Origin of the sequence: Dyadobacter linearis (genome assembly GCF_907165045.1) — a bacterium.
GTDB lineage: Bacteria > Bacteroidota > Bacteroidia > Cytophagales > Spirosomataceae > Dyadobacter > Dyadobacter linearis.
Genome location: NZ_CAJRAU010000011.1, coordinates 1 through 57,671 on the forward strand (window position 1 = coordinate 1; position 57,671 = coordinate 57,671).

52 protein-coding genes (1 of these 52 running past the window's edge) are annotated in these 57,671 nt (G+C 41.4%); 24 read left to right on the forward strand and 28 right to left on the reverse strand.

All coding sequences use genetic code 11. From position 1 onward, the window contains the following. Positions 1-328: 328 nt before the first annotated feature. Entirely contained in the window at positions 329-982 is a 654-nt protein-coding gene (locus KOD92_RS25195; RefSeq protein WP_215236385.1) for a phosphoribosylanthranilate isomerase, read from the forward strand. A gap of 452 nt (positions 983-1,434) precedes the next feature. Here the strand turns inward: KOD92_RS25195 and KOD92_RS25200 are convergent, their stop codons facing one another. Next, entirely contained in the window at positions 1,435-3,543 is a 2,109-nt protein-coding gene (locus KOD92_RS25200; protein ID WP_215236386.1) for an ATP-binding protein, read from the reverse strand. A gap of 471 nt (positions 3,544-4,014) precedes the next feature. On the opposite strand from KOD92_RS25200, the gene KOD92_RS25205 reads away from it, so the two are divergent. The 8 genes from KOD92_RS25205 to KOD92_RS25240 all read left to right on the forward strand — a co-directional run bounded on the left by KOD92_RS25205 (position 4,015) and on the right by KOD92_RS25240 (position 11,990). Continuing rightward, entirely contained in the window at positions 4,015-4,290 is a 276-nt protein-coding gene (locus KOD92_RS25205) for an ArsR/SmtB family transcription factor (protein WP_215236387.1), read from the forward strand. Positions 4,291-4,396: 106 nt separating this feature from the next. Further along, positions 4,397-5,143, forward strand: coding sequence for an NADPH-dependent F420 reductase (locus KOD92_RS25210; protein ID WP_215236388.1), 747 nt, complete (start codon positions 4,397-4,399; stop codon positions 5,141-5,143). Between the two features lie 13 nt (positions 5,144-5,156). Continuing rightward, a complete protein-coding gene (locus KOD92_RS25215) occupies positions 5,157-6,524 on the forward strand; it encodes an NtaA/DmoA family FMN-dependent monooxygenase (RefSeq protein WP_215236389.1) in 1,368 nt (455 codons plus the stop codon). 29 nt (positions 6,525-6,553) lie between these two features. Next, positions 6,554-7,234 (forward strand): NADPH-dependent F420 reductase, encoded by a 681-nt coding sequence (locus KOD92_RS25220; RefSeq protein ID WP_215236390.1) that lies wholly within the window; start codon positions 6,554-6,556, stop codon positions 7,232-7,234. 962 nt (positions 7,235-8,196) lie between these two features. Further along, positions 8,197-8,502, forward strand: coding sequence for a helix-turn-helix domain-containing protein (locus KOD92_RS25225; RefSeq protein ID WP_215236391.1), 306 nt, complete (start codon positions 8,197-8,199; stop codon positions 8,500-8,502). Continuing rightward, entirely contained in the window at positions 8,499-9,725 is a 1,227-nt protein-coding gene (locus tag KOD92_RS25230; RefSeq protein WP_215236392.1) for a type II toxin-antitoxin system HipA family toxin, read from the forward strand. Before KOD92_RS25225 ends, KOD92_RS25230 begins: the two co-directional genes overlap by 4 nt. Before the next feature lie 965 nt (positions 9,726-10,690). Continuing rightward, complete coding sequence (locus KOD92_RS25235) at positions 10,691-11,209, forward strand: hypothetical protein (RefSeq protein ID WP_215236393.1); 519 nt, start codon at positions 10,691-10,693, stop codon at positions 11,207-11,209. A gap of 49 nt (positions 11,210-11,258) precedes the next feature. Continuing rightward, positions 11,259-11,990 carry an SHOCT domain-containing protein gene (locus tag KOD92_RS25240; protein ID WP_215236394.1) on the forward strand — a complete coding sequence of 244 codons (732 nt, stop codon included), beginning with the start codon at positions 11,259-11,261 and terminating at the stop codon, positions 11,988-11,990. A gap of 83 nt (positions 11,991-12,073) precedes the next feature. Here the strand turns inward: KOD92_RS25240 and KOD92_RS25245 are convergent, their stop codons facing one another. Further along, the gene (locus KOD92_RS25245; RefSeq protein WP_215236395.1) at positions 12,074-12,625 is read right to left on the reverse strand and encodes a hypothetical protein; all 552 of its coding nucleotides are present in this window, start codon (positions 12,623-12,625) and stop codon (positions 12,074-12,076) included. 413 nt (positions 12,626-13,038) lie between these two features. On the opposite strand from KOD92_RS25245, the gene KOD92_RS25250 reads away from it, so the two are divergent. Next, complete coding sequence (locus tag KOD92_RS25250) at positions 13,039-13,218, forward strand: hypothetical protein (protein ID WP_215236396.1); 180 nt, start codon at positions 13,039-13,041, stop codon at positions 13,216-13,218. Positions 13,219-13,647: 429 nt separating this feature from the next. After that, positions 13,648-14,613 (forward strand): hypothetical protein, encoded by a 966-nt coding sequence (locus KOD92_RS25255; RefSeq protein WP_215236397.1) that lies wholly within the window; start codon positions 13,648-13,650, stop codon positions 14,611-14,613. A gap of 135 nt (positions 14,614-14,748) precedes the next feature. Here the strand turns inward: KOD92_RS25255 and KOD92_RS25260 are convergent, their stop codons facing one another. The 5 genes from KOD92_RS25260 to KOD92_RS25280 all read right to left on the reverse strand — a co-directional run bounded on the left by KOD92_RS25260 (position 14,749) and on the right by KOD92_RS25280 (position 18,649). Then, on the reverse strand, positions 14,749-15,813 hold the full coding sequence (locus tag KOD92_RS25260) for a hypothetical protein (protein WP_215236398.1): 1,065 nt from the start codon (positions 15,811-15,813) through the stop codon (positions 14,749-14,751). A 38-nt stretch (positions 15,814-15,851) separates the two neighbouring features. Next, entirely contained in the window at positions 15,852-16,238 is a 387-nt protein-coding gene (locus tag KOD92_RS25265; protein ID WP_215236399.1) for a hypothetical protein, read from the reverse strand. A 408-nt stretch (positions 16,239-16,646) separates the two neighbouring features. Next, positions 16,647-17,651, reverse strand: a complete 1,005-nt coding sequence (locus KOD92_RS25270; RefSeq protein WP_215236400.1) for a PDDEXK nuclease domain-containing protein — start codon at positions 17,649-17,651, stop codon at positions 16,647-16,649. A gap of 70 nt (positions 17,652-17,721) precedes the next feature. Beyond that, on the reverse strand, positions 17,722-18,264 hold the full coding sequence (locus tag KOD92_RS25275; RefSeq protein WP_215236401.1) for an ImmA/IrrE family metallo-endopeptidase: 543 nt from the start codon (positions 18,262-18,264) through the stop codon (positions 17,722-17,724). Between the two features lie 13 nt (positions 18,265-18,277). Next, complete coding sequence (locus tag KOD92_RS25280) at positions 18,278-18,649, reverse strand: helix-turn-helix domain-containing protein (protein WP_215236402.1); 372 nt, start codon at positions 18,647-18,649, stop codon at positions 18,278-18,280. A gap of 179 nt (positions 18,650-18,828) precedes the next feature. On the opposite strand from KOD92_RS25280, the gene KOD92_RS25285 reads away from it, so the two are divergent. Both KOD92_RS25285 and KOD92_RS25290 read left to right on the forward strand, forming a co-directional pair. Beyond that, positions 18,829-19,548, forward strand: a complete 720-nt coding sequence (locus KOD92_RS25285) for an SMODS-associated NUDIX domain-containing protein (protein ID WP_215236403.1) — start codon at positions 18,829-18,831, stop codon at positions 19,546-19,548. A 14-nt stretch (positions 19,549-19,562) separates the two neighbouring features. Beyond that, complete coding sequence (locus KOD92_RS25290; protein ID WP_215236404.1) at positions 19,563-21,200, forward strand: nucleotidyltransferase domain-containing protein; 1,638 nt, start codon at positions 19,563-19,565, stop codon at positions 21,198-21,200. 538 nt (positions 21,201-21,738) lie between these two features. Here KOD92_RS25290 and KOD92_RS25295 read toward each other — a convergent pair. The 13 genes from KOD92_RS25295 to KOD92_RS25355 form a co-directional block, all read right to left on the reverse strand. After that, positions 21,739-23,694 carry an ATP-binding protein gene (locus tag KOD92_RS25295; RefSeq protein WP_215236405.1) on the reverse strand — a complete coding sequence of 652 codons (1,956 nt, stop codon included), beginning with the start codon at positions 23,692-23,694 and terminating at the stop codon, positions 21,739-21,741. A gap of 2 nt (positions 23,695-23,696) precedes the next feature. Continuing rightward, positions 23,697-27,095 carry an Eco57I restriction-modification methylase domain-containing protein gene (locus KOD92_RS25300; protein WP_215236406.1) on the reverse strand — a complete coding sequence of 1,133 codons (3,399 nt, stop codon included), beginning with the start codon at positions 27,093-27,095 and terminating at the stop codon, positions 23,697-23,699. Between the two features lie 118 nt (positions 27,096-27,213). Continuing rightward, positions 27,214-30,537, reverse strand: a complete 3,324-nt coding sequence (locus KOD92_RS25305; protein WP_215236407.1) for a helicase-related protein — start codon at positions 30,535-30,537, stop codon at positions 27,214-27,216. Further along, a complete protein-coding gene (locus tag KOD92_RS25310; protein ID WP_215236408.1) occupies positions 30,534-30,812 on the reverse strand; it encodes a helix-turn-helix domain-containing protein in 279 nt (92 codons plus the stop codon). Before KOD92_RS25310 ends, KOD92_RS25305 begins: the two co-directional genes overlap by 4 nt. Before the next feature lie 394 nt (positions 30,813-31,206). Further along, positions 31,207-31,815, reverse strand: a complete 609-nt coding sequence (locus KOD92_RS25315) for a recombinase family protein (RefSeq protein WP_215236409.1) — start codon at positions 31,813-31,815, stop codon at positions 31,207-31,209. Between the two features lie 199 nt (positions 31,816-32,014). Continuing rightward, entirely contained in the window at positions 32,015-33,148 is a 1,134-nt protein-coding gene (locus KOD92_RS25320; RefSeq protein WP_215236410.1) for an MFS transporter, read from the reverse strand. Between the two features lie 15 nt (positions 33,149-33,163). Next, on the reverse strand, positions 33,164-33,493 hold the full coding sequence (locus tag KOD92_RS25325) for a hypothetical protein (protein ID WP_215236411.1): 330 nt from the start codon (positions 33,491-33,493) through the stop codon (positions 33,164-33,166). Between the two features lie 11 nt (positions 33,494-33,504). After that, positions 33,505-34,254 (reverse strand): metallophosphoesterase family protein, encoded by a 750-nt coding sequence (locus KOD92_RS25330; RefSeq protein WP_215236412.1) that lies wholly within the window; start codon positions 34,252-34,254, stop codon positions 33,505-33,507. Then, positions 34,251-35,027 carry a metallophosphoesterase family protein gene (locus KOD92_RS25335; protein ID WP_215236413.1) on the reverse strand — a complete coding sequence of 259 codons (777 nt, stop codon included), beginning with the start codon at positions 35,025-35,027 and terminating at the stop codon, positions 34,251-34,253. The genes KOD92_RS25330 and KOD92_RS25335 overlap by 4 nt, the downstream gene beginning before the upstream one ends. Before the next feature lie 11 nt (positions 35,028-35,038). Further along, positions 35,039-36,076 carry an ACR3 family arsenite efflux transporter gene (gene arsB / locus KOD92_RS25340; RefSeq protein ID WP_215236414.1) on the reverse strand — a complete coding sequence of 346 codons (1,038 nt, stop codon included), beginning with the start codon at positions 36,074-36,076 and terminating at the stop codon, positions 35,039-35,041. Then, the gene (gene arsN2 / locus KOD92_RS25345) at positions 36,073-36,522 is read right to left on the reverse strand and encodes an arsenic resistance N-acetyltransferase ArsN2 (RefSeq protein WP_215236415.1); all 450 of its coding nucleotides are present in this window, start codon (positions 36,520-36,522) and stop codon (positions 36,073-36,075) included. The genes arsB and arsN2 overlap by 4 nt, the downstream gene beginning before the upstream one ends. A gap of 11 nt (positions 36,523-36,533) precedes the next feature. After that, positions 36,534-37,091 carry a DUF6428 family protein gene (locus tag KOD92_RS25350; protein WP_229254854.1) on the reverse strand — a complete coding sequence of 186 codons (558 nt, stop codon included), beginning with the start codon at positions 37,089-37,091 and terminating at the stop codon, positions 36,534-36,536. A 54-nt stretch (positions 37,092-37,145) separates the two neighbouring features. Next, entirely contained in the window at positions 37,146-37,478 is a 333-nt protein-coding gene (locus KOD92_RS25355; RefSeq protein WP_215236416.1) for an ArsR/SmtB family transcription factor, read from the reverse strand. Between the two features lie 41 nt (positions 37,479-37,519). On the opposite strand from KOD92_RS25355, the gene KOD92_RS25360 reads away from it, so the two are divergent. From KOD92_RS25360 to KOD92_RS25375, 4 genes are all read left to right on the forward strand, one after another. After that, a complete protein-coding gene (locus KOD92_RS25360; protein ID WP_310589453.1) occupies positions 37,520-38,296 on the forward strand; it encodes a low molecular weight phosphatase family protein in 777 nt (258 codons plus the stop codon). A 123-nt stretch (positions 38,297-38,419) separates the two neighbouring features. Continuing rightward, positions 38,420-38,710 (forward strand): metal-sensitive transcriptional regulator, encoded by a 291-nt coding sequence (locus KOD92_RS25365; protein WP_229254855.1) that lies wholly within the window; start codon positions 38,420-38,422, stop codon positions 38,708-38,710. Between the two features lie 63 nt (positions 38,711-38,773). Beyond that, positions 38,774-39,058: a glutaredoxin gene (locus KOD92_RS25370; protein ID WP_229254859.1), complete on the forward strand. Its 285-nt coding sequence runs from the start codon at positions 38,774-38,776 to the stop codon at positions 39,056-39,058. A 108-nt stretch (positions 39,059-39,166) separates the two neighbouring features. Next, positions 39,167-39,514, forward strand: a complete 348-nt coding sequence (locus KOD92_RS25375) for a heavy-metal-associated domain-containing protein (protein WP_215236417.1) — start codon at positions 39,167-39,169, stop codon at positions 39,512-39,514. A 210-nt stretch (positions 39,515-39,724) separates the two neighbouring features. Here KOD92_RS25375 and KOD92_RS25380 read toward each other — a convergent pair whose 3' ends face one another. From KOD92_RS25380 to KOD92_RS25415, 8 genes are all read right to left on the reverse strand, one after another. Continuing rightward, on the reverse strand, positions 39,725-41,881 hold the full coding sequence (locus tag KOD92_RS25380) for a carbohydrate binding family 9 domain-containing protein (RefSeq protein ID WP_215236418.1): 2,157 nt from the start codon (positions 41,879-41,881) through the stop codon (positions 39,725-39,727). A gap of 73 nt (positions 41,882-41,954) precedes the next feature. Next, positions 41,955-42,695, reverse strand: a complete 741-nt coding sequence (locus tag KOD92_RS25385) for a DUF1080 domain-containing protein (RefSeq protein ID WP_215236419.1) — start codon at positions 42,693-42,695, stop codon at positions 41,955-41,957. An 11-nt stretch (positions 42,696-42,706) separates the two neighbouring features. Then, positions 42,707-43,423, reverse strand: a complete 717-nt coding sequence (locus KOD92_RS25390; protein ID WP_215236420.1) for an ABC transporter ATP-binding protein — start codon at positions 43,421-43,423, stop codon at positions 42,707-42,709. After that, positions 43,416-44,984, reverse strand: a complete 1,569-nt coding sequence (locus tag KOD92_RS25395; RefSeq protein WP_215236421.1) for an ABC transporter permease — start codon at positions 44,982-44,984, stop codon at positions 43,416-43,418. The genes KOD92_RS25390 and KOD92_RS25395 overlap by 8 nt, the downstream gene beginning before the upstream one ends. After that, positions 44,957-45,964, reverse strand: a complete 1,008-nt coding sequence (locus KOD92_RS25400; protein WP_215236422.1) for an extracellular solute-binding protein — start codon at positions 45,962-45,964, stop codon at positions 44,957-44,959. Before KOD92_RS25400 ends, KOD92_RS25395 begins: the two co-directional genes overlap by 28 nt. 263 nt (positions 45,965-46,227) lie before the next feature. Further along, positions 46,228-46,572: a DUF1259 domain-containing protein gene (locus KOD92_RS25405; RefSeq protein ID WP_215236423.1), complete on the reverse strand. Its 345-nt coding sequence runs from the start codon at positions 46,570-46,572 to the stop codon at positions 46,228-46,230. 352 nt (positions 46,573-46,924) lie between these two features. Further along, positions 46,925-48,190: a sensor histidine kinase gene (locus KOD92_RS25410; RefSeq protein ID WP_215236424.1), complete on the reverse strand. Its 1,266-nt coding sequence runs from the start codon at positions 48,188-48,190 to the stop codon at positions 46,925-46,927. Beyond that, entirely contained in the window at positions 48,187-48,861 is a 675-nt protein-coding gene (locus tag KOD92_RS25415; RefSeq protein ID WP_215236425.1) for a response regulator transcription factor, read from the reverse strand. Before KOD92_RS25415 ends, KOD92_RS25410 begins: the two co-directional genes overlap by 4 nt. A gap of 322 nt (positions 48,862-49,183) precedes the next feature. Here KOD92_RS25415 and KOD92_RS25420 point away from each other — a divergent pair, with 322 nt between their 5' ends. The 7 genes from KOD92_RS25420 to KOD92_RS25450 all read left to right on the forward strand — a co-directional run. Continuing rightward, complete coding sequence (locus tag KOD92_RS25420) at positions 49,184-50,557, forward strand: TolC family protein (protein ID WP_215236426.1); 1,374 nt, start codon at positions 49,184-49,186, stop codon at positions 50,555-50,557. Positions 50,558-50,563: 6 nt separating this feature from the next. Next, the gene (locus tag KOD92_RS25425; RefSeq protein WP_215236427.1) at positions 50,564-53,704 is read left to right on the forward strand and encodes an efflux RND transporter permease subunit; all 3,141 of its coding nucleotides are present in this window, start codon (positions 50,564-50,566) and stop codon (positions 53,702-53,704) included. 13 nt (positions 53,705-53,717) lie between these two features. After that, a complete protein-coding gene (locus tag KOD92_RS25430; RefSeq protein ID WP_215236428.1) occupies positions 53,718-54,818 on the forward strand; it encodes an efflux RND transporter periplasmic adaptor subunit in 1,101 nt (366 codons plus the stop codon). 216 nt (positions 54,819-55,034) lie between these two features. Further along, positions 55,035-55,448 carry a thiosulfate sulfurtransferase GlpE gene (locus tag KOD92_RS25435; RefSeq protein WP_255567402.1) on the forward strand — a complete coding sequence of 138 codons (414 nt, stop codon included), beginning with the start codon at positions 55,035-55,037 and terminating at the stop codon, positions 55,446-55,448. Between the two features lie 54 nt (positions 55,449-55,502). Next, positions 55,503-56,489, forward strand: coding sequence for a DUF1259 domain-containing protein (locus KOD92_RS25440; protein WP_215236430.1), 987 nt, complete (start codon positions 55,503-55,505; stop codon positions 56,487-56,489). A gap of 4 nt (positions 56,490-56,493) precedes the next feature. After that, complete coding sequence (locus KOD92_RS25445) at positions 56,494-56,940, forward strand: chromate resistance protein ChrB domain-containing protein (RefSeq protein ID WP_215236431.1); 447 nt, start codon at positions 56,494-56,496, stop codon at positions 56,938-56,940. Beyond that, positions 56,928-57,671, forward strand: the 5' portion of a protein-coding gene (locus KOD92_RS25450) for a chromate transporter (protein WP_215236432.1). 444 nt of this gene lie beyond the right edge of the window; 744 of the gene's 1,188 nt are visible here — the first part of the coding sequence; it begins with the start codon at positions 56,928-56,930; its stop codon lies off the right edge, out of view. The genes KOD92_RS25445 and KOD92_RS25450 overlap by 13 nt, the downstream gene beginning before the upstream one ends.

A 57,671-nucleotide genomic window follows, 5' to 3' on the forward strand; every position in this document is an offset into this window, starting at 1 on the left:
AAATCATTAAGTTTAAATTATCACTCTCGCTCAGTGCCGTTAGCCACTTTTAGGTGGCGTAGTTTGCGCAGGAATTAACGGCGTCTTTTGCCCAGGAACACTGGAGTACTTTCACAGGAATATCTACTTAATTAAGTGCTGGACTACCTATTTTGGAAGTCCAAGCATTATTCTATAACCATATCTAATTTAGCCAATTGTTATTACCTGCTATAAGTTTACTGCTCTTCACGTTTTTGCAACCTGATCCCCCTGCAAACAAGCCAAGTGTGATTCGATATGAGATCTCAGCGCCTGTTATGTAGGTAATTTTGTTTGTATTTATATTATGAAAAGACCAAGAGTAAAGATTTGTTGCATAAGCAGTGTTGACGAAGCAATGCTCGCTATTGAATATGGTGCGGCGGCATTGGGTCTGGTGGGGCATATGCCAAGCGGACCGGGTATAATTAGTGATGAGCTCATCAAACAAATTGCTGAAAAAGTCCCCCCTCCTATTGCAACTTTCCTCTTAACAAGTGAGACAAAGCCGCAAGATATTATTGCTCATTATAAAAAAGCAAACACAACAACTATTCAAATTGTTGACGAGCTGGAAAAACGGGAATATCAAACACTTCGCAAGGAATTGCCAAATGTTAAACTCGTACAGGTCATCCATGTTACGGATGAAAGCGCAATAAAGGAAGCAGTTGAATTATCAACATATGTCGACGCAATTCTGCTCGACAGCGGCAACCCAAACTTAACGGTTAAAGAGTTAGGCGGAACCGGGCGAATCCACAATTGGGAAATAAGCAGACGAATTAGGCAATCAATAAAAATACCTTTATTTCTTGCGGGCGGGATAAACAAAGACAATGTCAGACAAGCTATTGAAGTGGTTCAACCTTTTGGACTTGACCTTTGCAGCAGCGTTCGTACAGATGGGAAACTGGACCCAGAAAAACTCAGAGATTTCTTCAATGCAGTCGAATTATGAAATGTGTTTTGATCAAGAACAGGATGTTATTATCTCCTTTTAGTTCTTCAATTCGGTGGGCATAACTGACATTTGAAAGCCCTTTATCAGCGTTTTAAAAGTTTTGAATTTTTCCATGGAGCGTCATTTCCAACCTTTGTGTCATTGTAAATGCACTTCCCTGCATTAACCAAAAACCAAAACCTCCAAGGCCAACAGAATTTTCCAAGATTTGTTTAAATAACCGATTTTATGAAATGCATTATTTTGTGGAGCCTGGTATGTAAGGCTGAACCTCATGCAGCAGCGGCCCTACAATACTTCTAACCTGATCCGTTTCGCCCTTGAAGCAGGCACATTAATTCCGCTCAAAAAACAATGAGATTATTACAAGACTATTCTGATCTGCACCATTATCGGGCTGATCAGTTGCAAATGTGGTAGATTTTCTAAAATTTGAACGCTTACTAAAACTACTCTGAAAATACAGGTAAATATACACAGAACGTTGATCCTTCGCCAGGACTGCTGATCGCGGTGATAACCCCACCGTGATTGGATGCCACACGCTCACAGATTGCCAGCCCGATCCCTGTCCCTTCAAAATCGTTTTGTGTATGCAGTCTTTGGAAAACCTGAAAAATACGGTCCAGGTATTTCACATCGAAACCGATACCTTCATCCCTGACATTAATCTGATGGAATACTTCAGTATTGCTAGAAAGTTTTAGATCAAATGGTAGGTCTGCTTTATTCCGCCTGAGATATTCGATGTGTATGTGGGGTTTTTCTCCGCGCGGCGTAAATTTAATGGCATTTGAAATCAGGTTTTGAAACAGATGCGCAAGTTGTGCATTATCGCCTTCCAGCACGCCAAGTTGATCAATCTCAATAATGGCTTCACGTTCTTGTATTTCGTGTGCCAGAGTCTCCAATACGTCAGCCATCACTGCATTCAATGAAACCAGTCCATATTTTTGCTGCCGAGAATCAACTAACGCGTATGCTAACAAGTCTTTTACCAATGCGGACATCCTTTGTCCCGACGCATTGATGCGGCCTAATATGTATGCGGATTTCTCATTGACCTCGTTGCCAAGTTCCTTTGTAAGCAGAGAGCTAAAGGATTGTATTTTACGGAGAGGTTCTTGCAGGTCATGACTCGCAATATGAGCAAACTGACGCAGATTGTTGTTTAGCCTGATAAGATCTTCGTTGACGATTGTAAGTTCCTGCGTGCGAAGTTTGACCCTGTCTTCCAGCTCCATTGAAAGCTGTCGGTACTGGCGTTCACTCATCTCTATCTTTTGCCGGCTTATGACCTGCGCTGTTACATCGGTGGCGATCACCAGCACACCTGATATTTTTCCGTTGAGCTGATGCCGTGGCTGATAAGTCAAATCAACATAAGCTGTTTCCAGCTTATGGTTACGTACAAGATCCACGGGAGTTTCCAGGACAGTATAAGGTATGCCCGTCGTGATCACATCTCTAAGAATTAAATCAAAACCTTGTCCCTGAATTTCAGGCAGAGCAATTACAAGGGGTTTACCAACCAATTGATCCGGTGTCCTTCCAACCAGTTGAGCGTAAAACGGGTTAGCCATTGTAAATGTGAGTTCCAATTCGTCGATCAAGGCAATAGCAACCGGTAACTCTTCGAAGGAGGCCAATATTTGTTGCTGGGCGAGATCCACTTTTTGCTGGGTCAGAAACCGGTCAGTTACATCGATGGCTATGTTCATGACCGCATAGAAATTCCCATTTCGGTCACGTATTGGTTGGTAGGTAAAATCAAAATAGTAGGTTCCTAATACGCCGTTAATTTCCAGATTGGCCGGCATATTTTCAGCAGTATATGCCACACCGGTTGTGAGTACATCTTTTAGGATTCCCAGAAAAGGTTGGTCTCTTGTTTCCGGAAGAGCCTCAGTCAGTGACTTTCCAATTACGGACCCATCTTTTCCCCAATAGGACAGCATTAGGTCATTAGCCAGATCAATCTGCATATCTTCACCCCTAAAAAGACTCATTGCAACAGGTGCCTGACTGAGCAGCGACCTAAAATGTGCCTCGCTATCACTCAATTCCCTATTTCGTCTTCTTAGCTTTATTAGGTTTACGACCTGGTCAGCTAATATTTTCAATGCTTTAAGCTGATCCTGGGTTAACACTTTTGGCTGATGATCAATCACACATAATGAACCCAGCGCAAATCCATCTTCATCAATAAGTGGCGTGCCAGCATAAAAAATCACGTGAGGGTTACCCGTTACGAGGGGATTTGATGCAAAGCGGGCATCTAGCCTTGAATCAGTAACGACAAAGGTTTCATTTGGGTCAAGTATTGCGTGGGAGCAAAATGAATATTCACGTGGGGTTTCACGTGTATTAAGTCCATGATTGGATTTAAACCACTGCCTTGTATCATCTACCAGGCTAACCAAGGAAATGGGTGTTTGGCAGATCTGAGCAGCTAAATACGTGATATTGTCGTAGTCTTGCTCTGGCAAGGAATCGAGGATATCGTATTTTCTTAATGCGTTAAGGCGGTTGTATTCACCAGCAGAAGTATTATTCAAGTCCATCAATATAAATCATCACAGTGCATTTTTTAGTATATACGACCTTGTTCAAGGTTCCGATTTCAAAGAGCAAACCTTGAAGTTTGCCACCAAGTTATTGCTACGCTTAAAAAACCGCTCCCAAGAAAGTTAGGGTGTATTTTATTTAATCCTTGTATATCAACGAGTGATAGTGCTGAACTAACGAAGCTAGTACAATCCTCTGAGGTTGATTTGGTTGTAATCTCTGTCACTGTTCCTTCTATCAGCTACGTTAAAGAGTTGAACAGACCTTTTGGGAATTTGCACGAAACATCAGAGAGGGCATTGCATCCACTCAAAATGCCGAATGGATCAAGGAGGATGGAGTAACAGATTCAGGGAAAATGATCCTGGCAGATCAGGTAGATATTATTGGTAGGGAACGATTGTAGCATACACATAGTTAATAATACATTAACGAATGCGCATGTGTTTAAAATTGTAGATATGGATACGAAATCACTTACTAAAATGGCAAAGTCGCTTAGCGACCCGCACCGTCTGCTGCTGCTGAAAGAAATAGCAAAAGGGACAAACAGAGGCTGTGCGGATCTGTTCGAATTTGTGCCGATAAGTCAACCGTCCATGTCGCAGCACTTAAAATCGCTCGCTGAATCCGGCTTGATTGAGTCGAATAAGGAAGGGCGTAATATGCGCCTTGCCATTAATGATGAAAAGTTGGATGAGTTGACGACATTTTTACAGTCCTTGAAAACAGCCTGATAACTTTTTACCCGCTGATCATCTTGACGCGGGATTTATTTTGCCACTATACATAAACGTTTGCTTATATATTGATTCAATTATCTTATCTTAAAATAGTTTTCATATGAAAATAGGAATTATCGGCGTAGGCCATATCGGAAAGACTTTGGCCTTGAAATTGGCCCAGGCAGGACATGATGTAGTTGTGGCTAATTCCAGTGGGCCCGAGAATATTGATCGGGCTGTGCTGGCTACAGGTGCCCAAGCCGTTACGGCTCAACAAGCCGTCCAGAATAAGGAGGTAATTATCTTGTCTGTTCCCTTAAACCGAATTCCGGAGATTGCCCGGCTTTTTAATGCAGTTTCACAAGAAGTGACTGTAATAGATACTTCTAATTATTACCCCGCACGTGATAGCCGCATTGAGCGCATTGAAGCAGGAATGGTTGAAAGTCTTTGGGTTGCAGAGCAACTAGGACGTCCAATTGCCAAAGCATGGAATGCAATCGGCTCCCATTCTTTGGTTGTAAATGGAAAACCTGCCGGAAGCCCGGACCGTATTGCAATTCCCATAGCCGCCGACCGGGATATCGACCGGGAAATTACTACCCGATTAATTAATGACACGGGGTTTGATGCCTTTTATACGGGCTCTCTGGCAGATTCCTGGCGGCAGCAACCGGGGGCTCCTTCCTATTGCACAGATTTAACATTGACCGAAATTCAAGCTGTGATCGATACAGCAGAAAAGCACAGGTTGCCAAAACGCAGAGACCTGGCTGTTGCAGCTATTATGGAACGCGTTGAAAGTCCAACTACCAACCCAGATGCAGAATACGGTGTTCGTCTAAGTCGCGCACTGTACATGTAATATTTATAAAACTATGGATTCTTTAAGAGAAAGAACACATTTGCCCTTCGGCAGCGGCAAGCAGATGCTTATAGGTCTTCACCTCGGGAACGGCTATGGCTCTCAACCCGGAGCGTGGCGTATGCCGGGAGTAGATCCCGAAAGCTACACCAGTTTTGATGTGCGCGTGAAGCAGGCGCAGGCAGCTGAGCGTGGCAAATTTCAGTTTATATTTTTACCAGATGGCCCTGGCGCTGTTATAACAGACATAGAAAGCGAATCGCCTGCCTTCAACCTGGATGTAATGATGACCCTGGCTGCTGTGGCGCGCGAAACCCAGTACATCGGACTGGTTGCGACAGGATCGACCACATTCAATGAGCCTTTTAATCTGGCAAGACAATTCAAAGCGCTGGATGTGATGAGCCATGGCAGAGCGGGCTGGAATGCAATTACCTCAAGCGGCGATGATGTTGCCGCCAATTACGGCAGGAAAATTCCGTCGAGTGAAGATCGTTATGGACGTGCTCACGAGGTAGTCCAACTGATACAGGCACTGTGGGGCAGTTGGGGAAAGGATGCATGGGTGCACAACCAGCAGACAGGCCAGTTTGCCAAGAAAGAGCAGATCCTTCCCATCAGTTTACAGGGCAAGTATGTCGGCTCGCGTGGACCGCTTTACATTCCGCCGTCCGAGCAAGGCCAGCCCATTATTTTTCACGCCGGCGGCAGTCCTAACGCACATGAACTGGCAGGGCGTTTTGCAAATGCGGTTATTGACGCAGCATTTACTATTGAAGATGCACGCGCCCAACGGAATGCATTCAGGGAGGCTGCTAAACGTTACGGACGTAATCCTGATGAGATTAAATACATTCCGGGACTGATGACTACTATTGCCAAAGACAGACGAGCAGCACTCGACCGCCGGATTCAGTTGACAGGCCATTCATTCCGCCAAAGGGCTGGTTATCTGCAACAAATGCTTGGAATACCAATTGATGCAGCCCGGCTTGATGAACCAATTTCAAAAGAACTGTTGCAAGATGCCCGCCCGTCCCGTTATGATCCCCGTGCACCACATGCTTTGAAAATTGCAAAAGAAGGATGGAGTTTGCGTGATATCTTGGCACACGGTGTGATCGATTATCATCCTGTAATTGTTGGTCCGGGAATTGAAGCTGCCGATCATATGCAGGCGTGGTTTGAAGCTGGTGCTGCCGATGGATTCTGGATTTCGCCAGACGTGAACTCAGACGGGATTGATGCTTTTGTGGACGAAGTAGTTCCCATTTTACAAGAGCGCGGGCTTTTTCATAAGGAATACGAAGGCAAAACCCTGCGCCAACATCTGGGCGCGCCGGACCAGTATGGAATTGATCCGCGTGTTTCAAACAAATAAATTAATTAGAAAAACTAAATACAAACATCATGGAAATAGGAATCATAGGATCCGGAAACATTGGAAGCACATTGGCCGGGTATTTAACAGCGCTTGGACATCAGGTCATGATTGCAAACTCGCGCGGACCGAAATCACTTGGCGAGATTGCTGCCAAAACAGGTGCAACTGCTGTGACTACGGAAGCAGCAGCAGGAGCAGAAGACCTTATCATTATTGCTATTCCCAATAAGGCCATTGTCAATCTTCCAAAAGAATTACTTTCTGCGTCGAAAGCCACGATTGTTGATGCCGGGAATTATTACCCTTCACGCGACGGGCAGATCGCCGATATCCAGGGTGGACTGACAGACAGTGAATGGGTGGCGAAGGTAATCGGGCATCCTGTGATCAAGGCATTTAATAACATCGTCGCGCCAAGCCTGGCTTCAAAGGCAATTCCTGCTGGCAGCCCAAACCGCATTGCATTGTCGGTTGCGGGTGATGATCAGCAGCAAAAACAGACGGTTATTGATCTCGTTGACGAAATTGGTTTCGATGCCATTGATGGCGGCACACTTTCAGAATCTTGGAGACAGCAACCAGGTGCGCCAGCGTATTGTCAGGATTTGGATAGAGAATCACTAAAATCTGCTTTGCAAAGGGCCGACATTACTCAGCGCGATGACAACCGGGCAAAGGCTGATGAAATGGCGCGTCCATATTTATAACAATAACCATTTAAGAGTATATAACGCGCGAAATCGTAGCGATAAACTGGTGCGTTTGATAATTTCACTCGTTCAGCATTTGAATAAAGAATCCTATCTAAAACATCTGTCAACTAATCTCAAAAACGCTCGTTTGTCCCGAGCGTTTTTGCCTTCGTTTGTCATTTTTTTGTTAGCTGTTCTTCCACCAAGGACTTCTTCTCCACGGGCTTTACCGCTAGCGTAGGCAGAACAAACAAACTTAAGATTTCTGATTTCAAGATCCTGGTTTTTCTGATACCTAAGTTGATCTCCTTTAACTTACCGTCACAAAATTCCTGTAAACAAAGCACAGAAAATACTGGATAAGTCTCTGTTTTAGAGGCTGTTGTTTGCAGAATTTTGCAGTTTTTTAGCTAAGTTTACTTGCCAATGCAATATGTATTACCAATTCATAATCAATGGTTTAAACACTTGTAGGTACAGAAAGGGTACAAACTGGCAATTTATGAGTAAAAAGTTTCCAGATTGTTGCCTGTCATTTTTGGACTTGCACATATTGAACAAGTACTCTTGAATATGGATGATGCCTTCATACAACATATGTACTCACCTTCAAAAGTAACGATTTTGTGTGTTATGCTTCATTGGTCAACTTTACATAAATCCTGCGGATCAACTACCGAGGTATTCTCGGCAGTTGAAGTTGGGATATAGGGTGAAAAGGGTTACGCATAGGCTATCTGTCGATTTATGATAAAATCCCTTGGTCAAGTAAATGACACACAAAACTTGACATTCGTTTCTCGGTTACCTACGAACCACATTTCCATCAAGGGTATTTGCCTTTGTTTAAAAAACAGGATCTAATACTTATAATTTCAACTTTAAAACCTCCAAGTAAGCCATTCTTCGCTTTCAATTGACTATATTTGTGATACAATAGTATTAATTATTAGGTTATAAGACCGATAGGTACTACAATGATATCACTTATATCGCCATCAAAGGCGCTTCGTAAGCTTGCAAAGAACGTGCGATCTAGGCGTCTAAGTGCGGGCCTTACTCAGGAAGGTTTGGCAGAGCGTTCAGGCGTTGCACTACCAACTCTAAGAAAATTTGAGCAGAAAGGCGTCATCTCTTTAGAGTCATTCCTTAGGCTCCTTTTGGTTGTAGGCGGCATCGAGGAAGTGATTGAGGCTATCAAGCCTGTAAAACCAGCATTTTCTTCTATTGATGAAGTGTTGAAGGAAGAGACTTCAATCCGTAAAAGAGGTCGTCGCAAATGAAACGACTTATCACAGAACTCAAAGTAAGACTGGATTTCGGCAGCGGAATTCTTCCGGTTGGGCGTTTGGCTATTCGCGACCACACAGTTTATTTTGAATATGAAGCCTCATTAATTCAAAGAGGATTGGAGATTTCTCCTTTACGCTTGCCTCTCAAAACAGGCGTTACCGCTTTTGAAACAAGACCTTTCGAAGGATTGGCGGGTGTTTTTAGCGATAGCCTACCCGATGGTTGGGGTCGTTTACTATTTGACCGCCTTGCGCGTTCTCAAAACATATTGCCGTCCGATATTACTCCACTGGATCGTTTGGCACATGTGGGGTTTCACGGAATGGGGGCCTTAGTATATGAACCGGATTATAGTCCGTCTGATATAGAAGATGGCTTTATTGATCTGGATCAACTTGCTCAGCAAGCCAGTGAAGTTCTTGCAGGAAGTTCAGAAGAGATCATTCAGGAGCTACTTTCTTTAAATGGATCATCTGCCGGGGCAAGACCTAAAGCGCTCATCGGGGTTGATGAGACCCGTCAGAATATAACGCATGGTGCAAAGCAACTCGCCGATGGATTTGAGCCTTGGCTAATCAAGTTCCCGAATTCTCAGGACGGACTTGATTCCGGCGCAATTGAATACGTTTATGCTTTGATGGCAAAAGAGGCAGGCGTTGTCATGTCAGAAGCTCATTTATTTGCAGCTAGTAAAGGATGCGGATATTTTGCGGCAAAACGCTTTGACCGGGATGGTACAAAACGATACCACATGCATACGGTAAGCGGGTTATTGCATAGTGATTTCCGGACACCATCATTAGATTATGAAGATTTACTGACGCTGACTGGTCAGCTTACGAAAGACATCCGTGAGGTTGAGAAAATGTACAGACTGGCTGTATTCAATGTCCTGGCCCATAACCGTGATGACCATGCCAAGAACTTCAGTTTTCTGATGGATAGTAAAGGGGAATGGAAGTTATCGCCAGCTTATGATCTGACGTTTTCTAATGGCCCTGGGGGAGAACAAAGCACAATGGTAATGGGAGAGGGAAGGAATCCCAGCGACAAGCAGCTTATAAAGTTGGGGCTTGAAGCGGGTTTGTCCAAAGTTCTTGTAAATGAAATTATTGCACAAACAAAGGCTGCCTTGGGGCAGTGGAAGACCTTGGCAAAAGAATACAGTATAAGTCAGGCAAATATAGATTTGATAAATAAAAGGCTGGCGTGAAATGGATGGGGTATCCATTTCATGCCGATATTAATGTACTCACGTTTGAGAAGCCCATACTATTCCATTTCAATTCGCTATAACAGGCTATCTAAATAGTCAGCATAATGTTTATTTCCAATTCTGCAACGGCCGTTGCAGAATTGGAAATAGTTAACCCTTTTGCCATAAGTGCCCTCGCATGCTGCTGAAATACGTTGTCGGAAATACTACATCAAAGATCCAGATCTGCTGCTAAACTAATGTTGGGAACTTACCCCTCTGCTATGCTTCTCCCATCTAGTTCAACGGTTATGTCCGAGCCGAATGTGTTTAAGTTGACATAACACCTGTTATACAACAAAATATTATTTGGTTTGACCCTTATATACTACCCTTTGAATTCAACAGATTCTGCAGCTCCCTCTTTGCTTGCCAACACAGTTTCGTAGCGATTGGCAAAATTCTGATCGTTTATTCGCAGATAATGTCGTTTCTACCAATAAATCACTCTTATTGGGTTAAATTAAAAGATTGAACGAAAAGTACCGCGGGTCCGGTAGAGCTTTTTTTCTAGTGAGACGTTTGCTACGTGTAAACCTCACCGCCATCTTTGAATATTGAAGAGTTCAAAATTTACCTTTTCTCAAACATGCTCTCCGGAACCGGCTGTCATAAAGCATAGGCGATTTGCTTTCAACTATATGGATGCTCATATTTGCTCCATATATAGCTTTCAAAAGCCTGGCGGTCATTTAATGTACAATCTTTTAGCCTAACCCAACTAGGAAGATGCTATTGCATTTGGTTCTGGATACACCAATCACGACTTTAATGGGATATTTAATGGATATAGTTATTTGGCTTTTGTAATTTACGGGATAATTGGTATAGCTATTATTATTCTGCCGAAACTTTGGGATTGAAAGAGCGCCATTTTAGTGGATTTAAATGTCTCATAGATAGTTAATTTGACACAAATAACAATGAATTTCAACCTAACTCAGGAACAAAAAGAAGCAGCTGAGCTTGCCCGTGCTTTTAGAGATCAGTTGCCAAATGGCATTGACAATAAGGTAACAAACGAAATTTATTCAAAGCTCTACTTTGTACGATATCAATACATGGCAGTTATCTTAGATGCTTTGTCATACGGACAAACTTTAAGCTTAAAGAGACTTAATGAAGCAATCTATAATAATTTGCCAAAAGAAATTGTGAAGAAAACACCAGAAGCAATGTCAAGGCTGATCTTTATCAAAATGCAGGCTGTTGGCTATATCACCATAAACGAAACGGAGAAGAATTATTTTGAATTTAGCATCACTGACATTGGATTGGAAGTTGCCAGGAACATGAATATCCACAATATGGCAGCGACAACATTTTTTAGCTATCAAACGCAAAAATCAAATAAACTAGCCTTAGTACTTGCTGTATCATCTGTCGTAATTGCCATTATATCAGCAATATTAGCTTATAAGGCTCTTGTGACTAATCCCTGATATTTGAGAATTATAAATAAACTCACCTCGAACTCAATAGTATAACATTATGGAATGGATATTTTTCGGCGCGCTTTTTATCGTGTTAATTGTATTAGCAGTAAGACATGAGGCAAATAAGGTATCTGAAAGGACAAATATCGTACAGTCAAAACTAGCAAGTATTGAAAATTTCAGTTGTTCGAAGCAAATAAACGGGATTAAAAACTTCTATATATTTGCTGTTGATGACATTAATAAAAAGATATCATTAGTTACAGAGATAAATAATTATATTATTGAGTATTCTGATATTATCGCTGTCGAAATATTACAAGATGGTAACATTGTCCAACAAAAATCTACTACTAGGACAATAGGAGGTGCAGTTGTTGGGGGATTATTAGCAGGTGGAGTAGGTGCAGTTGTTGGAGGATTATCCGGCAGTTCTACGCATAAAAGTAAAGTATCTAGCCTATACGTTAAAATATTATTGAGAAATGTCGGAGTGACATCTCTTCTTGTAAAATGCTTTGATGCTTTACCTATGACTGCTAAGAAGGAAGTTGAAATTACAGACGATATATATAAAATTGGAAAAAATCATGCTGATAGTATTAAAGATCTAGTAAGTATATTTATTGATCAAATTGATCAAAGTAGCAAATTAATTAATACATCTAATAATAACTTAACAATTTCAATTTCAGATGAATTAATGAAACTTAGTATTTTGAAAGACAAAGGCGTATTGACAGAAAGTGAGTTTTTAGCTGAAAAAAGTAAGATACTTAACAGGTAAAATTATAATGACAGTGTTTCTATGATTGTCAATACAGCCCTACAAAGTGATTTACCAAATTAATATAATCACCTTCGTCTATTTCAAAATCCTTCTTTTTTTGTTTCCTGAGAAGTTGGTTGATTTATTTTTTCTGACTTTTTATTAGGTGTTGCAACTATTGGTTTTATATTATCTTTTTTTGCTTGCTCTTTAGCTCGTTTTGCGTCGTAATATTTTTCCATTTGAGTTTGCGGTTTTTGCCTGACATTATTTTGAGGAGCGGGCCCGCCATCTGTGTATTTAATGCCTTTAAAAATACCATTAGATGAACCACCAATATCTAATGCGCCATTTCCGTCTGTTCTTCCTGCTGCCATTAGTAACAAAGCGTCTGCCCCTGCTTCACAAGCCAAAGGTCGAGCTAGATCAATAACGTGATTTAACCTTTTGCGTTCAAAAGCGGCTTTGCCTGTTTTAGTATCTATAATACAAATGGTTTCGTATTGGCGTTTGATATCATCTTTGTCTATATAAATATCCACATTGCAGCCTTTTGGCCTTTCAGGGTAATTCTTTGTTATTGTTAAGGAAGCATTTTTAACACAGGATGTTAAAATGGTGCAAAAACAAAATACAGTAATAAATTTTTTCATGATGTTTTTTGTTAGAAGACAATAAAATTAATAATATTTTCAATGGAAACGACTGATTATTACGTAGTGCAAATGTATGTTCCTGGTGAAGACGATTGGGTTACGCTGTCCTCTTATTATCGTGGGAGGGGAATAATTGCTTTTCGTTCAAGTGAGAGACTTAACCTGCAGCAAGCCACAATACGTCAGGAACAGCTTTCAAGAGAGCATAAATCTTTTACTTTTAGAATATCCGGCCAATCCGAATAATATTTGGTGCTGCCTGTCAAAATTTGACCTGGTGCGGCCATCTCCGGAGCAGATTTCGGACTTTATCTTCCTTTCTGCCTGCCATGTCTTCAATGCTAGTGGAATAATATTTTGTTTGACGGTCTTCCTGTGGGTATGGAATCATTGTATAACAGACCCAATGCATGGAGACTGGCCAATGTAAGAAACCGGCAGATCGGGAAGCGTTATTAAAAAACATACTGTCCACATCTACCCACAGCTGGGGACATATCAATATGCTCGGAGAATATGATTTTTCAGAAAAAGTAGATTTTCAAGCCTTCAATCGCGATGAAATCTTCAAAGATGGCGCTGAGATTTGATTACAGGTGATATATGCTCCACGAACTTTGCTACGCGAAACCCGCGGTACTTTTGGTTCTAACTTTTAATTTAACCCTCTTATTATGACGCAGGATGATTCCAATAGTTTTTTGATATGCGGTTCATCGGATGCTTACGGCAGAATGTTACTTTCAATGGGTGATCAGAAAGGAGAACGGCGTAGGGCCGGATCTGATCCTTATAGCCCCAATAACGCATTACACAATCTCGCTGTTTCCACTTATCCTGTCTGGTCATGCGACGCTTTGAATCCAGGATTACTGGAATGAATAAGGATAATGCCAATACTACGGAAGACCTTTGCTGTTGTTGCCATCAGACTAACAGATGTTTTACCCCTTTTCATAAATGATATCTTCCGCGAAGAAGTGCTATTTTTAAGTTTATAAATCCTTTTCAATTGCATCATGGATGATAATGGTATCGTAAAAAGGATCGAAGAAGATCTAGGTAAATTATTAAATATAAAGGTCGCTGGCCGTATTTTCCCCCTGGAGGACATAACAGTCTTCGTAGTAAAAATTGATGCTCCACCTTACATTTGTATAATAGATCACTTTGACTTTTCCATTGTAAAGGAAGCAATCTTAAATGAGGCCGAGTGGTCGTCATTACTGCAGTGGCTTCATAAAATTATCCTAGACAGGTCTTTTGGGCTTATACTCGATGATCTGAAAAAGATAACAGGGGCAGCGAAGTTCTATGAAACGAACTGTCTGAAATACTTTAAACCACCAGCGGATTACAAGACAGCCAATATGGATATTGATGTTTTAGATGCAATCGGGGTGCAGACATTTGTATATCGATTAGGAGGGCAATGCATAACTATTCAAGAGCTGGCCGCCCTGGGCATCGATAGATTTATGACTCTAGAATCGTCAATTGGCATACTGTTACGCAGCTGCGTTCTGGATTGTCTCTATATCATGGCCTGGTGTAATGACGACAAACTAATTAGCGCAATTGCGTCTGAATCATTTCTCAGACCACAGGGCAAAGATGTACCGGATCAAGTGAAGAACCATTTTCAGGATGTTGCCAAGTTTTTTAACCCAGATAATTTAGATGCCATAGACGCTATGAGGATAAAGAATATCCTTAAAACACTTGAAGGTAAACCTAACATCCAGTGGTATGAAAACTTATATAGCTTTTATTCTAAGTATGACCATTTCAGTCTGATACCGCATATCGTCTATAAGTCTCCTGTGGAGAAAATGGAAATGATTCTCATGGCCACTCATATGATCAAATACTCACTTTGCGCCCTTCTGACAATGAGAAACAATAATCATTCGGATAAATTTCAAGAAATACTGGGTGTAAAAAATGTATCCGAAGATGGTAAGAATTTCAGCTTTGTCTATTAATTATTAGCGAGTTTCGACAGCCCATCACTTACCATCCTTTGGAGCTGGAAGAAGTTTCCGGTTTACCGTATCTGGTGCCAACAGCATGTTCACCTGCAATCGCCTACCGGGTTAGTGAGTGGGCATAATTCATCATCAGAGGTTAAAGGTAACATCCACTACTCCGTCCCCGTTATAAGGAAAGAGAGGAATAAGTTTGAAATCCTTTACCTCAAAATCATGATCCACCAATCCTGCAAACTGGTTACCAAAATCTTCAAAACATTCTGGTGCACACCATAGGTGACTGGGCAATCGACTAGCCACTATTGTTGGTATCAATTCCATTGGAACATTAATACCTTCGATTTCAAGTGACATCATTGGTAAGTGCGCCACTAATCGTAGGTGGTGTGCCATGATTACTGTTGTACCATCTTCCTTTTGCTTATACCGGTACTCCATGCCACTAATTTTTATTGAGAATGAGTTGTTATCCAACATTTTATAACTTGATTTATGCAAATGTGCAAAAATGAGTATCGTTATATTATCAAGTTGGCCACGAAGTGCTTGTTCATTAAATAGGATGCCGTTTAATTTTAGAACACTCACAAGAGAGTCAAGCAAGGCCTCTGGCAATACTGCTGATGGATCATTCTGACTATGAAGAAATTCATATAGAATATTTAACTCCGGTATCATTTCATTTTTTTGGACACGCTCCTTTATCTTCTCCGTTAGCTGGCATAAATCTGTTCCTTCGATTAAAACAATTTCCTTGTTTACAATATTTTCGAAGTTGTTTCGCTTCAAGTTATATTTTGCTAGAAAGGCGGGATCAATTTTATGGACTATATACTTTGCCATCCCTTTTACGTAGGATGGGAAGGGACTGGTTAAGTCCAGAATTTTTTCACCTAAGATATACTCATGTTGAAACTGTGCTTTTAGTAAAAAGAATTCAATCGCCTCTTTGATAATTCCTCGGTCACGTCCTGGATGTGCAACGAAATCAGCATATTCTCTAAATATTAGATCTTTATCTGAATATTCACGAAGATCCATAAAGACGACCTTCACGTCAGTGAGTGAAAAATTGCCTGAGCAAATCTTTGCTACCAGATCTTCGATTTGTTTTTGCTGAGCTCTTAGTAACGCCATCGTATAAGTTAAATGCCCCAAAGGTGTGGCCTTTATGGTGAAAATGATTGATAACATTATGAATGTTAATGACTTTTGAGGAAGGTGTCATAAGATCAATTCCATATTTTCGGAAAATAAACGATGGCTAGACCGATTATTCCATAGACTAAAAATTCCAGATAATCGAAGCCGTTAAAAATTCCATTGAATTCACTTGGGATATCATTTCTTATATTTCCGTCAGCATCAGCAAGTGGACCATTTTTTCTCCAAGGATATTCAACGTAATCCCTATTGTCCCACCACCGACTATCCCTAAATTCTGTACTAAATGGCCAGAATCCACTACCTTGATTTGTTAGCAGATGTATGCGTGGTTTTCCATTGTTAAAATCTTCCGATTGTACTTCACCTTCTATGGGTGCGACATTACACAAAAGAGCAAATAAACAGATTGTGAACCAGACGATTAAAAATTGCTTGTTTTTCTGATTAAGCATCTTGAAAAGGATATACGTTATTTCCAAATTTAGAAAAAAGACGGTTTAGACGCAACCACTGTACAGGCAGCAGGAGACCAGCAGAGCAGGCCAACCGCCAAACCCGCTGGAGTTGCCCTAGTATAGATTGACATTTTTTGTAATTGAATGGATTACGGCATTTTATGTGAAGTGTTTGATAAGCCAAATACCCGTTTGGTCAATTGGGTTTTACGTAACTTATCATCAGGCAGAATAACCTAACATTCTAATTTGACCGACAAGCTTAAAACTTGCCGATAGGTTCAATCTCATCACCGCAATAGTGTTCAATGGAGCCGTTATCGGTGATGTGTACGTTGCTGGCTGAATAAGTAATTGAATATGAATCCTTGAAGCATTAGCAAGAAAAATGAGTGTATTTTGGCGCTATTCATCTTTCTGTAATTTTTCAATCTCCTTTTTCATCTCATCAATTAATTGTTTCTCACTCGGTAGATACAGTTTGTACTCACTGGCAATAATTGTTTTATTATTTTCCGGTAATGAGATCTTGACCACTGCATTGTTCTTGTCTGCACAGAGAAGTATTCCGATGGTTGGGTTCTCAAAATCTCTCTTTTCATAACGGTCATAGTAGTTCACATACATTTGGAGCTGACCTATGTCCTGATGGCTAAGCTTTGTCGTTTTGATTTCGATGATCACAAAACACTGTAAGAGCCTATTATAGAAAACCAGATCGACGAAAAATTCATCTCCTTCAATATGAAGTCTTTTTTGCCTAGCGACGAAAGCAAAGCCATTGCCCAACTCTAATAAAAAGTCATGAAGATGAGTGATGATAGCTTGTTCTAAATCCTTCTCGTAATAAGAGGATTCTCTTTTCAGGCCCAAAAACTCTAGGTACATTGGATCTTTGATAATCTCTTTCGCGTCAGATGGGTTTTGTTCGCTTCGGGCAACAGCCAGAACACTTTTACGGTCATTACTTAATAGCAGGCGCTCCCATAAGCTACTGTTGATTTGCCTTTCGAGCTGACGAACCGTCCAATTATTTTTGACTGTTTCCGCAATGTAAAAATCTCTTTTATCCTGCGAGTCTAATCGTATTAGCAACTTATATTGACTCCAACTCAATTGCGAATACAGTGTATTCGCAATTGGGAACTGACGATAAAACTGCCTAAAAAGCTCAATTTGTCGTTTAGAAAATCCACTGCCAAATTCCGGTTCTAGTTGTTCAGCAATAAGTTGCGTTAGGTAAAGACCGTATTCTGCTCTGTCCTTCCCCACTTGCTCTTCTTCGAATATTCGTTGCCCAACACGCCAGTACATCAAAGTGCGCTCATGATCGACCGCACGAATGGCTGCTTCTTTGGATGATTGGATGATTGCCTTAATATCGGCGATTAGGGATTGCTCAATTTCCATCTTGTTGTTGTCTGCGCACTTAGTACAGATAATTAAATATTAGAATTCGGGACATATAATCAGTGAGATACTAGACCCTGATCCCGAATTGTCTGGCAACACCTGATATACGTAGTCTGTAAGATACCATCTCAGTGGTCGCATTATAGTATTCAGCCATTTGCTCAACAGACATATTCTTTTTAATCGCCCAGACAAGCCCCTTTCTAGTGATTTGCAATGATGCTCCCAAATACCCCGCTTCAGATTCGTGCAACGGATCGTAAGAGCGAAGAAAGGGTAATTCAGCAAGGATGGCATCACTTCTGAAAGTGTGCCCCCGTATTACATGGGCCAGCTCGTGCATTATTGTACTTTGTTGCCTGCCAAACGGCTCACCGGAATTGTAAATGATAATCTTTTCACCAAAAGAATTGACCAGGTACAAGCCAGACCACCCGGTCAGGCCCACCAGCACATTTGGATCAAAACCATAATCACTGGCCGTGCAAACACTAACACCCAGGTGATTGGCCAGTTTAAATCCACACAGATGCCCACATGGATGGATACTTAGTTCTTTCCGAAAATTCTCTGCCAGATTTTCCGCTACGGTCGAATAACCCCTGGGCAAGATGGTGGTTTTCTTAGTTTTCACTTGCTGTAACCGGACGGGGGGATTTAGATGAAAAAGCTAAATTGACCAGTTGCACCAGCATTTGAACTGTATCCGAGGTAAGCTCCCTGTCAGCACGTAAATGTGCAATGATTGTCTGCTCAGTAGATGGGGGCCGAGCGCCATCCGACTCGGTCTGTATTACAAAAGTGTCAGTAGGCACTTGTAACCATTTACAAATTTTTATGAAGGTATCTACATCAGGCACCTTACCCTGTTCTATACGAGATAGTGTAGCAACACTAACATCGCCAATAGCCTCCGAGACGCTTCTTAGGCCACTTTTGCCCCGCTTGTCTTTTAACATGCTAGCAAGTAAATCTGTATTTAACGTCGTGCTCATAAGTAAAATTTTGTATCACTCATGAAAATAATGGTATATTTTTCTTATGTATGGAACAATCCAATAATATAATCCGTTTCATTTGAAAGAATCCTGCGACATATTTTCACGCAAGAGACAATATTAGAACATTATCAACTAATACTATGCCAATTGGTGAAATTATATCCGGTGTATTAATGAGTCTAGCAACCAACAAGCTAGAAGCTTTCATTGATGAAAAGATCCCAAGGGGTAACAAATTCAAACTTTGGCTTGCCAGCCTAAAAAAGGGCGAAATGCGGGTTTCGGTCGCTTACCTATACAAGATTTATGTCGATGGGCAATATCTTTTAATAAAAGGCAACAGAATCGACCAATATCAACCTGTTGGTGGCGCAAGAAAATATTACCTTGGAGCCGGACCTACATTTCGAAAACTTCTTGTGCGGCCTGATGATAATATCACGATCGATAACAAAAGCATAGACGATCTAAGGATCCGGATCCCGACCCAAAATATTATCAAGTTTTTGGATTGGTATGAAACAAAGCACGACAGGGAGGTGTGCCAGCAGCGTGAATTTCGGGAAGAGTTAGTTATCCCTGGCTACCTGGATAAGGATTTATTTGCCACAGTAAGCACCAGCTACCTATATACTGTACCTACTTATCACTATTCCCACCATTTCAGGTGTTGGGAACTTCTTTATCATGAGGTGTACGAACCTATTTTTTCAACCGAGCAGCTGGCCGCGTTACGTGCGCTGAAAGATTCCGAACACAATGAGCTCAAATGGGTAAAAGAAGATCTGATCATGTCACTTGGGCACGACCGGCAATTAGGAAAAAAACCATTTCAAATCGGCGAGCACGCACGCTTACTGATTAACAGCAATATTAAACTTTTTAAAAATTAAACTAAAACACACACATGGTAACAGATTTCAAGTACAACAAACCTTACGGCTCAGACTATCGCATCAGTGATATAGATGACCTATTAAATAGGCTTGGAGAGAGCCTGCAACTGGATACAACGCGCAGAGAATTTGCCGAGCAGCGCTACAAGACAATTGCTGAATGGATCGAGTCAGATTGGCTATTTTTCAAATCCGCATTGCTCAGCGTCTACCCACAAGGGTCATTCCGAATTAGAACTACGGTTAAACCTTACAAACAAAACGAGTTTGACTTGGATTTCGTCGTTCATCTTGATTTTTTGTCTGGAAAAAACTACCAGGCAATGGAGCTTCTCGACCAATTGGAACGCAGGCTTGGCGAGAATGAATTATATAAGAACAAACTGGAGCGGAAAAATCGGTGCATTCGTATCACTTATGCAAACGACTTTCACATGGATATTATGGTCGGGTGCCAACAGGAATATTTTGACCAAGAAAGACTTCTTGTTCCGGACCGAAAAACAAAGCATTACACTCCCAGTAATCCCAAAGGATATGGAAAATGGTTTCTTGTAAAGGCCGAGTTAAAAAAACAGGACTTGGATATACTGTTAAAAGCACACACTGCGCGTAATCCTGTAATTCGTCTTAGCGAAAACCTGCCGGCGCAGCAGCCTTACGAATTCAAATTACCGTTGGAACGCGCTGTACAGATTTTTAAGAGATACCGAGATGTGCATTTCTATCATAAGCCCCAACTAGCAACTTCAAGTATTATTTTGACCACTCTTGCTGCTGGTGCCTACCAGGGAGAATTGTCCGTTTTTGAAACCATTGATAATATTATTAAAGACATCACTTCGAAATCCGGTATGCGCTCAGGTAGAGCTCAACCTTTTCGAGTTCCAAACCCTGCCAACCCTGATGAAAATTTTAGCGAAAAATGGTTTGAAGACCAGGCAGTATTTGAATCCTTTATTCAATTCATAAGTAAAATGCAACAGGTATGGGATAGACTTAAGGATCCAGACAATGATCTCACAGATGAAATTCTATTTGAAAAGGCATTTGGAGAGGCTAGAATTAAGCGTTTGGTGGCTGATCAACAGCAATTTCGGGCTACGGCTACCAGAGCAGCTGCCTTGACGCCGATAGCAAAAGCAGCTGGTTTGGGAACACTTTACACCACTCCGGATATCAAACCAACCTTTAAACCTGATGTCGTTCAAAATCAACCAGCTCGACGTTTCGGTGGAAAGTTTTTAAAGCCAAAACCTTCCAAATCCTCAGTTGGAACTTTGGTTCTACAGCAAAGATTGATTCAACAGGCCTATCCTGGGATGTTTAGATTTGTAATCAAAAATGGAATTTTAGTGTGCAGGACTAGACTTCAACCGCATGATACATGCGAGGCATATAAGATACGCATTGAATACTCTGCTGGCGCTGCTCCCCAAGTTTTTATTGATAGTCACAAAATAATCCCCAAATCCTCGATACACATGTACAGCAATGAAACATTATGCTTGCATTATCCTGGGGATATTAACTGGAAACATCGTACTTCATTAGCTAGCTATACTGTTCCATGGATTTGTGAATGGATTGTTTGCTATGAGCTGTGGAAAATTACAGGAAAGTGGGAGGGCGCTGAAATAGTTCATTAGTATGATAATATCATCCTGTTGAGCAGTCTCTGTCGTTCCAATTGTTATAGAGGCCCTCCCCTTAATGATAAATACAAATATTTATAACTAAGCGCCAAACCCACATTGTCATGCTCACGTACAGAAAGCAACTTTCGGCCATATTGAGATGGACGAGCGTCGAAGTTGAAAAAATAACTTAAGTAACCCGGATTGTATCAGAGTAGTATTCTTTTCCTTATTCTAAAAGCGCCTAATGGCATTTCTAAGACAAACTTTGATTTTCCAGTTTGATAGTGATGGAAATATTCACAAAACATGAAGAAAAACATCAGAAAGCAGTTGGACGCCTGAACCCAATGACCAATATTCTCCATTGCGGAATACGATCTATAAACCGGAATTTCAAAAAAAATACCGAGAAGAATACATGGTGAAAGAAAATGACTTTGAAGTCATCCCTTTCATTTATAAGCGAACGGCTAATGCATTCGATTATTATAGAGATGTTACGACGGGGTAGTGACCTGACATTCAAATGTGCCGTCAAAGGACTATTCTAGACTAAGATTTCAATTAATTTCTGACCGTCTTTTATAATTATCTCTTTCAAATCCTTTATGTTATCTACTTCGCCAATTTTTATTCCAAGAGCATGTCTAATGTTGCCATATCCTTGTCCAAGCTTAACGGTAGATCCAAGAGGAATTGGTGCAATATTGTGCGTAACGTTTGCTCTACTGATAAAATGACAAATAGGATTAGATAAATGCCAAGTACCATCTAAATCTCTGATACCTCTGTAAGTCTCTTTTAATGAAAATTCTATTACCCAGTTTTCACCAGCAGAATCCGTCTCATGGAGCTGATATATATGTTCATTCAAATCATCCGTCATTCCAATAGTATGAACCTTTAAGAGGTTTAACTTTTCCAAAATCTCAATTATACTGTCCAGCTCTCGTCTGTATATTGGAGAGTCAATATTATCATGCGAGAGTGGATTTAACAACAAATCCTTGTGCTCTCTTAACTTTCGGTAGGGTTCAATATCACCGCCAACCTCTTTGAAATATTTCAAAAAGTTTCCAATGAGATTATCTAACTGCAGAACTACTAGACCTTTATCATCCTTAATATAGAAGTTTAGATTTTGAGGAAGTAAAACCTTAAAAACTCTTTCCGTTTCCTTTCTAAGATAATTTGCACTTGCCGGATAATCAAAGGACTTTAAATACTTTTTGGCCAGATCTAAATAACTATTTTGCTCAGGGATAAAGGGGCAAGGTATACCATTAATTGTCTGATGCTGATACATCTCTTTAAATATCCAACCAGTAGTAAAACGATCCTGGATTCTATTCTTACACAAACTATAAAAAGCCCTGTCGTGTGTCAGTATTAGAATTTGATATGTGTCAACAAATGACTGACTAAGTAAAATATCTAAGACTCTATCTCTATGACTCATATCTAAACTGAGCAATAAATCATCCAAAATAAGGATTCTAGCAGAATTGTCAAAGGTTGGCCTTCTATCTAGAATTGACAATCGAATAGCCAGAGCTATTGCCGTTAACCTTGCCTCATTAAGAAAAGTGTGTGGTTTTTTAACTTCCTTCTCGTCTTCATCCAAATTTGGATCAGTTAGAAAAACTTTTAAAGGAATTTTTGGGAAATAAATCTTACCATCCTTTTCCCTCACTTTACCAGTTATTCTCTTATTAAAATCACATTCAACAGAATCAACCTCAAAGGAAATAGTAAATTTTTCAGCAAAACTAGTAGTTAGAAATTCATTCGCCCCCTGAGTGATACTTAATAAAAACGCACGAAGTAACTCAGTGAACTTTGGAATTGTTTGATTTTTGAATCTAATGTATTCGTCAGATCGCTCTGAAATCTTGTTTTTATTTTTAGGTAGGCTTGTATACTCTCTGGAGATAAACTTCCACCAGTCACTTGCGTAAGTCTTGCTAGAAAGAGTGCCAGTATGATCCGTAAAAGCCGTTTCAAAATCTACAAACATGAACACTTCTCGTTCAAACATCTCAAAAAGATCTATACTCTCACTATTTCGAAAGTCGTAAATCTTTGATAAATATTTATAATTAATAAAATCGCTGCCAACCAAAGTACGACTTACGAAAGAATCTTGGAAAGTATTTATGCTAAAAGATCCATTTGGTCTTCTTAAAAGCTCCTTTATGGTACCACCAGTTGGTGCTGAGAATTCAACTACGATTCCCGACTCATCATCAGCTGCAGCAAACCTGTTTCTCAAATTCTCACCATTACCGGGATCAAAATATTTTTCTATCTCTGACCTAGGATCTTTAAGCGAGCTCTGCAAAAATGTGTACAATGCCCAGTATATGGAACTTTTGCCACTACCATTCTCTCCATAAAGCAACAAATTATTCTTGTTAAGATCGATAATATTCTGAGGTTGTACATCTTCTTTACCATAAAAATACTTGAAGTTCCTTAGGGTAATAGATTTAATTTTTTGCATAACTAAACACTTAAGATTGGAAGTAGAAGATCTTTAAGCTCAATTTTCATCAATTTGATTTGATTACGAAGCGGATTGTCTTTTTCGCGTAGGGTTTGATACGCGGCTTGAATGTCACTAATTTGTTCCTCAGCTGTTAAATCTATTATAGGGGAAAATATCTCAAGAGCAAATCTTTGTATTTCTATACCACAATTTTTAAAATCCTCAGGAAAATATAACTCAAAGATTAACGAGTCTATAACCTCCTCAAAAGCTTCTGCAAGAAAAGCATTTGGAACAGTATTTTCAACGACACTTTTTGAGCTCTTAATCAAAATAAGAAAATCAACTAAAATGTTAAGCGTTACATTATCATAAAAATTTACTGGAAGTGGAAATTCCTTGATATCTTTTACTAATATTTTAGGGAATGCTCCTTTTGTGGCCTTTGGAGAATTATTAAAATGGTAATAAGTAGCTAACTTTGAATTCAAAATAGCAGCTAATGGCTTAATTGAGTAATTGATATTTGACTTAACTATAATAATTGAAGGGTCATTATACAATTCTTCATTCGTTATACCAGCAAAAATCGTAGGATTCGTAATTTCACGAATCAACAATCGTTCTCCAATGAAGTATTTGGGATCTCTTGGATTTGCAACGTCATCACAATAATCTATGTATTCTTTATTATTCCATTTAACCTGGTAACGAGTAATATCCGCGCCCCACAGCCATTTTTTTAACCCTTCCTTTGAGTATTCATTGTAATGGAACGCCCTAGAATCAATGGTTTCTTTGGTCTGTCCACGATATTTATCATATGCTATAAGCCCTTGACTTATTGACGGATATATCGTATCTAATGAAATCTTATCTGCCTTAATCTTTGATATTCTTTCAATAGATTTTTGATCTAAAAAAAATGCAAGTGCCCAATTCTGATTGATTTTTAGAAGATCATCGCTCTTAATAATCTCTCTACTTGACGAGATTAATTCACCAAAGGATGCTTTATTTTTTGTCTGTTTATAACCAACAGTACTTCCCACCTCCTTTTTCCAGATGGTTATTACGTTTCTAACCGTCGCTTTCTCAAATATACTGAATTTAGTACAGTCTAAAATTTCAACTAAATGCCAGGAGTGTAAAAGGTGAATCCTATATTGTTCCGCAAAAGTGTTAAACAAAAAAGTATTTGGAATAATATATGATTTAACCCCGTTGTCTTTCACCAGTCGAAAAGCAAGTTCAGTAAAATAATAGTAAATCTCAAAATCAGGAACTTTACCAAATATCTTTATTACTTCATTTCGGTAACTATCTTTTATTGAGACGCCGTATGGAGGGTTTCCAATCACAATATCAAAACCTATTTCACTTTTAACTAACGGATTTAGTATTTCCGGGAAATCTAGCCGCCAGTCAAAATGACTAAACGCTTTATTAGTATCGATTTTAAGTTCATATAAATCTCGAAGATCACTATCAAACTTTGCTATCTGATTGTCCCTATCACTATTAAATTTCACATCTTTAGCTGATGGAGCGAAACCCCCTTTGATAGGAGTTCTATTTTCATAAGATAACTTATTATAGGTTAACTGATTAATTAACACGGTTACTTTTAAATCCCGAATTTCGGTTTTTATTTCAGCTTTCTGAGTATTATTGCTGCTATCAAAAAATGATCGCTGAAGGATATTTATATGATTTAATGCTTTTTGCATCTCCTTAACATATTTGTCAGCTTCCCCCACACTACCCTTTCTATTCCAGTCAATTTCAATCACAGAGTCATTAAACGTACTCAGCAAACTATTTCCGACAACAATTTTATAATCTAAATTTGGAAGGGCTTTGGGCACTTCCTCATCCACAATCAGGGATAACCAAAATCGTAATCTTGCTATGTCTACTGCTCCACGTTCAATATCAACTCCATAAATAGATTTTTGAATAATATTTTCTTTTACTGTGGCTGGACTCCATACTTTGTACCCCAGGTCATAAGCAATACGTTCTTTAAGCCCAAAAATCTCTTGCAACAACCCCATAGGGAAAGCACCGGAACCGATTGCTGGATCACATATCTTTACAGAATCCAATTTCTCATCAATCTGTTTTTTATGTTCTTTATTGAGGTTATTCTCTCTGTTTCTTACAAAGTTTTCAAGGTCAACAGGACTGGCATCAGTTATTTGGGTATGTAAGTATTCAATTAATGACTCTCGCGTCATGTAATGGACAATGTCCTTTGGGGTGTAAAAGGCTCCTTTGTCTTTGTTATCCTCTAAAAGATTCTCAAAGATATGGCCAAGCATCTCAGGATCGACGGCAACTGTATGCTCTTCAGCGCTGTCTTCAAAAATGGTAAAATTATATTGATCAAAGAATGCAAACAAGTTGGCAAACAAGTCTGATGGGAAAGTTAATAAATCATAATTTAGGGATTCATTCTCAAAAAGCCCACCATTCAAATATGGGATTTTTACCAGCTCACCATCCGGCATAACAAAATCATCACTGGGCCTTTCCGTGTTCAAAGCGTCGAAAAAGAGCTTAGAAAGCCAGTCGGAATAGAATCTGTCATTTGCACCCGCTTTATGAAAGAAGTGAGGCATAAAGTTTTTATCTCCATCTTTGTAGGAAGTATCTTTCGCACCCAACCAGCCCTTCTTTTGCAAAAAGTATAAGAAAACGATCCGCCCTAAAAGCTTTTTGACAAAATCACGAACGTCCTTATCGTCTCCATTAAATGCTGTTTTTTTAAAATTTGAACGCATTAAATAATCAACGAAACCGACATAGTGCACATCACGATACTCATCAAAAAATGCTTTTGACATCGACTCCACTCCAAAGGCGTCCTTGATTTTGTTAATGGTAATTTCTAGTTCACTGCCAAGTACGAAAAATTGATCTAATGCAGTTTTATAGGTTTCTTCCGGTTCTCCAAAAACATATGTGTAACGTTTAGGATGTGTATCCTGTATTTGCATTTCTCCACTTTGAAATATACCATCACGAGCAATAAATGAAAATCGCCAAGTTCTTTTATCAGGAATTTGGTACGCAAAATTTACTAACACAGCATTGTTACCGATAATATGTTTTTTGACTAAACTTCCTAGTCCAACTCGACTTCGCTCAATTTGCTTTCCATCTTTTACAATTACTTCATAGAGCTCAACGGTCCGTGGAATTTCATCCAAAGTCTTAAATTCTCCATATTTTACTATTGAGTCTGCATAGTTCTGTTCAGAAGCGGACAAAACCATATGCTGAACACCTTGGTCATCATAAATTTTGAAATCTGCAACTTTACCTTGAAACGTAGGTATAAGTCCGTTATATATAAACGATTGCCGATTATAAGGAGCTTTAAAGAGTTGTGCAATTATTGCTTTATTCATTTCACCATAGAGTTTCTAATTTCATTATCTATAAATCGTTATCACTCTTTATCAATAGATAAGCATATGAGGGAAGTGATTGATTCATGCATATGAGAGATTAATAAAATCAATTATACTAAACAAAGGACTCCGAAATTACAATTTGCGGATTTGCAAAAACTTGCTTAGCAATTGTCCTACTGGGTTCTGATTCAGTATCATTAAACTTATACTCTGCCAAAACCTCTTTGTAAAGTCTGTCAACAAGAACATCCAAGTCGTTAACTTGTTCAATTTTAGCCCTTTTAAGGAACGCATCTATATTATTGGGCAATTTTCTATGAGAACCTTTATAAAGCTCATCCACCGTGCGTTTTAGTAACTGTTTGTAAAAAGCATTTTTAACCTGAGCAGCGTAAGTGGGAAGAACATTTAATACCCGTTTTTCCAATGCCGATAATTGCGATCTAGTAACCTTTTGGTTCTCATAAACCTTTACTAATTGCTTAAAATAATTAGTAGCGCTGTTGATTTGCTCGTGATGGAAATCAGGTAAGGGTTTAAGAGCCACCTCATTTGTAGCGCTACTGAAAATCTTTGCTGCTTCGACAAAAGTCAACTCGTGTACAATACCGCTCTCATCTATTTTATAAAATACGCCAGGGTGTCCTTCACTTTTAAGATAAGTGATGGAATTGCTAGCAATCGTAGTCATTTTTATATTTTCCGCATGTCTAGCAAGTCGCGCTTTCTTGGGAATTTTGGAAATAAATTCAAATTCCTGCTTATTTTCCTTTTTGAATGTACGTAGTTCTTGTAAATACAATAAAGTCTCATTGATCTCTTCTTTAAGCCTGGAACCGTAAAGGCCCGCCTCCCCAACTTCCTCTAATTGGGAATATATTTGAGAGTCTTCACCAAAGGCAGAATGGAAGGCCTGTAATTTTTTTATTGCAGTATTCGTCAGTTGTATTTGATTTTCAGATTTATCTGATGGATAAAAGTTAAACACATTGATAGCCTTAGCTTCTGTACCAATACGGTTAACACGGCCAATCCTCTGCATTAACCTAGTAGAGTTCCAGGGAACATCATAATTAATAATGACATTGGATCGATGCAAGTTGATGCCCTCTGCAAGGACTTCCGTAGTGAAAATAATATCCAAATCATTCAACCACTCACCTCTTTCCTGATTTGCATCAAAGTTAAGTCTAATGGTCTTTTCATTTTCTCTTCTATTTCCCGCGCTTATACCAATAGTTTTATTATACCCGGCTTTGTTAGTGGCCTTTTCAATGTAATCCATCGTTTCCTTGGACTCAGTGAAAATCACGAGCTTGCCGGAGTGATTAATCGATTTCTTTAAAAAGATACTTTTCAAATCTGTAAGGAATTTTGAAAGTTTGGGATCATAATCTATACCCTTCCATGAATCCACCAGTTCCCCAACCAGTTGTCTGTCTCTTTGAAGGAATATAATAAAGGTTTCTTTGAAATCCTTCGCTCTATAAATTTGATTATTCCCTCGTCTCGAGTTGATCTTAGCTTCTAACCCTTCTTCATCCCCTTCATCTAAATACTTGTTTACATCAATATCCGGAGCAACATATACCTTATCTTCTTCAAACATTCTTATCATGTGATCGGTGTTTTTCAGTAGACGTCCCAATGACATTTTGAAGGCTTGAAAACTACTTTCCAGGCGCTTAACAAGCAATGTCTTCATAATAGATGAAAGTCTTAGAGAGATGGATTCAACATCACCATATCGCTTTCTATCTTCCTCATTAATAAGGTATTCAATCGCTCGATAGCGATAATACCCTAACCCTAATCCATCTATTTTTTTCCCGACATCATCAAAACTTGTTAGAATAGTGATAGTTCTGTCAAATAATAAGGATAGTTTGTCGTCAAATTCATAATTTACTTGATTAGGGGGATTAATAATTGGGAACTCAATACCCTGCTCGTTAATATCTTTTAAGTATTCCGGATTGTTTAAAATATCTGTACGCGTTCTCCTAATTACAAGCGGTTCAATAACTTTATCTCTTATCTTATCAAATATATTTTTGACCTTCCTAACGTTTAGCACTCTGTCTTTCCTTAGCCTATCGTATTCTTCTTTTAGTGGTGTAAAAAAAAGTTGCAGATCCTTAACAGCAGGAAGGTTAGAATTTCTCTTGTCTTGAAATAAGTAAACTTGGTTCTCGATATCAGCAGGGTGATTATTCAACGGTGTTGCAGTAAGTAACATTACTTTCTTTTTTACATCGCCATCACTACCTGGTATCCTTCTATCCGTTTTTGTAATTGTTTGCAACTTTTCATACATGTGAGAGGCATCATTCCTAAATTTATGCGCTTCATCAATGATAATAAGGTCATATTCATCGGCATTAGGATAGTCTAAGCTCTTATTATCAATAACTTTGTGCAAGCTACCAGTTGAAATAAAAGAGCAATTATTCCATATATGAAAATCTTTAATTGTTTTCTTCCAGTTTGCCTCCAATGCAGGAGGATAAACAATTAGTATTTTTGAATGATAGCCGTTTTCAAATACAAACTTTTTAGCAATAATTGAAGCAATAACCGTTTTTCCAAGGCCAACGACATCTGCAAGAAAAAACCCATTATATTTAATAAGTTTATCATAACCTTCGATAGCTGCCTCTGCTTGATAGGTTAATCTTTTGTAATTATCCGGCAACAGTAAATCAACGTTTGCCGGGTCATAATCGATTCTCCTTCCAAAAAATTCAATTAAGAGTTTTATATATAATTGGTATGGTGTGAAATCATCATTTAAGTAGGTAATTTTTTTGAGTTTTTGAACATCTGTGGGCAGGATGTCTATTGATTCGTTCCAAAGAGTTTCAAATTCATCAGAGGCAAATTTGATATCATCAAACCGCCTCAATTCAACATTAAATTCGTAATTGGACTTTTCCGACGTGCCTAAGCCATTGTCAGTAAAATTTGATGATCCCGTAATTACAGTTCCTGTTGAGTTGGGATTAAAATTTTCAGGTTTAAAAATATATATTTTTGCATGTAGATTCTTTTCAGGATGAGCTTTAAGAAGTATTTTTCCAGAAACAATGTCTTCAACAAACTTAAAAATACCCTGTTCAATATCCTTTTTGTAATCAGCTTGCTCAATATCTTCCCTTAATTTCTCTAAAAAAGCATCTTTGGTTATTATCGGGTCTTTTAAGTATTGCTGACCAATTGATGTATATTGAGCAGAAATCTCATCAACATTTATACCTACTAAAACCCTTATTTCTTTAATATTCTCTAGAAAGGGTCTTAGCCGAAAGTATCCGGATGCGCGAAAATACCCGACGAGAGCGTCAAATGCATAAAGGTTTGGAATATGTTCAAGTATGCCCTGGAATTTGTCTAAAAGATTATTACCAATCCTATTGGTAAAAAATTGTGTGTTCATATTGTCTTTAATACTTTTTTAAGTCCATCAGCCAAGAACTTTAAGTCTCCAAGTTCATCGAAAACAATTGACTGAATAAATTCAATCTGTATTTCCCTTTCTGGAATATGCAATGATTTGGAAAGTGTCGGCAGCATCGCTTTGGTCGCGCCTCTTTCATTTCTTTCAATTTTACTCAATATCGAAGTATCAATGTCAAGTTCTGCTGCTACCTTCCGCAATGGAAGACCTAAAAGCTCTCTCTTGTACCTTAAATATTCTCCAAATGAATTCATTTTGTCAGATTCGTTTAGACGATTTTATCAAAAATATGAAATAAAAGTCTGTGTTTAGTGACCGTACCAAATTCATATCAATGATAAGGCAATGTCACCCCAGGAAAAATCTGTTGGCATAAACATTTGTAAAGGTAAAACCAAAAGATAGCCGAATATTTTTAAAAACGCGAGATCACCAATAGCTGGCAACATTAGTTAGTCAGTGCTTTATCCGTTTATTATCAAGCACTTCGACAGAGGAACTCACAAGTTAAGCTTCAAGTACTGAACGTTAGTTAATGATGAAAAAACCTTCTTGAGCTGTTTAAAGATAGGATTTCAAGAGCAGCGCAAATAATCCGCCTAGGAGGAATAGTTGCAAGGAGCAAATTTCTGAGTATCAGTAGTATTTTTAATTGTCCAATATTTTGTGTCTTACCCACCCTTCAATTTCAATGCCTTCATGCCTCAGGTAATTATAGAGCGTCGCCTTACTCCCAATTTTTAATTGCTCGCATATCTGCATGGTGGTGTATTTCTTACTTTGATACAGAGTAGCTGCCAGGCCTGCTAGCTCTTTAGACTTTTTAGTCAATCCCTTCGGCCTTCCTCCTACCCTACCCCTGGCACGGGCAGCTTCCATCCCGGCCAGCGTCCGCTCCATTAAGATCTCTCTTTCGTTTTCCGCAAAAACCGAGCTAAGCATATACCAAAGCCGACCCATTTTTGTAGAAGTATCAATCCCCTCTGAAATACTCCGGAAGTCAACTCCCATTTCCTTCCATTCAACCATAAGCTTGATCAACTCATAGGTCGTTCTACCTAGCCGATCAATTCTCCAGACAACTATGACATCCCCTTCTCGAAGTTCTGAGATCATCCTTATATACTCAGGTCTTTGCAAGGAAGCACCAGATATCTTTTCATGATAAATTTTCTCACAACCAGCTTTCTTGAGTGCATCAAATTGCAGGTCCTGGTTCTGTTCGGTCTTCGAAACCCTTATGTATCCAATCACCATTCAAAATAGTACAGTTTAACGTGCCAGTTTGCAATATACAGTAATTTGTTTTGGTGTACCACTATTCTGTAATTTGAAAGTGGCAAAATGAGATGTTTTATGAACTAAAAGGGGAGAGAAATCGAGAGGGCCTAGAGTACGGAAAAACCACCGATTAATTTGGCAGGTATTCGGTATCGACAATATCTATAACGTTGCGTTAAACACGGAGTGCCGTTGCCTTTCGGTAGTATCCCCAGGTAAGAAACATCAGAACTAATGCGAGAGCCGTGAAGATCAGGCTCAAATGATTATTGGTCAATAAAAAGCCGCCCGCTAATGCGCCAAATGCGGAACCAGCATCCCGGAAAGTGGCATTAATTGAGACTGTGTGTGTCACATCGTCTTTCCCAGCGGATGCCGCGCCAGCTGCTAGCGATGCATTGACGTTGTAAAAGGTAAATACAAGGATCAATCCGGGCATTACCCAGCCACTTGTTGCCATCAGCAAACCCAGGCAAATTAGCAGAATAGAAGCTGAGTAAATATTCGCAAGCCCATACCGGTCAGCGGACCAACCCGCAAAAGGCGAAATTAAAAGGGAACATATCCGCCGGAAGAAAAGAAACCCGGCAGCTGCGGCGGTAATTTCAACCGGTGACCAATTATGCTGCGCGCTCATCAACAGGGTCCCAAGCAAAACTACGAGCATTCCTTCTACTGCAAAAGCACCTAAAAACGCTAGCCGGTTAAAGACTGCTGGAAATGATATTTTGAAGTTAAATGGGCGAGCTGGCGACCGATTCCTTTCTTTAAGTTTTAAGGCAAAGTATATTCCTGGCGTCGAAAGGAGCGCAATTACTAAAAAAATCGACCTGGGACTAATTACTTCAAAGAGCAATGGGCCGATCAATAACGCCAGAAGCGGCCCTGACTCAATTATACTTTGGCTAACCCCCAATGCCAAGCCTTTCTTAGGATAATCCATGGCATAGGTAATTGCCCCAACGCGAAGAACAGAATACGATATACCCCATAAAATCCTGAGCAGTATCAAAGTTGCAATGCCAAAACCGGCACCATAGCCAGCTGTTGCTAATACAGATACAGTTGCCGCAACGATAACCGGTATACGAAAACCTACAAGACTGAAAACGCGCAAAATAAGTGGGTTAAGCAGAATCCGTGTAAAGCGGTTAATTGATAAGATGGTGCCTATCCAAATGATTGGAACGTGGATGCTGGAAGCATTTATTGGCAGAAAAGAATACAGGAATGCATCACCCATCAAAGCGAATGTCAAGCTGAAAGAAGCGTACATGGGAAATTTCATGTCAGTAATATGCTTTTTCATTCTTTCCCAATCGGTTTATTTAGCCCTTATAAACCTTAATTTGACTATATAGCTTGTGGCAGCATGATGATCAGGCAAAAATATCCTCTTTCCAGTCAGCTGCCGGATCAGATCGTTATTAAGCTTATCATCACGGGTAAATACTTTCACCTTCCCTATGGCGCTACCTTCGCCAACAGAAAACTGTATTACAACTATACCGCCATTTTCACCAAGAACAGCAGGATAATCAAGAAGGCAGGATAATTGATTGCCTATTTCATATCGCTTTTCCCATCTTGTTAAAGGATAGCAAGTTGCCACTGTGGTAAAAAAGACGAAAAACAAAACCATCAAACCTTTCATCTGGATAAAGGTTAATATGCTTTTCTTAAATTATCTGCAAATGCATTAGGAAGAAGGCTCAGCTCTACGGCCTGCGCCGCCTTTTCTACATCGTATTTGATCCTTACAAATTCAACCTGAACAGCATCTTGATCTGTTATACTGGCTGTCTGATCAATCGTTATGAGTACATAACAAGCACGCGCATCTCCATCTTTGGGTTTTCCGACAGAACCGGTATTTACCAGATGGTGGAAATGCTCACTGCCGTTCTCACCGGAATTGATGACGCGGTGATATGGTTTGTGTGAATGTCCGAAGCAAAGGATATCCACTTTAAATTCCCTGACAAGTTCCAGCATGTACTGTTCAGGGAGCTCCTGCAACAGATATTCGTTGATGCTTCTGGGGCTGCCATGGACAAGCAACATGTTCAGCTGCTGATCATCGATTTGAAATTCTAATCTGAGATGCCTGGGCAGTGTTAACAGGTAATTCCTTTCCTTGTCTCCAACCAGCTGGTAGGCATATTCGCTGTTTTCTTCTTTGCTGCAATCGCCCTCGGAAGGCATTATCTTAGAAACTTTTAGGTCGTGGTTTCCTGCAATGGTTGCAATGCCATGTTTGCGCACCAAACCAATTACCTGGTTAGGCCAAACATTATAGCCCACAAGATCGCCCAGGCAGTAAACCGCATCAGGTTGTTGTTTTTCCAGATCTTCCAGCACCGCTTCAAATGCGGGAAGGTTTGCATGGATATCAGAGAGTAGTGCTATTTTCATTTTCCCAGGCGTAAGGATTCTGCATATGCATCCGGAAGGATACTGTCTTCCACAGCCTTGGCCGCTTTTTCGACGTCATACCCAAAACGTATGAACTCTACCGTAATGCTATCCTTACTTGATGCCAGTGCGTCTGCATTGATATGCAGGATTACATAGCCGCCCCTTGGGTCACCATCTTTTGGCTTACCGATAGAACCAATATTGATCGCATGCCGGAAATGGTCTGTGCCGTCCGGCTGGACTGAGCCCAGTATCCTGTGGTAAGGTTTGTGGGTATGCCCGAAAAGCATGACATCAGCGCCAGCCTGCTCCATGATCCGCAGCATGCTTTTTTCGTCGCGGTCCTCAAACAGGTATTCATTGATCCGCCGCGGGCTACCATGCACCAGAAGAACAGAAAGCGGTTTCTCATTTAATTGAAACTCCAGACGGATGTGTGCCGGCAGTGTTCTTAGATAAGCCCGCTGCTCGTCTTTGACAATTTCGTTTGTGTAAGCAATCGATACTTTACCATTTTCTTTTTCATCGTCCGTTTTATACGCGCAGCCACAGTCGTCGCTGCTCCTTCCAATCCCGAAGTCGTAATTACCCGCAATAGTTGGGATACCACGCTTTCTAATTTCGTCAATAACTTCATTAGGCCAGATGTTATATCCAACTAGATCACCCAAACAATAAATAGCATCAGTGTCTCTGGTTTCAACGTCTTTGAAAAACGCCTCCAAGGCTGGAAGGTTGGCGTGGATGTCTGAAAAAAAGGCAATTCTCATTTAATACGCAGTTAATTGGAAAACTTGTGCTGTTGTTTGAGAGCAAAATTGACCATCAGGATCAATACCGGCACTTCGATTAGTGGGCCAATGACAGCAGCGAATGCAGCCCCGGAATCAATCCCGAAGACAGCGATTGCTACCGCGATCCCGAGCTCGAAGTTGTTACCTGCGGCAGTGAAGGCCAAAGAAGTAGATTTGGCATAATCCGCTCCTGCACGCTTGGAAAGGTAAAAAGCAGAGAAAAACATGATTGCAAAATAGATTGTCAGTGGCAGCGCAATGCGCAGCACATCAAAGGGGATACTCACAATCAGTTGGCCCTTCAAACTGAACATGACCACAATCGTAAAGAGCAAGGCAATCAAAGTGATTGGGCTAATGGCCGGAAGGAATTTGTTCTCATACCACTGCTGACTAAACAGCTTTGTCAGTACGATCCGTGAAATAATGCCCGCCAAGAACGGGATGCCCAGATAAATAAAGACGCTTTGAGCGACCTGGCCGATAGTGATGTTTACCTCAAATCCTTTTAAGCCAAAAAGCGGTGGCAAAACTGTTACAAACACATAGGCATAGACCGAATAAAACAAGACCTGGAAAATGCTGTTGAATGCCACCAGTCCTGCCGCATACAGGCGGTCACCATTGGCCAGGTCATTCCAGACAATGACCATTGCTATGCAACGGGCAATACCAATCATGATCAGGCCAGTCATGTACTCTGGCTTATCAGGAAGGAAAATAACAGCCAGGCCAAACATCAGCAGCGGGCCAATGATCCAGTTTTGAAGCAGCGAAAGCCCAAGGATCTTGGTGTTGTTAAAAACCTTTGGCAGCTCTGCATAGCGCACCTTGGCCAGTGGCGGGTACATCATCAGCACAAGGCCAATGGCAAGTGGAACGTTCACACCTGACCCCGAATTAAACTGGTTGATGAAATCAGGTGTACCTGGCAAGAAATAGCCGATTGACACACCGATAAGCATGGCCAAAAAGATCCATAGGGTCAGGTAGCGATCTAAAAAGGAAAGACGTGGGTTATTCATGCGGTTGGATGCTTTAAATCTCTTTTCATAACGACTGCTGACGAAGGGCAAAGGCTGCTAAACTGCTTGGTTTGCTGAATTGCTTCCGGCACTTGCTCTCGTTTTACGACCACAAAGCCATAACTGTCAAAATAGTGATCAGCTGTGGTTGTGATCAGGTATACCGCTTCAACTCCTTGCGTGTCAGCACCTGCCAGCAGCTGCTCGACCAATTTCCGGGCAATGCCTTTACCCTGATGATCAGGGCTAACTGCAATTGAGCGTAATAGTGCAACTCCGCTATACAGCTCCATTCCAGCGACACCAACAAGTGTGCCTTCGTCTCTGGCTACAAGAAAATTCGGCAAGCCAGCAGGCAAGTCATCAGTAAGAAGGTCTGCTTCTTTCAGCAGGCTGGTTACTAGTTCCTTGTCCGCTGGCCCTGCTTTATCAATTTGTAGTTTCATAGCTGGTTTGATTAGCAGCACCCAGAGCCAGGCTTGCAGCTGTCTCCATCTGAGGTAACCAATTCAAGTTCCTGTTTAACAGGTGCGGGCGCGCAGCATGATGCTTCGGCGGGCGACGTGCCGCAGCTTTGGTTTCGGGTAAGTGCTTTGCACTGGGTGAAGTCCGGCACCAGGTTAACAGTGAATGTTTCACCATCGGAAGTAAACTCTCCGGGGTACATCTGGCGTGTATCAAACCTGGAATTGCCGAACTCAATTTTAACGGTTGCATTAGGGTTCAGGGGAAGCGATTTTTCAACCAGGTCAACAATTTTCAGCGCTTTGTCAACTTTCATTGAACGGTCTACTTCTTTCTCCGAGGGTTCCCATAGCTGTACGATCACTTCTGTCCAGCTATTCATTACCCCACCGCAATCAACTGAAACGATCGGTGCTTGTTTGATCTCGGTAATGTGGTAAGAGCTGTCCACAAACTTGCCTTCCTCATATTGGAATTGCAGGTGCAGATCTGGATTTTGTTTGAGGGTATTTTTGAAATCACCCCAGGTCATTGGATTGGATTGGCTCATGGTTCCTATTGTTAAAATGTAATATTACGATTGATTTGAATAAAAAAATACCTACTAATTACAGCAGGATTCCGTAATGGCAAATGTATCCAGCAGCAAGCCAAATGTTTTCTGCGCTTCTGACCACACGACCGGGTTAATGCAATAGCATACCCTTGGTGGATTGATTTCGCCATGGATAATGCCAATCCTTTTGAGCTCCTTTAAATGCTGTGAAACAGTTGCCTGGGCTAATTCAAGCTCATCCACCAAATCACCGCAAACACATGATTTTCGGGCAATCAGCAGTTGCAGGATTGCAACCCTGGCCGGGTGTGAAAACGCCTTTGCCAGATCTGCAATACGGTTCTGCTGCTCGGTGAATATTTCGGTTTTAGTTACTCCCATGCTGCAAATATAAATAGCATTCTATCAATTGCTATATTACGATGAATATTTTTTTGTCTGAGAAAATGTATCGTATCTTTACGATTGACTTTATTCATAACTTATTTCAATACCATATGAACCTGATCAATTTATTGCTGATAATCCTTTTTACCACTGCTGCAATCATGCCTACCAACAATCCAGACAACAAAAAAGCACTTAACCCAAAAGTGTCTGCTTATATCGAAACTGTTAAAGAAGATTTCTCAAAAATACCCGGTGAGAGAAAAGAAGAGCTCGACAAAATTGCCGCATTCATCCAAAAGCAGGTTAAAGCCGGCCAGCCTGTGCAGCTCACTTACATTTGTACGCACAACTCACGGCGCAGTCATTTCGGGCAAATCTGGGGCGCAACTGCTGCTGCATACTACGATATTCCTAATGTGAAAACATACTCTGGCGGCACTGAGGCCAGCGCATTCAATGAGCGGGCGGTTGCTGCCTGCGAGAGGGCTGGTTTCGATGTAACGAAAACATCAGAAGGCAAAAACCCGGTCTATCATGTAAGCTATGGGGCTGGCGCTGAACCTATGAAGGCATTTTCAAAGAAGTATGATGACGCTAGCAACCCGCAAAGCAATTTTTGCGCTATTATGACCTGCTCGCAGGCTGATGAAGCGTGCCCTGTGGTAAAAGGAGCAGCTGCAAGGGTTGCTGTCCCTTATGATGACCCTAAAGCATTTGATGGTACTGTCCAGGAAACAGCGAAATATGACGAGCGTTGCAAACAGATCGCAACTGAAACATTGTATGTTTTTTCAAAAGTAAAAGCCTAGAAGGTGCTAATTGACATTTTACTGCTCACATTTTAAAGTTTAGAAAATGTTACCAAAAGAACTTACAACAGACCTCGCCAAACGACTTTCTGTCATTAAAGGCAAATTGAAGGCATAATTAAAATGCTGGATAGTGATAAAGACCCTGACCAAATATCGAATCAGTTTAAAGCTGCCGACCATGGCTTGCAAAAAGCACATTACTTGTTGCTAGATGAAGTGTTTAGAAAGAGCCTCGCTTTAAAGCTGGTCCAGGTAATGAATGCTTGTTCGGGAAATTGTCAGGATGCTGAAAAAATAGAATACATTAAGGAACAGTTTCCCAAGCTTGAACTGGACGAGCTGGCATCCAACATCAAAGAAATCACTGCCATTGACAAGCGCCTAGAAGTATATAATAAAAAATTAATCTAAAAAAGATTTGGCATACACCCCCCCGGCCAAGTGACCTTTGTTTTAAACAAAATCTAAAAGGTCGTGCAAAACCAAATCAAGAGAAAAATCGAAATATTTACTGCCGGGTGCAGCGTTTGTGAACCAATGGTTGAAATGGTAAAATCAATGGCTTGCAGCTCGTGCGAGATTGTTGTTTATAACTTATCACAGCCTTGTGAGACAAAAGAGTGCCTGGAAAAGGTACAGGAATATGGTATTAAGGCATTACCTGCAGTTGCTGTGAACGGAAGTTTACTTTCCTGTTGCCAAAATAATGGGATTTCTATGGAAGAGCTAAAAAATGCTGGAATTGGCCAGGCAGCCTAATGCCTGGCCATTGCAGATAAATTTTTCAACCTAATATAGTTCTCAACCTATTATGGCAACAGAAAGCGTTCAAATGAAAGTTTCTGGGCTGATGTGTTCCTTTGCACGATGAGTGTAGAGATAGCCCTCAAGCGGTACCCAGGTGTTAAAAGTGTTCTTGTAAACCTGGTTCATGATATCGTACTAATTGAAGCAGATACAAGCCAGATTAAACGCGAGGAATTGGCAAAAGCCGTCGAAAAGCTGGGATACAGTGTATCGGCAACCGAAGTTCAGCAGTATAAATCCGATGAAGATTTATTTATGCTCATCAAACAACGAGGCACGATCGGAATGGTGGTTTCAATCATCGATTTACTTGTTGACCCTTTGAACCTCTTTGGTTTACCGGCTCAATCCCGGTCATGGTTTATCTTAGCGAAGTGGCGGCTTTGCTTAGGTTTATTACTGAAATAACAAATCTAGACATGAAAGAACATGCATGTTACCAGCATTGAATAGGATCCAGTTGCTTCTATTATGCAAGGTGCGCCTGCGGTAGAGAGCCTAATCAGCATCCGGATTCGTGCTGGTGAATTTGAGAAATTACCGATTTTCCATGAAGTGTCTGACTTCTTGTATGCTACTACTAACACCTGTTTTGTGCCTTTTTTAATCTTCCCTGTATTAAACAACGAACCTCCATATGAATTTTCCAACAATTGTGGTCCGTTCAAGCTTCCATCTGTTAGAAGATGTATTGTAGTTTTGATTTACGATAAAGAAAAAATCCGCTCCTATAATTGGTATCCATTGCAATCGAAAATTAAGTAGTGCATTTTCATCCAAGCTGTTCCACTGCATAAACAAGGCACCGAAAAGATTAGGGTTTAACGCGTATTCAACCCTGTTGCCAATCAGGTCGGTTTGAAATGTGCCTTTTGGTAAATTTACCCAGTTCTTTTCATAATTAATTCCAACTTTAATGTAACGGCTGGTCCGCAACAGTACCTCGTATTCATTTGAAGTGCTCTTCCCGGTGTAAAAGCTGCCCCAGTTTAGATTTGCAGATATGGACCAGTTTCTACCACGAAAGGTAGCTGCCTGAATTTCATACCGGGAATACCAGTAATCACCTACATCAATGCTTATGGTATTTGTGATATCAAAAGGCTCGCGGATACCTTCTGCAATCCGCTGATAGTTAAATTCAAAAAATTCGCCGCTCTGGGTCTCAAAACCTAATGGTCTTATCTCGTATTTAAAAGATTGCAGGTAGCCCGAATCATCAAAGATAAAATAATTTAAATCCAGCGGCTTCAAACTAAATTGACGGATCCAGCGGAGAATGTTTTTGGGGCGAGGTTTAAATTCCAGTTCTGCATAATATTCTTCGAAATTACTGCGGCTAAGAAAGCCCACTTCCGGATTAAAAGCCCTTGAACTTCGCTGCCATGCCATATCAAATTCAACCTTATCGTTGGGATAACTCAAATAGATGCGGTGGGCGTTGGCGGCTTTATCAAAGTTATCAGAATTAATGTTTTGAGTGAACGCCGCCCCGATATTCAGGTTTTTATCATTAAATAATACAGAAGTGCTGTACTGGGCATAAGCACCTGTTGTACTATGCAACCGACCATTGGTATATGCATTAGATGATAGAATCCCTACAGAAGATTGTTTTAGTATGTCCTGTCGCCAGCTAAATATGGAATAGTTAGTTGATGGCACGCTGTCTTCGCGGGCGGTTTGTATGGACATTGCCCCCAATGTGGTATTGCCGGTTTTGCCTAGGATCCTGGCTCCAGCGATTATAGGAACGGTTTGCCTGGCTTTGGATAACCCGATCCTTCGACTGTAAAAAGGGATAATCGTACTGCCGAAGCCCATATCAAAATAATCCTGCCCCTCAAGAAAAAACTCCCTCCGTTCTGGAAAAAAAAGTGGAAACCGCGTTAGGTTGATCTGTTGCCTATCAGCCTCTACTTGTGCAAAGTCTGTATTGAGAGTAAGATTTATCCTTACAGTTGGTGTGACCAAATAATTTATGTCACCACCGGCATTAAGGACACCTGTTTTTGTTCCGGAACCAAATTCTCGCCCTCCTATAGTATATGGCTTGACTTCTACAAAATTCTTATTACGAATACTGTCTAAACCTGCCAGCGTGCCGGCGCGATTAATAAGTTCGAGTTCAGAATCCCTTGACCAGCCTTGCCAGAGCACTTGTTCACGCTTTCTTCGAATATTGCGTTCAAAATTAATACCCCACATCTGCCTATCTATATCAGTCCGAAATTTAAGTGTTGAAAAAGGTATTTCTATTTCAGCAAACCATCCCTGACTTGTAATAGTTGTTTTGGCATTCCATACCCCATTCCAAAAAATATTTTCGGACTCACCGTTATTAAGTACCTGCACATCAGCCCTGGCCCCATTTGGATTTATGACAAAAAGAAAACCATTCCGGTCATCATTGTAGGTGTCAATTATTACTTCAAAATTATCATCCAGATCAAAATCAAAATCCCGCTTCATTTCCTTGGCTACCAGCTTATCAGGCTCACGGTCATGCCCCCAAAACCCAATATAGATCGTGTTGTTTGTATACACGATAGCCACTTCCGTGAGTTCTGTGGCCGGACTGTTCATTTTTGGTTCCCGCTGCGTAAAATTGTTAATTCGCAATGCTTCCTGCCAGACCGGTTCGTTCAACCTGCCATCCAATTTGATCAATTCGTCGGTAAAATGTGCATCGATAATATTAGGATTACTGGTTTGCGCGGCAACAATATTCCAAAAAAAAATCGGGGAAAGGATTTTGAAAAAGGTTGCTTTCATAGGATTATTAGACGAGCTCTTACACTTGGACCTTGTTTTTAAATCGCAGCGAACGAGGATCGTACCATCATGCTTAATCATGAGCAATTTCCAGGTCATCAAAATAAGTTACAGCATCTGCTTTGGTCCATAACCCTATCTTGCCGGCATTTGAAAAGGTTTTATCTTCGACCTTAAATAATTCCTTATCGTTTAGGTATACCGTAAAATGGCTGCCTTCAACCCTAAGTTTGAGAGTATTCCAATCACTGCCAAGCTTATCTACGTCCATGCCATAGGTCTTTCCCTTCCCCACCAAGGGAAGATCTGATCTTTTTCCGTTTTCCATTTTATAAAGAACCACGTTGTCTTCCAGTGGGTTAGCCCTCACAACGTAATAGTTGTTTTTATCTGTAAAGCGCCAGACAAAACCACCGCCCTGATCTTCTTTTCCACTTACCCCCTTCAGGCGGACGGTTAATATCATGTCCTTTATCTTTATACTGTCGTTAACCACAATATTGAAATGATTGTTGGGGTTATCACCGTATTGCTGTGCCAATACTTTATTCCCTTTATCATCAATTACCTTCCAATCCGTCCCGCCGGAGCCTGTGAAAAACTGCGACCATTTCTGTGGTAAATGATCAGTCCTGTAATTCTCAAAATCAAATTTCACAGTTTGCCTTGCCGCCACCGAATCGCTCAGGGATACTTCTTTGTTAACAGCTCCGGTTTCTTCTGTTGACGAATTGTTCTGTCCGGTGTTACCACAAGCTGCCAGGGAACCTACTATAGTTAATGCGGTAAATGCTTTTTGAATGATCGTTTTCATAGTTATTGATTTTAAGTCTTAATAAAAGATTTTAAAAATATATGCTGAGAATGGATTATTTCTTCACTATTTCCGCTTGCTATAATATTTCCCTGGTTCATTACCACTATAGAATTTCCGATATCTAAAGCCTCTTTATGATCGTGGGTCACATAAATAATGGTAAATGGATCAGCCTGGTGAATGGAGAGAAGATGTTCTAAAATCCGGCTTTTAACTTGTATATCAATGTTTGCTAGGGGTTCATCCATTAATAAAGCCTGTGGGCGCAAAACCAATGATCGGGCAATGGCGACCATTTGTTTTTGTCCTCCTGAAAGTTGGTGCGGGTATTTTTTTTGCTCGTTGGATAAATTAAAAAGGTCCAGCATATCCTTCACTTTCTGCCCCACGTTCTTTGCATGATGCTCATTTAAGCCAAAAGCAACATTTTGGTAAACCGTGAAATGCGGCCAAAGTGCAAGGTCCTGAAAGATGAAGCCTGTTCTTCTTTTGTAAGCAGGAACTAATATTTTGCCGTTTTCGGTAACTCTTTCATCATTTACAACAATGCTTCCATTGCCCGGAGCTTCGAGCCCTGCTATAAGGCGCAAGACCGTAGTCTTGCCACAGCCCGATGGCCCCAAAATGCAGGTAATCTTTCCCCCGGCAAAAGTATGGGTGAAGTCTCTTAATACAGTTTGACCACCGTAAGCGTGGTCAATATGGCTAAGTTGTATGTCACTCATCCGAATTTTTTTTAAACATCACTCTGCCTGCCATAAAAAAGAGAATTATAAAAAAAAAGGTGATCAAAAGACTGATCAGCGCCATACTGCTGGTAAGTGCCTGAGGAGCATTGGCGCTAATGGTAAATATCTTTACCGGCATTAATTCTGTACCGGGCGGATACACCATAATAGTGGTGCCCAGTTCGCCAAGGCAAAGTACAAATGTCAGTACAAAGCTTACAAATAGGGATGGTGACAATAGTGGTAACAGGATTTTTATGAACTTGTTCACAGGCCTGACCCCGGACACTTCAGCAGCTTCTTCCAAAGAAACAGGTATTTGCCTGATCCCATTGCCCGTAATTCGGGAAGCGATAAATCCATATTTGCCAATATATCCAAGCAGGACTATAAATAGCGAGCTATAAATAAATCCCGTTTCCGGTTGGTTATAGAACCTGATAAAGGCAATACCCAATATGGTAGAAGGCAATATAAACAGAATCAAAAGCAGGACATTGGTGAAAGGAGATTTAAGACGTTCCTGCCAGTATCCTGCATACAAACCAATAATGGAAATTAGCAATGCACCCCAAAAAGCCAGCTTTATAGATTGAAAAACAGCTGGTTTTAGCAATTTCCAGGCGCTGTCTATTACTATTTCCCGGCCGCTTAACGATTGATATAAGAGAATAAAAACCGGCATAAGCATAGAGAGAATAATGAGGATAGCGAATGAAGTATGGTGAACGTACCCTATACCAGACATTTCATAAATTTTGGAGTTGCTCCCTCGTGTGCTTATCGAAAAGAAAGCCGCACCTGAAAGATAACGGGCTTCTGAAAGCAATAGAATCAAACACACCCCTACCAAAAGCAATGACTTAGTGATTGCGGCATCATAATTATAGAATGCTGAGAATTGCGTGAAAATCTCAACGGTGAATGTTTTTATACCAAAAAAAGCCGGAACTGAAAAATCACCAAGACTAAAAACAAGTATTAATAAAAACGAAGACATGAATGCCGGCCTGATCAGGGGCAGGACAATTTTAAAAATCATCTTCCTGAAAGAAGTGACCATTAATCCTGCTTCTTCTAAACTGCTGCTGATATTAGTAAGGGCGTTTCCCGTGATCAGTAGGGCAAGAGGGAAATAGATGAGCGTATGCACTGCAATTACGCCAGCCGTTGAAAAAGCTGAAGCCGTACTCCCAAACAAAAGGAACAAAAGGTCTTTCCATGCTACAGCAAAAATGTATGGTGATATCAATATGGGGACAATTAGTAGCAGCAAATAGAGTCGCCTTCCTTTGAGATGGGTTTTATAAAGGAAAAATCCGCAAGCAGTGCCAATTAAGGTAGCCAATAAGGCGACGGTTGCCGATAGTAGTAAGCTGTTTACGATCAGTAGCAACGCGCCCCTGTCCAAAAATGAAATCGCATTTATTTTTCCTGCATTAAGTAACCATTGAACTAGTACCATTAACACTGGTACTAACAGTAGTAATAACAAAACTAATGTCAGCAGATTATGAATAACATATTTGTTTATTGCTCTGCCCATTGTTTCAGCCATGGTTGTATTTCTTCCAATACTTTGGAAGTTTCATTGTAATCGATTTTCATTGGTTTAATAGCATCCAAAGAAGGGACATTCGTAGGTAAGGGGGTACCTCTGATGAGAGGCATCTGTGCGCTAGACACAGCCAATTTGGCTTCGGTTTCCTTACTCAATAAGTAGTCGATCAGTTTTTTACCATTTTCCGAATTTGGGCTATTTTTAATCAGGCTTAAAGCATTGGGCATAATTAAAGTACCCATGCCACTATTTTGCTGATCAAGAAAAATGTAAGCTACATCATCACTTTCTTTCTCGGCTTCAAAAGCGTCGTCCGTGTCGGTTAACCCAAAGGCTATTTCACCCTGCATTACCCTCTTTTTCACATCGCCATTACTGGTTGCAATAATTACACCGTTGGCTTTGATATCCTGCATCCATTCTCTAGCCCGAGAATCACCTAATATGGCAAACAAGCTAGCTATCTGAAAGGTGGTTGTTCCAAAAAGAGGATTGGCTATCGTAAATTTACCTTTATATGCAGGCTTGATCAAATCTAATAGGGATTTTGGAAGGTCGTCTTTTTGTATAAGCCTCTTGTTATAAATTAAAACCCTAGCCCTGGCCGAAAAACCGATCCACTGGTTTTCCTTGTCCTTAAAATATGCTGGTATCAACGCAGTTTCTTCCGACTGGTAAGGGGCAGTAATACCCCTGGATATTAAAATGTTGTTTCGAAGCGGGTCCCCGCTCCAGAATACATCACATTGCGCATTATCCTTTTCGGCAATAAGCCTGTTCATTACTCCTGTAGACTTCGTTTCTTCGGTATCATAAACAGCCTTCACTTTAACGCCTGTTTCCCGCTCAAAATCTTTTAAAACAGGTTCTGAAAAGACCTGATCTACGGAATTATAGACAACAACTTCTTCTGCTGTTGGTTTGCAGGATGTTATAATTGAAAAAAAAGTCAAAATTACTAAGCAATATGTCTTCATAGTTATAGTTTATGTCTTTGATCCGAAAATCAAAATACTTGGCAATCAAAAATATTTTCCAAGATTGCTGAGAAAATTAATCAAGTACACTTATTGATTTTTGATCACAGCTACCTTAAGACGCTTCGGCGCAATGCCTACGTCAATGGTTTTAACTACTTCATTTTTCAGTAGATTAATTATTGAAATATTATTAGTCCCAGTATCACTCACAACACCGTATTTTTCGTCATCAGTAAACTCAATCCAGTTAGGGTCTGTTCCTACTGGAATACACAATCGCTCATTAACACGGCGGACTTTCCGTTAACCGTTCTTTTGATGGATACCCATCCGCCAAAACCGAAAGGAGTCGGAACAGGCTCCCCCTTAACGGTGACTTTAAGGTCGTTACGGGGAAGGGGGGTTGTATGGACGGCCTGCCCTTCATCGTAAGCTCCTTTTTTTCCCATGGCGACTTCGATGGCAGCAATCTCCTCCTTGGTTAGGGAGGGCGTCTTGGCCGGAGCGTTATCCCCTTTGGAAATATGTGTGCCCGCCAATCCGGCCGCAGTGGAATAAACACCTGTTTTCAGCCAGGCTCTACGGGAAAAAAATGTGTTGGTCATCAGTTAGTTAATTTTTCTCAATTAAAGTTTATCAAATTTTTGCATGTTCACTATTCTTTGCATGTTCACTATTCAATGCAGTAGTAGCTCTGTTCTTTTCCGAACTTCAATGCCTGCTGCCAGTCTCTGCGCGGAAAAAGTGATTTGAATTTAAAGGCGGATAATTCCTTCCTCTAGCAGAAGGGGGCATTTAATAGAAGCGGTAGTGTTCAGCTTTTGTCCATGGTCACAAAAGGGTAACCTTACTAAAATAAAGTGCCGGTTATTTTGAGATATTGCCATGAGGTTCTGGCTTTCTGTGGTACGCAGGTAAAGCTATAGATCGATTTTGTAGAAATTTTGTAGGAGCGTGCTAGGTAAGAAATAGCGTCACGCGGTGTACCCTATTTTGGTGATGATATTGAATTTTCAGTTGGTACAGCCGGGCAATTTCTTTAACAAGGGCAAGACCGAGCCCGGTGGTCTTCGAAGCATCATCCCCTTTTTTGAACCTTTCAAATAACGCTTCGGGATCACCTGAGATTGGATATCCTGAATTCTCTATAACAAGCTTATTAGCATCCAGTTGAACTTTTATGTATCCTTCCGGGATATTATGTACCACCGCGTTGCCGACCAGATTGCTTAACAGGATTTCGACCAACGAAACATTGGCAACAATGATGATATCAAGTTGAATAGATTTGCTCAGTAGCGGGAAATCCTCATAGTGCTGCTGATAATTATGAAGGATTTTTTCAAGTACATGAGAAAAATTAACTTGATTCTGTTCGGGAAACTGATCATTGTCAATTTTGGCAAGCAGCAAAAGACTCTTATTTAACTGGCTCAATCTTTCATTGGCCGCTGTTATATCTCCGAGTAAAGAAGCGGTCCTTTCCGTCAAAGCGGGATCGTTAATGAGGAATTCCAGCTTGGAGCGGATAATGGCAAGAGGCGTTTGCATCTCGTGTGAGGCATTCTCTACGAATTGCTTTTGGTTGTTATATACCTTGTTGACTTTTTCAATCAACTCTGTCAGCTCACTATTTAATTGATTGAATTCGGTGATACCTGTTTGCTCTTCTAATTTTAAGTTAGGATTGCGCACCACGTCGTAGGCCCCTGCTTTTTTCAAGGAGTTGTAGAATGGCTGCCAAAGCAATCGGGAACTTCGGCGGTTAACAATGACGATGCCCAGAAGTAAAAACAAGAAAATAACGATTTCGGCAAAGAATACTTTAATAATAAGATGGGAAATTTCTTTCGATGATACATAGGTGGTGACCTGGTAGCTGTCACCCCTCCACTCGGCCTGCCTGGTTAGTATCTGAAAATTTACCTGTTGGCCAGTTTCTCTATAATACAAACTGGTGTCCCTGGGTTCATCAGATAGCGGCGCGGCCACACGGCTTACCTGATTAATATCATATTCCCCTCTCATGTGCATGGGCATAGATTCGGTGTCTGAGCTATAAGCTTTCCAGACGTTTTGTAGTTTTAATTCAAGCTGTTTTTCCTGCATGTGGTGCGCCTGGAAGGTGAGCATGACATAAAACAGTATCGAACCTATGAGAAGGACAATGGGCAGCCATATTAATAAGGACCTGGTATTTTTTTGCTCTAATGTTTTGTTCATATTGATAGCTTGTACCCTAATCCGTAAACGGTCTGAAGCAGCTCGCCGCACCCTTTCTCCTTCAATTTCTTTTTAAGATTTTTGACGTGGGAGTACACAAAATCAAAGGAGGCCAGGTTATCAGTTTCTTCGCCGTAAATATGTTCTGCAATCGCCTGCCTACTGACGACACGGTTTTTATTGGTCAGCATAAACACAAGCAAATCGTATTCATTTTTAGTAAGAAAAACCTGCTGATTGGCCCAGGAGACCGTTTTTAAAAGTAAATCTATTCTCAGGTTACTCATTTCAAGCACATCCGAGCCAGAAGCGTATTTTCTGCGGATGAGGGCTTTGACTCTGGCAAAAAGTTCCGATAAATAAAATGGCTTGGTCAGGTAGTCATCTGCTCCAAGGTCGAGACCCGCAATTTTATCATCCAGCGAGCTACGGGCTGATATAATGATCACCCCTTCGCTTTTTTTATTCTGTCGGAGATGTTTTAATAGTTGCAATCCACTTCCGCCGGGCAAATTTATGTCCAGGATGACGCAATCGTACTGAAAGTCTTCCATCTTGTCAATCCCCTGCTGATAAGACATCGCGCCTTCACACAAAAAACCCTCCTGCGTAAAGTACTCAATGATACTTTGGAGCAGGCTTGCCTCGTCTTCTACAACCAGTAATTTCATTTAGTTATTTTCGCCAAAATTAGGACACAAACTTGGAGAAATTTTGGGGAAAGAAGAGTTCTTCCAGGGCCGACCCTTTTGTATGTAAAAAATATTTTTGGAATGATTATATGCGCAGTGCCATAGTATACCCTTATTATATCTGAAAACTAGCGATTTATTCAGACTGTTATTGTAGCGGAAAATTGGGTTTTTATCGGCTTATGAATAATAAAGCATGTTTTTTAGTTCAGAAACTGGTTGGGCTACCAAGCCGATCCTACAAAATTTCTACAAAATCAGTCTATAGTTTTGGCCTCGTCCCACAGAAAGCCAACTCTTTATGCCAAACCTAAAAATCGCCAGTACTGTATTTTTAGTGATATTCTCCTATCTAGCCCATGGGCAAAATCAAGACAGTACAGTTTCTTTAACTAACGCCCTGCTGCTGGCTGAAAAGAATTACCCCTTTCTAAAATCCAAGCAATATGAAATTGAGGCGACCAAAAAGAATATTGCACTCAGCAAAAACACATTGATCCCCTCACTCGACCTAAGTTATCAGGCCAACCTGGCCACCTATAACAACATCACCGGGATGCTCAGCCCTTCGGGCATACTTCCCATCAGCGGCCCCCCTTTTACAGAGAATAAATATCAACCCGTATTTGGCAGTGCAGCCGGATTTTTGATGAATTGGCAGGCGATTACTTTCGGGCAACGCGACGCGCAAATTGCCAGCGCCTCTGCCGATGTTAACCAAAAGGAGGCTGACCGTCAGATGGAATTGTTCAAACATCTTGTCAATGTGGCCAATACCTATCTGGACGTAGCACTTGCAAAACAGCTGATTGCTGTCACAGAGAAAAATATTACCCGGGTCGAATTTTCTTTAAAACAGTCGCGTACCCTCACCAACAAGGGCCTGAGGCCCGGGGTCGATACCGCCTTGTTTCAATCTGAACTATCTAGGAGCCGGATCGATCTGCTCCATGCCCGGGAAACACTCGACCAACAAAAGATCATACTTTCCCAGCTGTTGACTTTCAGGGAGGCTGTTGACACAAGAGATAGCATATTCTTTGATCGCCTTCCACAGACATCAACAGACGATTCCTCCGATTACGGAAACCATCCCCTGATCCGTTACCCGCAAAGTCTGGCTGAATATAGCCAGGCAAAAGAAAAATTAATAAAACGGTCTTACCTGCCCAAATTAAATGTCTGGAGCACTGCCTATGCCCGGGGCTCCGGGATCAAATACGATGGCACAGTAAATTCAATAGATGGATTGGGCTTCAGCAGGTTCAATTATGGAATCGGCTTTCAGATTGCCTATCCCCTCTTGAAGTTTGCCGACAGAGACTTGCAGATCCAGCAGCAAAGCTTGATCACCCTGTCCATTCAGGAAAAACTAAAAGAAAGCATGCTGATTTTGGACAAGCAAACCCAGATCAGTCAAGTGACGTATGCCAATGCCCTTAAAATTGCCGCTGAAACTTCCACGCAATTGCTATCTGCGCAATATGCGTTCAAGGCCATGCAAATCAGGTATAATACCGGTCTTGTCAACTTCAGCGACCTGATCCAGGTCCAGTATAACCTGCTGAAAGCGGAAACCGATTCAAAGCAGTCGTACTGGTATGTGTGGAAAGCGTCACTGAATAAGGCTGCTGCACAGGGAGATATCAATATATTCTTAAACGAACTGAAATAAAAAGCAATGCTTCAACTCATACGTTTTGCATTAAGAAAACCGGTCCTGATTATCGTTACCATTGTTGGAATACTGTTCTTTTCCGTTCTGGCAATCAGAAAGCTGCCCATTGATATATTTCCTAAAATGGGAACACCCACCATTTATGTGGCCCAAACTTACGGAGGATTATCACCACAGCAGATGGAAGGTTTTCTTGCATCTTATTATGAATACCATTTTTTGTATATCACCGGAATCAAATTTGTTGAAAGCAAGTCCGTTCAGGGCGTTTCGCTCATCAAATTACAATTCCATGAGGGTACCGATATGGCGGGCGCCATGGCCGAAACGATTTCCTATGTAAACAGGGCGCGCTCATTTATGCCGCCCGGAACTTTTCCGCCATTTGTAATGCGTTACGACGCCGGCTCAATACCGGTTGGGCAACTGGTATTCAGCAGTGCTACCCGTTCGCTCAATGAAATCCAGGACCTGGCATTGTTCAAGGTGCGTCCCATGTTTGCCTCCCTGCCGGGGGTATCTGCGCCTCCCCCTTTGGGTGGTAACCAGCGTACCATTCTGATCAAAGCAAATCCGGAAAGGCTCAGAAGTTACAATATCTCCCCGGACGAGCTGGTAGCGACCATCGCGAAAAACAATGTATTGCTTCCAGCAGGGAACGTGCGTATAGGAGACCAGACTTTGATCACACCGTCCAACAGCGTGGTAGATAATTTCAAGGAGCTAGAACAAATCGCTGTAAAGGAAGTAAACGGAACATCCGTTTTTGTGCGGGATGTAGCCAGTGTGGACAATGGCGCCGATATTACATCAGGATATGCGCTGATCAACGGAAAACGGTCGGTTTACATTCCCGTTACCAAAAGGGCCGATGCTTCCACATGGGACGTTGTCCAGCGAATTAAAAAAGGACTGCCCGAGATGCAGGACGCTATTCCCGGCGATATCAAGGTATCTTACGAATTTGATCAGTCCGGTTATGTAATCAATTCCTTAAAAAGCTTGCTCTTCGAGGCAGGTTTGGGGGCCATACTAACGGGCCTGGTCGTCCTACTTTTCCTGCGGGATTCCAGAAGCGCCCTTATTGTGGTACTAACCATACCGTTGGCATTGTTGGCGGCTGTTGTCTGTCTTTATCTGGCTGGGCAGACGATTAACATCATGACATTGGGCGGATTGGCTCTTGCGGTCGGAATCCTGGTAGATGAAGCGACTGTAACCATTGAGAATATCCACCGGCATCAGCAAATGAATAAATCTAGGTCACGGGCTATCCTGGATGCCTGTGTGGAAATAGCTACACCCAAGCTTCTGATCCTGTTGAGCGTCCTTGTCGTATTTCTCCCAGCTTTGTTTATGACCGGGGTACCCAGGGCCATGTTTATTCCTTTATCCTTATCGGTAGGATTTGCCATGATTGCCTCGTTTTTGTTATCGCAAACCTTTGTTCCGATATTATCCAACTGGCTCCTTAAAGATGCGGTTGAAACAGAACGGGTATCGTCCTTTGACAGGTTCAGGGAAAGGTATGGCAAAACCGTTACCAGTTTCGGCGCAATCAAATTTGCCGCTCCACTGCTTACAATCATTTTCATCGGGGCTGCCATTCTTCTTTACAGCGGCTCGGGGACAGATATATTTCCTAAAATTGACGGCGGTCAGTTTCAGGTGCGGTTGAGAATGCCAACGGGGACCCGGATAGAAAGAACAGAGGATGCCACTAAAAAAGTACTGGGACTGATTAATGGACTGGCTGGAAAGGAGAATATTGCGATCACTTCCTGTTTTATCGGCTTGCAGCCATCCACTTACGCGATCAATTCGATTTTCGTCTGGACAAGTGGGCCTCATGAAGCCATTATAAAGGCAAACCTGGTAAAAAATTCCGGAATAAGCATAGAAACGTTAAAGGAACAAATCAGGGATAAAGCATCAAAAGAGCTCCCTAATGCCACTATCTCTTTTGAGCCGGCTGATCTGGTTGATCAGGTAATCAGCCAAGGCTCTAATACGCCCATTGAAGTCCTTGTTCAGGGTAAGGACCTGGCACAAGGCAGGCAATATGCGGAGCGGTTAAGAGCCGAAATTGGGAAAATCGGTTTTCTAAGGGATGTGCAGATTGGGATCCCGCTGGATTACCCCAGCATCCAAATCAACTATGACCGTGTAAGAATGGGACAAATGGGCCTTTCTATTGAGCAGGCTGGTAAGTCTGTAACAGCGGCTTTATCTTCCAGCCGTAACACACAGCCCGTCTACTGGCTTGACAAAGCAGGGGGAAATTCGTACCAGGTACAGGTTGAATATCCCCAATACCTAATGAACAGTGCCGAACATATCGAGCAAATCCCGATCAGTCAGGCCAATGGTAATAATCTGTACTTGCGCGATATTGCAGACTGGAAGAAAACCAATACGGCCGGTGAATACGACCGGATGAACCAGCAGCGGTTTATTACCGTAACGGCCAACATTTACAATCAGGATTTGGGGACCGGCGTAAAGCAGGTGAACCAAGCGATTACCAAACTGGGAGAACTGCCGCACGGGATGAAAGTTTATCTGCGTGGGCAATCCGAACTACTCGATCAAACACTAAATGAGCTTTCGCTAGGTTTGCTTCTTGCCATCGCTGTCATATTTTTAATGCTATCGGCCTATTTTCAATCACTGAGGATACCATTGATTGTGCTATCCGTGATCCCGGCTGTAGTAACGGGTTCTTTGCTTTTTCTCTTACTGACAGGTCATAGTTTAAACATACAATCATTCATGGGTTGTATTATGGCTATTGGGGTGTCTGTGGCCAATGTCATTTTGTTGGTAACAAACGGAGAATCTATTCGGATGCAAAATAATCAATCGCAAAATATCGGTGTGGAAGCAGCCAGAACACGGCTTCGACCCATACTAATGACTGCTCTTGCCATGATTGCCGGAATGATCCCCATGGCGATAGGTATCGGTGAAGGTGGCCAGCAAACTGCGCCTTTAGGTGTAGCTGTAATAGGCGGTCTGGTCTTTTCAACAATAACCACTTTACTTATCACGCCGCTCATTTATAACTCCTGGATAGGAGGTAAAAATTATGTAGGCGTTTCCCTTGATCCTGATGATAATGAAAGCAAAAATTTCGGCCAGTAAAAAAATGGATAACATGTTAAGACTTTTCCTTTGCAGCTCCTGTTGCATCCTATTTCTATACGCTTGTACCGGCAAAGACGGATCAAGTTCTAAAACGGCGGATGCCAAACAGGAAAAAGTAGACTCTGTTGCAATCTATATTGCTAAAAACGACTCAGTTGAAAAAACGATCACGCTGCCCAGTGAGCTGCTTCCCTACGAACGAGTGGAAATCCGCTCGAAGGTCCAGGGATATCTAAAAAAAATAAATGTGGACATCGGGACCAGGGTCCGGAAAGGCCAGTTACTCGCATTGATCGATGCGCCCGAGATTACCTCCAGGGTAAGCGAGTTCACCGAAAAAATCCAATCCGCCAAAGCAAAATACATGGCCAGCAAGGACAATTATGACCGTATCCATTCAGCGTCAGAAACCGATGGCGTAATAGCGGCCAGTGAACTCGATAAGGTTAAAAATGCCTTCCTGGCTGATAGTGCGGATTACAAAGCGGCGATTTACAATGCGGCGACCTACAAACAGATGGGCAACTATCTGGCTATCACATCCCCCTTTAATGGTGTAGTGATCAAACGAAATGCGCACGAAGGCACTTTTGTTGGTAATCCAAGTGAGTTGCCACTACTGGTTATCGAGGATAATTCCCGCCTAAGGCTGCAAGTGGCGATCCCGGAAGTTTATGCAGGCACAACACTAAAAAAGCAAAGCATCAAATTCACTACCAAGGCGATGCCGGAGAAGGTATTTGAGGCCAGACTGGTGCGCAAATCTGAAAACATCGATAATGCCACCAGGAGTGAAATATGGGAGTTTGAGGTACCAAATCCGGAAAAATTATTGAAAGCGGGCATGTACGCAGATGCCAAATTGTCGCTGCAACGGATAAAGCCCGGCATTATCCTTCCTTCCTCTGCGATTGTAACGACCCTGGAAAAGAAATTTGCTATAAAAGTCAGGCAGGGAAAAACCGAGTGGGTGGATATAAACCAGGGCCTGAACTTAGGGGACAGAATTGAAGTGTTTGGCAGTATCGCTGCTGGCGATACCTTGGTGTTAAAGGCAAATGAAGAGTTAAAGCCCGATGTTTCCATACAAGTAAAGACTGTCAAAAATTAATCGAGGGCTGCGTTGCTTACATGAATTAAAAAGTAAAGAATATACAAACAGTCATTTTCATTCTATCATAATGTCTGGTGATTTAATAGTATTGTGGTGTCGTGGGAGTGGCCAGCCTCAAGACATGAATCGTTTTACCAATCGACACTGTAAATTACTGGTGTTCAATTCAAAACAAACTCAATAGCAACGATGAGCGATAAATTGATTTGGCTTATGTTTTTTTCGAGCCTCCCTTTGCTGACAACCGCCCGGACCAGCCGAGTAAGCGAAAGCCTGACGTTTTTCCGACAAGACAGCACTAACAAATCTGATTCAATTTCGGTGGCAGACTTGAAATCATTGATGAAGACTAATTCACAGGTTCAAGTCATTGATGCGCGTATGACGAAGGATTTTGATAGAACACGGGTGATCCCGGGTGCGAGACGGGGAGATCCCACACAGGTTGCCCAGTGGGCTGGATCGCTGGATAAAACCAAGCCAGTGGTCATTTACTGTGTGCATGGACATAGGGTCAGTCAACAGGTAGTTGACCACCTTCGTCAGTCAGGGTTTTCTGCTCAGAAATTGACAGGGGGCATTGAAGCCTGGAAGCAGCTTAAAGGTGCGACCACGATATTAGAATAGTGTTTAAGCTCAAATCCATTAAAATATTCAAGCAAGCAATTAACCAACCAACATATGAAGACAAACACATTTTTTTCCCGTCGGGACTGGCTGAAAACAGGTGCTTATTTCACTGCGGCTGGATTGGCAGGTGCACATATTTCAAAAGGGGATATCGTTGCGGCCAAGACGCCAGCACTTACCAAGGAAGAAATCGCTGCCATTGAAGCCGCGATGGGCAAGAAGGGCGCCTACAATGAGGCGCAAGCCGTGCATACCACCCCATTGCCACGTAACGATTTGAAAGTAACTGTGAAAGGCGAAGCAGTCCCGATCCCGTTTGGATTTGGCGGCTGGGCTTCCATCAAAAAGACACTGGATGGCAAATCGGCTGTGCTGATGAGCGATACGGTGCTTTTAGAAGAAGAAGTTAACCCGTTAATATCAGCCGCACATGCAAATGGGCTGGAAATAAGCGCGATCCATAATCACTTCTTCTACGAGCAGCCTCGCATTTTCTACATGCACCTTCATGGCATGGGTACGCCGCAAGAGCTGGCCAAAAAATTTGCGCTGGCCATTAAAGATGCCAAAATCTTCCCGGCAAACCAGCCAGCGCCTTCCGCCCCACCAGCCACTACGGGCAAGGAACTCTTTGATATACCAGCCCTGGACGGAATTGTCAAGTATACCGGGGTAGTGAACGGGCCAACCTATAAATATACTGTTGGCCGTGACGATCTGACGGTTATGGCCATGGGTGCGGAAATGACAGCTGCAATAGGACTTAACTCCTGGGCGAGCTTTGCAGGAAACAAAGACAGCGCCCATATAGCTGGCGACATTGCCATGCTGGAAGGCGAAGTCAATACGGTCATCAAAGCGCTTCGGGCCAATAACCTGGAAGTGGTGGCATTGCATAACCACATGTTTGGTGAGAACCCAAGGATCATTTTCTTACATTATTATGGACGTGGCCCGGCCACTACGCTTGCAAAAGGGTTCAGATCGGCCTTGGACGTTCTTGGAAAACCTGTAAAAGCGGCGCATTCAACGCATTGATCAAATGGACTGGATTACCCGCGAACGCCCCAAGATTGACAGGATCGCCTGCCCGTGGCTGATCAAGAACTTTGTGGACAGCCAGGCCATTTTCCATTACGTGCCCAAAGACCAGGTTTTTGAAAGGGCACGGCAGCTAGGGGCGATCCCCTACGACATTGAAGGTGCCGAGTACTCGCATTATGGCGAGCAGTGCACCTTTGATTACATCGTGGCCAAACACCAGATCCAGGACCCTGCCGTTAAAGTGCTCGCCCTCATTGTCAGGGCAGCTGATACAGACCGTTTCGAAATGGCACCACAGGCAGCTGGCTTGTGGGCTATTTCAGCCGGGCTCTCCCATACCATCGCCGACGACCACCAGATGCTTGAAGTGGGCCTGAAAGTATACGATGCGCTTTATGCCTGGGCAAAATATCTTCAAAAGGAAAAACATGTATGGAAACCGTAACCCAAACACAGACAACCAAATATGGCCTGGCTGATCTAACCAGGTATTTTCTCAAACTCGGCACACTGGGCTTTGGCGGCCCTGTCGCCCTGATTGGCTACATGCACCGCGATCTGGTGGAAGACAAAAAGTGGATCTCAGAGGATGAATACCGGGAAGGGCTTGCGCTTGCGCAGCTTGCACCGGGCCCGCTGGCCGCCCAGCTTGGCATTTATTTGGGGTATGTGCATTATGGTGTCTGGGGCGCTACGCTCACAGGACTTGCTTTTGTACTACCCTCTTTTGTAATGGTCGTTTTGCTGGGTATGGCTTACAAACTATACGGCGGGCTCCCATGGATGCAGTCGGTATTCTATGGTGTGGGCGCTGCCGTGATTGGCATTATTTCGCTGAGCTGTTACAAGCTTACGCTTAAATCAATTAGTAAAATTGAACCTCAGGCAATCAAAAGTCGGTGGCTCTTATGGGTATTCTTTTTGACGATGGCTGTTGTCACCGCTATCACCCAAAGAGAAGAAGTGTGGCTGTTTATCTTGCTTGGCTTCATTTATATGGCCATCAAAGCGCCGCCAAAGTGGCTGCAAAGAAGGGATACCTCGTTATCCGTTGTGCTTTTAGTTGGAACCGGGTTCTGGCAATATGAGCCAGGCGAGCTTGTCAAACTAGGGCTGTTTTTCACTGAGGCAGGCGCATTTGTATTTGGCAGTGGCCTTGCGATCATCCCGTTTTTA

Coding starts and splice junctions, on each gene's coding strand:
- KOD92_RS25435 (WP_255567402.1), top strand. CDS start 55,035: ATGTTTTTTTCGAGCCTCCCTTTGCTGACAACCGCCCGGACCAGCCGA.
- KOD92_RS25195 (WP_215236385.1), top strand. CDS start 329: ATGAAAAGACCAAGAGTAAAGATTTGTTGCATAAGCAGTGTTGACGAA.
- KOD92_RS25210 (WP_215236388.1), top strand. CDS start 4,397: ATGAAAATAGGAATTATCGGCGTAGGCCATATCGGAAAGACTTTGGCC.
- KOD92_RS25425 (WP_215236427.1), top strand. CDS start 50,564: ATGCTTCAACTCATACGTTTTGCATTAAGAAAACCGGTCCTGATTATC.
- KOD92_RS25440 (WP_215236430.1), top strand. CDS start 55,503: ATGAAGACAAACACATTTTTTTCCCGTCGGGACTGGCTGAAAACAGGT.
- arsB (WP_215236414.1), bottom strand. CDS start 36,076: ATGAATAACCCACGTCTTTCCTTTTTAGATCGCTACCTGACCCTATGG.
- KOD92_RS25395 (WP_215236421.1), bottom strand. CDS start 44,984: ATGGCTGAAACAATGGGCAGAGCAATAAACAAATATGTTATTCATAAT.
- KOD92_RS25400 (WP_215236422.1), bottom strand. CDS start 45,964: ATGAAGACATATTGCTTAGTAATTTTGACTTTTTTTTCAATTATAACA.
- KOD92_RS25300 (WP_215236406.1), bottom strand. CDS start 27,095: ATGAATAAAGCAATAATTGCACAACTCTTTAAAGCTCCTTATAATCGG.
- KOD92_RS25310 (WP_215236408.1), bottom strand. CDS start 30,812: ATGAATTCATTTGGAGAATATTTAAGGTACAAGAGAGAGCTTTTAGGT.
- KOD92_RS25350 (WP_229254854.1), bottom strand. CDS start 37,091: ATGAGCCAATCCAATCCAATGACCTGGGGTGATTTCAAAAATACCCTC.
- arsN2 (WP_215236415.1), bottom strand. CDS start 36,522: ATGAAACTACAAATTGATAAAGCAGGGCCAGCGGACAAGGAACTAGTA.
- KOD92_RS25315 (WP_215236409.1), bottom strand. CDS start 31,815: ATGGTGATTGGATACATAAGGGTTTCGAAGACCGAACAGAACCAGGAC.
- KOD92_RS25385 (WP_215236419.1), bottom strand. CDS start 42,695: ATGAAAACGATCATTCAAAAAGCATTTACCGCATTAACTATAGTAGGT.
- KOD92_RS25330 (WP_215236412.1), bottom strand. CDS start 34,254: ATGAAAATAGCACTACTCTCTGATATCCATGCAAACCTTCCCGCATTT.
- KOD92_RS25235 (WP_215236393.1), top strand. CDS start 10,691: ATGAATTTCAACCTAACTCAGGAACAAAAAGAAGCAGCTGAGCTTGCC.
- KOD92_RS25295 (WP_215236405.1), bottom strand. CDS start 23,694: ATGCAAAAAATTAAATCTATTACCCTAAGGAACTTCAAGTATTTTTAT.
- KOD92_RS25320 (WP_215236410.1), bottom strand. CDS start 33,148: ATGAAAAAGCATATTACTGACATGAAATTTCCCATGTACGCTTCTTTC.
- KOD92_RS25220 (WP_215236390.1), top strand. CDS start 6,554: ATGGAAATAGGAATCATAGGATCCGGAAACATTGGAAGCACATTGGCC.
- KOD92_RS25305 (WP_215236407.1), bottom strand. CDS start 30,537: ATGAACACACAATTTTTTACCAATAGGATTGGTAATAATCTTTTAGAC.
- KOD92_RS25375 (WP_215236417.1), top strand. CDS start 39,167: ATGAGTGTAGAGATAGCCCTCAAGCGGTACCCAGGTGTTAAAAGTGTT.
- KOD92_RS25245 (WP_215236395.1), bottom strand. CDS start 12,625: ATGAAAAAATTTATTACTGTATTTTGTTTTTGCACCATTTTAACATCC.
- KOD92_RS25355 (WP_215236416.1), bottom strand. CDS start 37,478: ATGGGAGTAACTAAAACCGAAATATTCACCGAGCAGCAGAACCGTATT.
- KOD92_RS25260 (WP_215236398.1), bottom strand. CDS start 15,813: ATGTTATCAATCATTTTCACCATAAAGGCCACACCTTTGGGGCATTTA.
- KOD92_RS25445 (WP_215236431.1), top strand. CDS start 56,494: ATGGACTGGATTACCCGCGAACGCCCCAAGATTGACAGGATCGCCTGC.
- KOD92_RS25405 (WP_215236423.1), bottom strand. CDS start 46,572: ATGACCAACACATTTTTTTCCCGTAGAGCCTGGCTGAAAACAGGTGTT.
- KOD92_RS25325 (WP_215236411.1), bottom strand. CDS start 33,493: ATGAAAGGTTTGATGGTTTTGTTTTTCGTCTTTTTTACCACAGTGGCA.
- KOD92_RS25365 (WP_229254855.1), top strand. CDS start 38,420: ATGCTGGATAGTGATAAAGACCCTGACCAAATATCGAATCAGTTTAAA.
- KOD92_RS25360 (WP_310589453.1), top strand. CDS start 37,520: ATGAATATTTTTTTGTCTGAGAAAATGTATCGTATCTTTACGATTGAC.
- KOD92_RS25225 (WP_215236391.1), top strand. CDS start 8,197: ATGATATCACTTATATCGCCATCAAAGGCGCTTCGTAAGCTTGCAAAG.
- KOD92_RS25215 (WP_215236389.1), top strand. CDS start 5,157: ATGGATTCTTTAAGAGAAAGAACACATTTGCCCTTCGGCAGCGGCAAG.
- KOD92_RS25240 (WP_215236394.1), top strand. CDS start 11,259: ATGGAATGGATATTTTTCGGCGCGCTTTTTATCGTGTTAATTGTATTA.
- KOD92_RS25420 (WP_215236426.1), top strand. CDS start 49,184: ATGCCAAACCTAAAAATCGCCAGTACTGTATTTTTAGTGATATTCTCC.
- KOD92_RS25230 (WP_215236392.1), top strand. CDS start 8,499: ATGAAACGACTTATCACAGAACTCAAAGTAAGACTGGATTTCGGCAGC.
- KOD92_RS25410 (WP_215236424.1), bottom strand. CDS start 48,190: ATGAACAAAACATTAGAGCAAAAAAATACCAGGTCCTTATTAATATGG.
- KOD92_RS25290 (WP_215236404.1), top strand. CDS start 19,563: ATGGTAACAGATTTCAAGTACAACAAACCTTACGGCTCAGACTATCGC.
- KOD92_RS25270 (WP_215236400.1), bottom strand. CDS start 17,651: ATGGAAATTGAGCAATCCCTAATCGCCGATATTAAGGCAATCATCCAA.
- KOD92_RS25380 (WP_215236418.1), bottom strand. CDS start 41,881: ATGAAAGCAACCTTTTTCAAAATCCTTTCCCCGATTTTTTTTTGGAAT.
- KOD92_RS25280 (WP_215236402.1), bottom strand. CDS start 18,649: ATGAGCACGACGTTAAATACAGATTTACTTGCTAGCATGTTAAAAGAC.
- KOD92_RS25285 (WP_215236403.1), top strand. CDS start 18,829: ATGAGTCTAGCAACCAACAAGCTAGAAGCTTTCATTGATGAAAAGATC.
- KOD92_RS25250 (WP_215236396.1), top strand. CDS start 13,039: ATGGAGACTGGCCAATGTAAGAAACCGGCAGATCGGGAAGCGTTATTA.
- KOD92_RS25335 (WP_215236413.1), bottom strand. CDS start 35,027: ATGAGAATTGCCTTTTTTTCAGACATCCACGCCAACCTTCCAGCCTTG.
- KOD92_RS25205 (WP_215236387.1), top strand. CDS start 4,015: ATGGATACGAAATCACTTACTAAAATGGCAAAGTCGCTTAGCGACCCG.
- KOD92_RS25415 (WP_215236425.1), bottom strand. CDS start 48,861: ATGAAATTACTGGTTGTAGAAGACGAGGCAAGCCTGCTCCAAAGTATC.
- KOD92_RS25265 (WP_215236399.1), bottom strand. CDS start 16,238: ATGCTTAATCAGAAAAACAAGCAATTTTTAATCGTCTGGTTCACAATC.
- KOD92_RS25390 (WP_215236420.1), bottom strand. CDS start 43,423: ATGAGTGACATACAACTTAGCCATATTGACCACGCTTACGGTGGTCAA.
- KOD92_RS25255 (WP_215236397.1), top strand. CDS start 13,648: ATGGATGATAATGGTATCGTAAAAAGGATCGAAGAAGATCTAGGTAAA.
- KOD92_RS25430 (WP_215236428.1), top strand. CDS start 53,718: ATGTTAAGACTTTTCCTTTGCAGCTCCTGTTGCATCCTATTTCTATAC.